The sequence below is a fragment of the Cytobacillus sp. ABV4_503 genome (genome assembly GCF_056158445.1).
On sequence record NZ_JBSWTH010000001.1, the window covers coordinates 2472863 to 2530533 of the forward strand.

A 57671-nucleotide genomic window follows, 5' to 3' on the forward strand; every position below is an offset into this window, starting at 1 on the left:
TCTATCTTTAACTTTTGCTGAAAAACATTGGCTCCTCTTTCTCTTAATTTGTCTGCAAGCGTATCCACTGCTGCACAAAATTTTGGATAAGCATGATCCCCAGAGCCAAAGCACGCAACATGTTTTCCTGTTAAATCGTGATCATTCAATTCTTCAAAAAAATCCTCAGCTTCATAAGGAAGATCCCCATCCCCCCATGTATAAGCACCAATGAAAATAAAATCATAGGCAAGGATACTATGGATTTCTGTCAAATCCAGGCTTTCCATATCCACTTCACAACCTTTAGATACAAGAACATCTTTCAGGATTGAAGCCATATCTTCCGTATTTCCTGACATACTTAAATATCCAATGAAAGCCTTCATTTCATGTCGCCTCCTAATTGATAACGTTTTTCATTTATTGTTAAACTGATAATAAATGATAATGATTATCAATGTCAATGGGCAACTTAATTTTGTGACCTTTTTCCTAATTGGTATGATAAAAAAATCAAAGGGTGGAAATATGCGTCGCATAAGGAGTCAACCTGGCAGCTGCAAATATGCTTCATCGATGAAGGTACAGAAAAGCTGTATAAAAAATATAGGAGATGCACATCTTATGCCTGATTCATTAAACAGACTTGGGGTGTGCGCGGATGGAGTGGTTTGGCAAAAGTCATAAGTCTTTCCATTTTGAAATGTTTTCAGCCAGTCATCTTGTTACATTGGCAATCTTCTTTTTTGTATCATCTGCCATTTTTCTATTCCGGAAAAAGCTGAATGGTGATGGATGGAGAAGGCTTGAAGTTGGATCGGCCATTTCCTTAATATTTGCCGAGATATTGAATCACGTATGGATGTTAGTGAATGGAGTATGGAAATTGGGGCGGTCCATGCCATTGGAATTGTGTAATATCGGACTTATATTATGTATCCTTTTACTATTGACTAGAAAAAAGTATATTTTTGAACTATTAATTTTTATTGCAATATTGGGTGCTACTCAGGCTATACTTACTCCAGCATTAACATATGACTTTCCTCACTTTCGCTTTTTTCACTTTTTTTATGCACACATGATGGTTGTATGGGTGGCCTTATATTTTTTGTGGGCCAGAAAATATTATCCATCATTCCGATCGGTCATAAAACTAATTGTTTTTATCAATCTGCTTTTGCCTGCAATCCTTCTGATTAACAATCAAACGAAGGGAAATTATTGGTTCTTGCGTCATAAACCTAAGACCCCAAGTTTCTTTGACATATTGGGTGACTATCCATGGTATATCTTCACATTGGAGAGCTTACTGATTATCCTGAGCTTAATTACATGGTTTATCTTGCGAAAATGGGAGAAAGGCCACAAAGAACGTTCTCATTTTTAATGAATGGGGATGATTTTAGACAAAAATAAAAGCTGCCAGGAGATAGCAGCTTTCCTTAGATGGCCTCTTAAAAAACGCCCGGTCAGGAACATACAATGATAGACTATCCAATTGAGAAAAACATAAAGCTAACGCTCTCATGATAGCTTCATTGTTTTTTTATTCACTTTAGATGGCCTTGGCCATGTAATATTCCAATTCCTCTTTCAGACTGCAGGTTTCGCGCAGCTTTCTGCTATTCTCTGCAAAAGAGTCCTTGTCCCCCGCTTCAAGATCCTGATCAATTTTATATTGCAGATAATTGATTTTCAGGTCTATATCTAGCTGTGAAGATATGCATTCACTCATGAAATATCTTTCAATATCCTCTTCAGCCAAGTAAAATGCCTGCTGTCCATTAATCACCACAAGCGCATACCATCCCAGCATTGTATATTTCCGCTCAGGAGTGACCTCAATTAAATCCCCCTTTTGAAAATGCAGTATATTCACATGATCAGCATCCGGGCAAAAGCAATCGATTTGATGATCAAAATGTTCTATTGCGATATAAAGTCCACTCATTTTTCAACTCTCCTATATGTCATATTCCGCTGCCTCGATAACATCCAAACCGCAGCAAGGGCATTGGGCATCGTTATTTTCATCTGAATCCGTATCCGCCATATAACCGCACCAGCAGCAAATGTAAAGTTCAATCGACTTATACCCCTCCCTCAGATTAGATTACTATCATGTAAATAGAATATAGTGATAATGATTATCATTGATAAAATCAATTTTAAATGAAAATGATTATCATTGTCAAGAAAATAGGAAAAGTGGTGATAATAAGTTTTAGGTATTGGCGACTGATTTTAATTGAGCTTCCGATTTTTCGTCGTCATTAACCGCTTATGGCGACCATTTTGACTGGGGACCTTCGAGTTTCGTCGTCATAGACCTCTCATGGCGACCATTTTGACTGGGGACCTTCAAGTTTCGTCCTCATAGACCTCTCATGGCGACCATTTTGACTGGGGACCTTCGAGTTTCGTCGTCACAGACCTCTTATGGCGACCGTTTCCATTGAAGCTTTGTAATTTCGCCGCCATGTTTCCATAGCTATTTCAAAAATCAGCCCTGTTCACGATTCCTTCACAATCCCCCAAATAACCCCTGTCTTTTCCCTCCCATCCTTTGTATTTAGAAGGTGAAAGGGTGGTGCATTAAAATGAATTTAAAATCAGGCAGTATTGAGCAATTTGAAGGATATTCCCAATTTAAGGATCTTACGGAGTTTAATGCGCATGTGGAGATGTGGCTTTCGGTGCATAAGGAAAAGTTCTCAAAAGGTGAACTGGTTGGTTTAAAGAGGCTGGTTCGTTTTGCTGCGAAAATCCCTGGAGTCTCCAATGCTAAAATCGCCACCGTTTTAAAAGCCATTCACGAAGAATATAACGGAAATGGAATTTCCCGATCCACTTTTAAAAGGATGATTGTCAAAGCATTAGAGTCAGGGATTATCACTGTTCTTGAAACCGAAAGAAAAAACGGGTCCCAGTCCAGTAATTTGTATGTTTTTAATCGTTTTCCCAAGAGTGAACCACCTAAGAAAGAAAAGTTGGACCACCCTAATAAAACCATTAATCTTTCTAAAGCTAATAAAAATCAAAAGATTAATAAACGTAACGAAAACGTCCTTGATCACACCTATACAAGTGATCGTGTACCAGAATCATTTACCAGCACTGTAAAATCCTTTTTTCCGGAAGCAAAGCAAATTGAGGAGTTTTGGAGAATGGCATCCATAGCAGCCTATAAAAACAATTGTGACCAAAGAGTAAACGCTGTTTTGGCTGCAGCCATCCATTCGTTTAAGCAGCTGATCAGGAAGATGAAAACCCGCGCCATTGCTAATCCTGTCGCTTATTTCTATGGAATCTTGACTAAGAAATTTGAAGAAATGTACTTTGAGGATTTGTTTGAATTGGGATTTTTGGCTGAAGAAAATGACTTCTTCATGAATTTTTTTTACAAAAAATAAAAAAACAGGCTAACTGCCCGTTTTTCGTGAGTTATACCCCCTAAGTCCGGACTTAGACCCCTTAACTCCGGACTTAGGGGGGGTAACTCACTGATCTGGGACTTTTACTTGATTCGCCAAAATTTGGTTAACAGACTATGTTTGAACTACCCGGGAAAACATAGAGAGCGCGCTTTCCTTGAAGGGACCGAATTCATGGAGAGTTTTGAACAGTTAGAAGCACAATATGAGAGGATAATTCATCAAATCATGCATAGTCTGAACATCTATAAAAACAAAGAGGAATTCTACCAGCTGGGATTAATTACACTATGGCAGGCGTGGAAAAATCATGACGCTGAAAAAGGGACCCTGCTTTCCTATGCTTACAGTATGATAAAAGGAAATATCATGAACGAATTAACAAGACAACATAAACAAAGCCAGCAATGTTTCTATCCGAAAGATGAATTCTGGGAACTTATTGAAGACCCCTCATCATTCCCCTCCACAGATCTTGCACACGAGCTGCTAAAAAGATGCGGGCTATTAACTCCCAATCAAATGAAATGGCTGCAGTATACTTTATGTGATCAGATGTCTGTAAAGGAAATAGCTGAAAAAGAACAAGTCACCCCGTCAGCAGTCAAAAACTGGCGGCAGGGTGCCCGTGCGAAGCTGAAAAATATAATGAAAAATAATCGCTTTTTAGAAGATTAATCAAATTTACCCTGTCCTTATCTCCCAGCAATATGTATATAGAGGGTGAAAGGAGGTGAACAACATGGCACAAGCAATTATCACTGATTCCAAACTTCGCCTGGTGTTTGAAACAGGCCTTAACGGGCAGGGCAAGCCAATCCACAAATCCAAAACCTACAGCGGCGTAAAACAATCGGCAACAGCAGACCAGCTTTTCACAGTGGGACAAGCGATCTCTGGACTAAGCATCTATCCGCTGGCTGGAATTAATAGAAATGACAGCTTCGAAATTCTGGGCTAATTCATTCTATTAAAATACTTTAAACATAAAGGAGGGAATAAAAATGGCGAAATCATTAGAAATGACTTTTCTGTCAGAACTGGGCAAGCCAACGAAACTATCCGTTGATAACCCAATCGAACCGATTGATCCTGCAGCTGTGAAAGCAGCCATGGAACAAATCATTGCTGCCAATGCATTTGTCGGCAATGGCGGTGATTTGGTTTCAGCGGAAAGCGCCAGATTGGTTGAGCGTAATGTAACTGATTATGAATTGATGTAAGGTGCAGTGGCCGGATTCTTTGGAACCCGGCCATTTTTTACAATGGGGTAAAATGAATTCACTAGAAAGGAGCAGCTGCCATGGAACAGATGGTTACATTGATCAGCGAACTCGGCTTCCCGATCGTTGTCACATTTTTTTTGCTGAACCGGATCGAAGCGAAGCTTGATGTTGTGGTGTCTTCCATTCAGGGTTTGCCGGATCGACTGAAGGAATAGGAAAAAAACAAATAAGCTGCCTTAAAAACAGTATGGCAGCTTATGCTTATTAAATTCACTTTATTTCTGCTTCCAAGCCTTTTCTTAATGGATCATAAGGTGACAGATCTATTTCCATCTCCCTTTTCAAAGTAAGATCTGCAGCCAGGGTGCCCACGTAAGGTCCCATAGTAAGCCCTGAAGCCCCTAATCCTGTTGCGATAACCAGCCCCTCTGCAGCTGGAACCGTACCCAGCAGCGGCAAAATATCTGGCCCGGCCGGGCGGAAGCCAATTCTTACCTCTTTTAGTGTGCTTTCAGCTAATCCTGGTGCCACTGTTAATGCTTCATCCAGCACTTCTTTCACACCTGCCGCCGTAAGTCTATAATCAAACCCGGATCCCGTTTCCCTGGTAGCTCCAGCCACCACTTTGGAATGGTCGAAAGCCACTAAGTAATGAGAGCTTTGCGGAAGGACAACCGGCCAGCTGGAGGTGTCCATACTGTCCATTTCCAGATGGGCAATTTGCCCGCGCTGAGGCTCGATTTTAAGATCAATGCCTAACGGAGCAAGTAAGTCTTTAGCCCATGCACCGGCAGTAACGATAACTGCATCGGCAGCAATGACATCCCCGTTCACTTTTACTCCTGTAACCTTATTATTATGAAATACAAGGTCACCTTCACCTTCAAGTAATACAGCACCATGTTTTTTTGCACCATTTAGCATGGCGTCCCTTAACAGCCTGCCATCCAGCCTCGCTGCACCCGTAACATGGACAGCCTGCAGATCCTCACGGAGCGGCGGATAAAGTTCCCGGGCTTCCTCTGCTGTTAATCTCGTAATCTCCCCAACCTCAGGCGTTTCAGCCTTTTTTTGCCGGACACTTTGTTCGATCGCATCCAGTTCATCCGAACTGCTGCTGACTGCCAGAGCTCCTACCATTCCAAATCCAAAATCCTCTTCTCCATCTTGTTTAAGGCTCGCTAATAATGATGGATAGTAAAGAGCGCCTCGTTTTGCAATAGTGTACCAGTCTTTGTGATCTGCTCTGGAAATCCACGGGCAAATGATGCCTGCGCCTGCTGCAGTTGCCTGTCCCTGATGCGCCTTATCTATAATGACAACCTCTGCACCTTCCCTTGAGAGATGATAGGCTGCACTTGCACCGACAATTCCTGAGCCTATGACTGCTATTTTCATGGATTAAACATTCCTCTCTAATAAAAATTTTTTACTGTAATGGAAAATGACAGGAAACAAAATGATCATGTCTTACTTGATTTAATTTTGGTCTTTCGACTTTACATACTTGCTGCTTAAATGGGCATCGTGAGTAAAATTTACATCCAGTTGCATCCTCAACCTGTTTTGGGAGATCATCGCCGTGAATATATACCTTGTCCTTTCTGTCCCTTAACGTTGGATCTGGTACCGGAACAGCAGAAATCAATCCTTTTGTATATGGATGCATGGTCTCATTAAATAAATCTTCTTTTAAAGCCATTTCCACAACTTCACCCATATACATGACCGCAATTCGGTCGCTAATATATTTAACAGCAGGAATTCCATGCGCAATAAATATGTACGTTAGATGGAATTTCCTCTGTAAATCTATTAGCAGATTCAATATTTGCGCCTGAATCGAAACGTCAAGTGCAGATACCGGCTCATCGCAAATAATTAATTTTGGTTTTAGAGCAAGTGCTCTAGCAATACCGATACGCTGCCGCTGTCCACCACTAAATTCATGTGGATACCTTTTGGAGAAGGAGCGATCCAGGCCTACAGTTTCCATAAGGTCATATATTATGTTTTCTAGCTCTTTCCCTTTAGCAGCTTTATGGGTTCTCAGGGGCTCAGCGATAATATCAAAGACTCTCATTCTTGGATTCAATGATGAAAATGGATCTTGAAAGACCATTTGTATGTCTTTTCTAATTTTTTGCATCTCATTGTGATTCAGCGATGTTAATTCTCTTCCTTCGAAATAAATTTTCCCTTCAGTGGGCTCCTGCATTCTTAAGATGGTAGTGCCAGTTGTAGATTTACCGCAGCCAGATTCCCCAACTATGCCTAATGTCTCGCCCTTATTGACATATAGGCTAATATCATCAACCGCTTTTACGTAATTCTTTTTTCTGCCAAAAAAATCAGAAGAAGTTTCATAATACTTTTTCAGCCCTTCAATTTTTAATAAGTACTCCTGATTAACCCTATTTTCATCAAGTATGCTATTCATAGCCCTATCACCTCTTTACCTTCATGAAGCCAGCATCTAACTGAAGATTCTGAATTCACTTGGAGTAAAGGAGGATCTTGCTGACTGCACTTTTCCATTGAAAACGGGCATCTTGGATGGAATTTACAGCCTTTCGGCAAGTTGGATGGAGCGGGAACGTTCCCTTCGATTGATTCTAATTGGTCCTTTAACTGATGAATTTTTGGGGTACTGTTTAAAAGACCCTGGGTATATGGGTGTTTTGGGTTTTTGAAAAGTTCAAATACATTATTTTGTTCTACAATTTGCCCAGCGTACATAACAATCACACGATCTGCCATTTCTGCCACTACTCCTAAATCATGAGTGATCATTATTATAGAGGTATTATATTCTTCCCTTAGTTTTTTCATGAGTTTAAGGATTTGTGCCTGAATCGTAACATCCAAAGCAGTAGTAGGTTCATCGGCAATCAATAATTGGGGTCTGCACGATAAAGCCATTGCAATCATTACCCTCTGTCTCATCCCCCCGCTTAATTGATGAGGAAAAGAGTTATATAGATTGTCTCCATTTGATATCCCCACCTTTGAAAGCATATCAATTGCCAGTTCTTTCGCTTTTCTTCTATCAATCTTTTGATGAAGTCTAATTGATTCTGATATTTGACTGCCAATCGTAAAGACAGGGTTTAGGGATGTCAGAGGTTCTTGAAAAATCATCGATATTTTATTTCCTCTGATTTTCCTCATTTGTTTATTTGAATTTTTCGTTAAATCAGTTCCATTTAATAATATTTGTCCTCCTACAATTCTTCCTGGCTGACTTACCAATTGAAGAATTGACAGTGAAGTAACACTTTTACCGCACCCAGATTCACCTACTATGCCGATCGTTTCCCCTTTTTTTACAGTAAAAGAAACTCCATTTACCGAGGGAATTACACCGTCCTCTGTAAAAAAGTGCGTTTTCAAATCCTTCACTTCTAATAACGTATCAGTTTCACCCAAGAGATCATCCCTCCTATTTTTTCACCTGTGTTCGTGGATCAAGCACATCCCGCAGCCAGTCCCCCAAAAAGATAATCCCAAGGACTGTAATTGTTATGGCAATGCCAGGAAAGGTAGCAAGCCACCAATTAGTTGCCAGATAGTTTCTTCCATCTGTTAACATTCCGCCCCAGGAAACATCCGGAGGCTGAATCCCCAATCCAAGAAAACTTAGCGATGCTTCTAAAACGATAGTCGTAGCAACGCTTAAGGTTGATATCACAATAAATGAAGAAAGGATGTTAGGAAGGATATGCTGCAGCATAATGGTTAAACTATTTGTACCTATTGATTTTGAAGCCTTGACAAACTCCCTTTCTTTAATGCTTAAGACCTCTCCCCTGACAACTCTGGCATATGTAACCCAATTAGTTAATCCAATTACAATAACCAGAACCAAAATACTAGGATCAAAGACGGCAAGAACGACAAGGATAAAAAGAATGCTTGGAATCGCCAGGAATGAATCTACAATTCTCATTAATAAGTTATCTATAACTCCACCATAATAGCCTGCTATTAGTCCGATTATTATGCCTATGAAACCGGCTAAGATAACAGAAAAAACCCCAACAAGCAAGGAAACACGGGAGCCATAAATAATACGGCTCAATATATCTCTCCCTAAATTATCTGTTCCTAGAATATAATTTTGTGAACCGCCATCCAGCCACACAGGGGGCTTTAGCATATCACCCAAATTATTCGATGCTGGATCATGTGGAGCCAAAATATCAGCGAATACAGCAACAAATATAACTAAAGAAACAATGAAGAACCCGACAGTTCCTGTTTTGCTTTGAAGCAGCAGCTTTATCCATCTCACCCATGGTTTTCTTCTCTGGACGGTGCTTATGGTCGTTTCGGAACTTATTTTTACTTCTGCTTCCACGAGATACACCTCCTATGAATAATTAATTCTTGGGTCCAAAACACGATATGCGATATCAGTAAGCAGGTTCACAATAATAACCAATATGGCAATCACAAAAACGGCAGCTTGGACGACAGCCATATCTCTTCCATTAACTGCTTGAACCAAAAGCAGACCTAACCCTGGCCATGAAAAGACAGTTTCAGTTATTAGTGCTCCACTGACAAGATGTGACACTTGCAGCCCCATTATGGTTACTACGGGGATTAATGAATTCCGGAAAGCATGCTTAAAAACTACGCTCATTTCACTTGCACCTTTACTTTTAGCTGTACGAATATAATCTTGATTTAAAATTTCTAACATACTTGATCTAATTAACCTTGTCATTTCAGCTGCGATGCCAGTTCCCAGGGTTATCGCAGGTAAAACCATATGCATAACCGATCCTCTGCCGGAAACGGGGAATAGCTGATAATTTACGGCCAATATTAATATAAGCATGATTCCAAGCCAGAAATTCGGCATCGCTTTTCCGAGCACAGATCCACCTGTAATAAATAAGTCAATGAAGCTATTTCTCTTTTTTGCTGAATATATACCTAAGGGTATTGCGATAATAATAGCTACCAGCATCGAAGCTGCAGCTAATTCAAATGTTGCTGGAAGCCTCTCTAAAACCAAGGGCAATGCCTCCTGATTATATCTGAAAGATGTTCCAAAATTTCCAGTGATCAAATCTCCAATAAAATGAAAATACTGATAAACAAAAGGCTCATTTAAACCTAAGGCTTCTCTCAAAGCCTCTCTATCTGCTTCAGAAGCATCTTCAGGCAGCATTAAAGAGACTGGGTCGCCTGCCAAATATACCAATACAAATACAACAAAGGTGATTATGAATAGGACTGGTATTATTTGCAGAAATCTTCTTAAAAGATACTTTTTCAAGGCGAGACCTCCTATATTATGAAACGGGACTGGACCTTTCAACTTTCCAGCCCCGCAAATAGTATTATTTTAAAGTAATATCTGAGAAGTTTATGACTTCATCCAACCTTGGTTCAAATTGTACATTATTACTAACCCCATAGTTGGCTCCCTGCTGGAAAAGAAAAATGTGAGGTCTTTCTTCAGCTACAATCTCTTGAATTTTTTGATATTGCTGTACCCTCTCATCTTCATTTAGATTACGGCCCGCATCGTGAAAAAGCTTCTCAACTTCTTCGTTAAAATAATCTGTTTGCCCGGCTGCACGTTCTTTTGTGTAATGAACTAATGAGTAAGATGCATCGAGAAGGCCATCCGCCAATCCTATCATGATTAATTCTTTATTAGATTTGGAGTTATATACATCCAGGAAGGCGCTGGACTCAAGTAATTGTAAATTCACTTTAATCCCTGCTTCTCCAAGCATGCTCGCAACCAATTGTGCTACTTCACCATCCAGCGGATACCTGCCCTTAGGTGCTGTAAATGTCAGTTCCAGCCCATCTTTATACCCTGCCTCTGCTAAGAGGCTCTTCGCTTTTTCTAAATCATACACATAAGAATCATACAAATCTGGATTTGATCCTAATACGCCTTCTGGTACTCGGGATTGAACTGGTACAGCAGTTCCCTTTAATACAGAATCAACAATAGCCTGCTCATTTATAGCAAGATCAATGGCTTCCCGAACTTTTGGATCCGCGGTAACAGTACCCTCTGTATGACGAAGCATTAAAAGCATCACACGTGTGGTATCCCCGTTTACAAGAGATATTCCGCTCTCTCCATTCACTCGATCCCACTCATTAGGAGGAATGTCGGTTGCAATATCTACGCCTCCAGTCAGCAATTCTCCTACACGGGTAGAGCTCTCAGGAATTGCCCTGACTATAACTTCTTTCCATTTTGGTTTATCACCAAAATAATCATCATAAGCTTCGAGGACGACTTTATCATCCCGTTTCCAATCAACATATTTGTATGGCCCTGAACCAATTGGGTTCTTTTGAAATTCCTCAAGTCCTACTTCCTCGAAGTATTTTTTGGGAATGACATCCGCACCGCTTTTTGCCAATAACCTCAATAACGTTGGCATAGGCCCATCTGTCACAATTTCAACAGTTAATTCATCAATGGAATTTACTTCCTTAATCTGAGTGAAATAAGGATACTCCTTTAAAGATTCATCATTCATTACTCTTTCAAGGCTAAACTTAACATCTTCGGCTGTTAATGGGTCCCCATTATGGAAAGTAACACCCTCCTTTAATTTGAATTGCCAGGTAACATCATCGATATTTTCATATTTTTCAACAAGTTCAGGCTGAATCTCCATTTTATTATCACGATTAAACAATCTGCTGAACATGTTCCTGAAAACACGATCTCCATTTGTACTTAATGAATTTTGAGGATCTAAAGTTGTTATATCAGCACTTTGGGCAATTACTAGAGTTGTTTTCTCACTTCCTTCTTTTCCATTATCATTACCGCCAGTAGATTCAGTGTTACTGCTGCAGCCAGAAATAACTATTACTGTAATAAGCAAAAAAACAATTAGATAATTTAATGTTTTTTTCATTTACATTTTCCCCCTGTTATTATTTTTTAGAAATTTCAGATAATTAACTATTGACTGAAATTCTTCATCACTGCTGCAGTCACTTTAATGCCTTGAATAAAGTCATCAATAAAAATATTTTCATTTGGAGCGTGGTAGTTTGACTGCAAATTGGCTACACCAATTTGCACCGCAGGAATGCCGGTATTTTTCAGCATTTTATACATAGGGCTGGAACCTGCTAAGTTTCGCAGAATAACTGGCGGTTCAACATAAATTTGATTTACACTTTCAAGCACAACTTCAACGAAACGGTTAGATGGATCAGTGTTAAACGGATGAATCCCGTGAGATTGCCTTATCTCTATATCATGAAACCCGTTCTGATCTAAATGCTTCCTTAATAAATCTGCTATTTTTTCAGGTGTCTGGTTCGGTACTAGGCGAAAATCAAGCTTAACCACTGCAGTCGATGGCAGGACTGTTTTGGAGCCTTCCCCTGTATAGCCCGAATTTATACCGCAAATAGTACAGGTTGGTTCAGCGGTTAGAGTTTCTTTCAATTCATTTCCAGTAACATTTTTTAGAAAGCTTTTTATGCCATATAGATTCTTTATTTCCTCCTCATTGAAATCCATCGATTGAATGAAGGTTCTATCTTTTTCACTAAGTGAAATCACATCGTCATAAAAGCCCTCAATTAAAATTTTTTCCTGTTCATCTTTTAGTGAGTTTAGCGCCCATATTAATCTCCATGCAGGGTTCTCTATTATTGCAGCCTCAGAGGAATGAAGATCAAATTTGGCTCCTTTGCAAATTAGCTCAACATAGCAAATTCCCTTAACTCCTAAACCAACATGTGGTCTCCGATCCTTTACCCCTCGAGTACCACCTTCCCAAATAATGCCATCAGTTTCCAACTTATCAGGGTATTGGTTTGCAAAGTATTCCAAATGAGGGCTTCCTACTTCTTCCTCTCCCTCAAATATAAATTTGATATTTATCGGCAGTTTTCCATACACCTGCTGGTATGCATGTACGGCGCAAATTCTGGCTATAAGATTACCCTTGTTATCCGCAACACCACGTGCAAAGATTTGGCCATTTCTTATGTCTGCCTTGAAGGGATCACTTAGCCATTGGTCAACAGGGTCCTCAGGCTGCACATCATAGTGATTGTAGAAAGTTAATGTCTTTTCCTTTTCACTATCAAGATGGGCAAAAATAATTGGAAAACCCTCCGTTTCAATCTCTTCTACACTTGCATCCACTCTTTGCAAAAAAGTTTTTACAAGTTCTTTCATCTTTAGCATCCCTCTATTTTGAGCTGAAACACTAGGCTGATTGCATGCTTCAATCAGCCATTCAATATATATATCTGAGTTTTCCTCAATAAATTGATAGACTTTATTCATGATCAAGTTTCCCCTTCCGGTAACACTTCAGGAATCCAAATTATAAAAATATAACATTATAATTTTTGCTTCATTGCTCACTCTTCCGCAAAACTCTTCCCATTCAAATAATAATCCGCCTCTAAAAAGGCTGAAAATGCGACTTCTACCTCCTGCACTCCAAGCGACTGAACATGATTCGAAACAATCCCGGCAAATTGATTTTGAACTGCCTTGCCCCTGTCAAACCATTTTACTTCTATAAATGGATATGCTGGAACTTCATTTTTATCAAACACAAAGGTTGAGTTCAAAACCTCCAATGTAAAGTTATCTTCTCCGCAGTCACAAAGCTCAGCCAAATCCTTCACCAGCTGTGTACTGATTTCCTTCGTCTGATCCACTGAAATTCCCCTTATAAACAAATGCGGCATCCTGTTTCCTCCAATTTAATTTACATAATATTTTTCCTGACAACTGGAATAAAAAAGTTATAATATTATAACTTAATAACATTCACTCTAACCAAATCTGCTTAAAGAATACCTGTCGATTGGTATGGCTGTTTCTCCATCCATGATTAATTCTGTTATTAACGTTCCTATTAAGGGAGAAAGTGTAACTCCGCTATGGGTCGCTGCTACATAAAGGTTTTCATGACCGGGTACTTTACCGAGAATCGGAAAGCCGTCCTCAGGCATTGCCCGGATTCCGGAAAAGGCGCGGACAATTTTGGCTTTTCTTAATCCAGGAACATAACGGACTGCCATATTGGCTGTTTCCTGAATCACATCAAGAGTTGTTGCCCGATTAAAGCCTGCTTCTTCCATTGAATACCCCATCAGAACTTCCCCATTGTTTGCCTGCCTTAATCCGCTGATTGTAAAATTTAAGAAAGGCTTCAATGGTTCAGACACCAGGATCTGCCCTCTTAATTGGTTGACTGGAATCTTAACTCCAAGCATCTCACCGATTTCTCTTGACCAGGTTCCGCCAGCAAGAATAAGGTTTTTACATTCAAACGCACCCTTATCTGATATAACTGAATATTTTCCATCCTGCTTTTTAATCTCTGTTACTTTATTATAAGTAGAATACTGGACGCCATTTCTTTTAGCTGCTCGCATGTACATATCAATCAAGCGAAATGGATTGACATTGCCATCAATGGAGCTGTAGGTAGCCCCTGCTACTTCCGGATTCATATAGGGCTCTTTTTCGAGAACTTCTTCTCTGGATAATACTTTAATTTTGATGCCGATTTTCCGGTAGGATTCCGCGAGCTTCTGTGCCTTTTCACGGTCACTTTCATTGAAAAAAGGCGATAGCCCTCCTGTCCGCTTGTATTCAACGTCCCCGATCTTTTTAGACAGATAAGGATAGAGTTCGGCACTGTACATATTAAATTCCGCATACCAGGAAGGTGTTTTATTATGTACCCATACCCAGGCCTGGGTGGATCCGGATGTTCCTGACATGGGGTATTTTTTATCAAGCACAAGCACGCCTTCTTTGTACCGCTCAGAAAGGTGGTAAGCAATTCCGCTGCCCACTACACCCCCTCCGATAACAATTGTTTCATAATTGGTTTCCAATTACCTCACCTTCCCTTCTTCCAATTCCACCTCATCAAGAACAGACTTGACGGTACTAAAGGATGTACTGTTCGTTGCCAGTGTTTCAAGCTTAATAGGGGATAACGGCATCCGCATTCTCGGCAGCGGAATCTCTGAAGGTGACAGCCCAGTCTGCTGGTGAATAATTTCTGCCACCATGCTGGTGCAGATTTTAGCCTGGCAAGGACCCATTCCGCAGCGGGTAATCCTCTTCACATCATCAAAGGTCCTTCCACCATTGCTGATAACCTCTTCCACTTCTTCACAGCTGATTTCTTCACATCTGCAGATGATCGTCGTTTTATCCAACTTATTCACCTTCTTCTCTCTTTTCCTATCTAGGAGATAAATTGATCTTTCAGTACCGGGCTTGCGAAGTTCTCGAGATGCTTGACTCTTCCGCTATACACTTCTCTGTACTCCAATAATCCGAGTTCTTTCCAAAGTGCCTCTCTCATCTCATTGGCCTCTGCATGGCTGATTGCCTGCAGTTCTTCACTTACACTGATGCCGGCAATCATTCCTGTTAAAAGCAACGGACCCTGGGTGCTGATGCCAGCCGCATTCCCGGCTATAAATACATCCCCTCTGCCGGTTTGTAAACTATTATTATATTGCGGAACCCAGCCGCCCAGCTCTTCTTGAAACCCAAAGGAACAGCCCAGCTGGTAAAATACATCCAGTATAGGTGCCCTGCCTCCGTCAATGCAAACGAGGTCTACATTCAGGGTTATGACTTCATCCGGCAGCTCAATATCAATCTGTTCCACCTGCCCATTTCCTCTTGCTTCTTTTATAAAACTATTAAAATAAAATGGAATTCCATTCCTTGACAGTTCACTCACTTTTTCCTGCTCTTTTGCTAAAGCTTCACTTTGTTTTTCTATGATCGCTTTCACCCGAGTGCCCACAGCCATCAGCTGCATTGCCGTTTCCATGGCAAAATCACTTGAGCCCACAATAACAGCTTCACTCCCAGGCAACACAAAATCACGATTGATCATTGTCTGTGCAGCACCGATTGTCATAATCCCCGGCATGGTCCATTTTGGAAATGCCACAGCCTTTTCAGCCGCTCCGGAAGCCACAATAATCTTTTTTGCTTTTACCGGGAATACATTATCTTCATCGGTAATTCCGGCACTTCCATCTGCGTAAAATCCAACCACACGGTGATTAAGGAGCGGTCTTACATTACAACCCTTAATTTGCTCAATTAGTTTATTGGCCAATTCAAAGCCACGCATAGGTTCATATACAGATGGAAGCTGACGCATCACTTGAGTCTGCTGGTTTAGCTGCCCGCCAAGCTGGGAAGCTTCGTCAACAATGGTTACATCCAGTCCCCTTGATGCTGTCTCAATTGCTGCTGATAGACCTGCAGGACCGCCTCCAATGATCAGTACATCAGTCTTCATCAATCTCTCTCCTTATCTCGGGATCATCCATATTCGGGTATATTCGCATGCCATCTTCAACTTCTGTCATACAGCTCCGTACATGGTCCTCCCCATCAATGGTCATATAGCAGCTGCAGCATCTCCCCCGCGAACAGAATAATCCTCTGGATTGGACCAGCTTTCGGCTGACACCCAATTTCTTAATTCCATTTGCCATTAACGCGGCAGCGACAGATTGCTGCGTATAGGCCTGATATGGCTGGTCATTGAAATAAATGGTTACAGGCTTTTGAAGCTGCCTGCCCAGAACGGGATGTTTCTCAATGTGCATAAAGACCTCTCCTATCTAATTTTTCGAGGAAAACACTTTCCCAACACCTAGCACTCTTTCAATTATGAGCATTAATACGACAGTGAAAAGAATCATGATGCTTGATACGGATGTAATAATCGGATCATATTGATATTGCATGTATGTGTAGATCCGCACTGGCAGTGTCACAACGTCAGTGCTGACAATGAATAAGGCAACTGTTAAATCATCAAATGAAGTAATAAAGGCAAAAATGGCTCCGGCTATCACGCCTGATTTAATGATCGGCAGAGTGATTTGAAAGAAAACCTTCATCGGGCCAGCACCAAGGTTCAGGGCCGCTTGTTCGATAGAACGGTCAAAACCTACTAAACTGGCAACAACCAGGCGCATCACAAAAGGAACTGTTAAGATGATGTGACCCAAAATTAATGCAAGCGGGCTCGCAGCCAAACCAATCCATGAGTAAAACTGCAAGAGAGCCACACCAAACACAACCGATGGAATCAAGAGAGGCGAACCCACTAATTGAACAATCGCTGACTTCCCTTTAAATTGGCGCCGGACGACCGCAAGAGATGCCAATGTGCCAATGGCGGTGGAAATAATGGCGGTTCCGAACGCCACAATAATGCTCAGCGTAAAGGACTGCATAAATTCCGGATGTTCAATTAATTCTGTGTACCATCTGAGGGTCAGGCCTTCTGGCGGGAATACAATGTATTCGGTAGTCGTTAAGGAAGAAAGCAATACAACCACGATGGGAGCCAGCAGGAAAATATAAACCAGTATACAAACAAAATTAAAGAAATACTTGGGCAGCTTCCTGCTCATTGTATGGCCACTCCTTTCTCAGACCTGGCAAGGATTTTGCTGTATGCGATGATGGTAATGGTGGCAATCAGGATTAACAGGAAGCCAATTGCGCCTCCATACGGCCAGTTCAGCATCACAGCTACTTGTTCATACGTTAAATAGGACATAACCTTCACCTGCGGGCCGCCTAAAATGGCAGGTGTAACAAATGAGCTAACGCTTAAGCTGAACACCATAACCGATCCGGCAAAAACACCAGGCAAGGTTAACGGAAGCAAAATGGAAAAGAAAGTTCTGAAGGAGCTGGCCCCAAGATTCTGCGAGGCTCTGATGACAGAAGGGTCTATTTTTTCGAGTGAACCCATGATGCTCAGCACCATGTACGGAAATAATACATGAACCATCCCAATGACCACACTCAATTCGGTGTATAAGAGGGTTAAAGGCTGATCTATCCAGCCCAGCTTTAATAGTGTATTGTTGACTACACCATTGTTGGATAAAAGAATCACCCAGCCGTAGCAGCGGATAACCATGCTGATCAGAAGCGGGGAAAGCACCAGAAGGGTTAAATAATTTCTGGCTCTTCCTTTTGACCTGGAAATCTGAAAAGCTACCGGGTAAGAGATAAGGATCGTAATCAATGTTGTTAAAAGAGCGATTTTCACCGTGCGCCAGACTACTCCAAGGTAAAAAGGATCTGACATGAACTTGATGTAGTTCTGGAGTGTCCACTCATTACCCACTCCGGTGCTCGCATCAAAATTTTTAAAGCTTGTAATAAATAAGAAAAACAATGGCAGCAAGAAGAAGAAAATGAAGATTCCCAGCGTCGGAAGCAAAAGCAGCCACGTATCAAGCCGTTTTTTATTCAAATTCTTTTTCTTTTGCTGAAGCAATAAGTCATGTTCCGTTCCGATTCCGGCTTGCATGTGATTCACCTCGCCATTCTGGAAGGCAACAGGTCTTCAGGGTTCCAATACGTGTAGACACTGTTTCCTTCTTTAATTTCGGTAGGATTTAATACGGTATTGGAAATATCTGCAATCAGATGCCGATCATGTACCTTCAAAATGTATCTTGTCTTGGCTCCGAGAAACATTTTACGTTCCACCCTAGTTTGAAAAGCCTCATTTCTTTCATTTGATCCGGCTAAAGCGATTTGGATTTTTTCCGGCCTGATGAAAAAGTGAACTTCGGAATTTTTTACAGATGGGACTGAAACAATCTGTTCATTCCCAAAAAAGTGCATTTTGCATTTCTTATTTTCATAGGTTTCCAGGACTTTCCCCTGGATGTGGTTGACTTCCCCTATGAACTGAGACACAAAGTCAGTCTTTGGATGGTTATAGATGGATGCCGGATCATCAACCTGTTCAATCCGGCCCTCATACATGACCGCAATACGGTCCGATATGGCCAATGCTTCCTCCTGGTCATGTGTGACAAATATCGTTGTGATCCCCACCTGCTTTTGGATATCAACAATTTCTTCACGCATTTCCTGGCGAAGCTTGGCATCAAGATTGCTCAATGGCTCATCCAGAAGAAGGACCTTCGGCTTAATGACCAGGGCCCTCGCCAATGAAACACGCTGCTGCTGCCCTCCGGAAAGTTCCATTGGATAACGTTTTTCATAGCCAGCCAGACGAACCATCTCCAATGCTTCAAACACCCTTTTGCTGATTTCACTTTTTGGCACTTTACGGAGCTTAAGCCCATAGGCGACATTATCAAAAACCGTCATGTGCGGAAACAAAGCATAGTTTTGGAACACCATGCCCATTTCTCTTTTATTGGGAGGAAGCAGGTGAACGGGTTTGCCGTCCACCTCAATCTTCCCGCCATCCACTTCCAAAAATCCGGCGATCATATTTAGTGTTGTCGTTTTTCCGCAGCCCGAAGGCCCCAAAAAGGAGACCAGTTCCCCTTTTTGGATGTCAAGGCTGAGCTTTTTAACGACTTCTGTTTTATTAAATGTCTTAACCACGTTTTCCAGGCTTAAGTAACTCATTCGTTTCCCCTCTCTTTTAATGGGCTACTTCGATTTCTTTATTGGCCCGTTCTGTCCACTCTGCCCGTTTTGCATTAACAGTTTCCCAGTCAACTTTGATCAATTTGGCAATCTCCTCTTCCCCATAAGCCACCTTATCGACGATGTCTCCTTCAAGCTTCACATTCTTATTAACCGGACCGTCAAACAAGGAGTTGGCAAATAGAAGCTGTGCTTCTTCATCCAGAACAAAATTGACAAATTCCTGAGCAAGATCCCCATTTGGAGCATCCTTCACCACACTGACCGTGGCCATCAAGGCTGGAGCCCCTTCTTCCGGAATGACATACTCAATCGGGAATCCGCTATCCTGAAGGGTAAACACCCGGCTGCTTCCCCATGCACTTGCAACTGTCTGCCCTTGCAGGAAGTAGTTGGATACGTCGGCCGTTTTATCAAAAGTGATCGCGTTTTTGGCAATTTCCTTCATTTTTTCAAAGCCTGGTTCAATGTTTTCTTCATCTCCGCCATTGGCAATCGCAGTCATGAGCAGAAAATGAACTCCATACGTATTGGCAATGGAAGGCAGTACGAGTTTTCCTTTATACTTCGGATCGGCCAAATCATTCCATGATGCAGGCGGTTCCCAGCCATTCTGTTCGAAGACATCCTTGTTATAAGCCAAGCCGGTTGAAATGATTCCAAATCCAACACCAACATTATCTTTGTCTTTTGCAATATCATAGACATCTGCCAGATTCGTAACAACACTTTCATCCAATGGTGCCAGCAATCCAAACGCCTTTGCCTGAGCTTGAGGTCCATCATCAAGGAAAGCTACATCAATTTGAGGATTATCCTTTTGTGCCTGAAGCTTGGATAAGGTATCAACAGAGCTTCCCGTAATATATTTCACCTTTACGCCATGCTCTTTCTCAAACTTAGGGATCAAGTCCTCCTTCATCTTTTGCTCATAGCTTCCTCCATATGCCGCTAAGACAAGTGTCTTTTCATCACTTTTTCCTGATCCTTCATCAGCAGAACTTCCTGTTTTGCCGCTGCATCCTGCAGCCGTGACAAGCAATAAACAAAGCAATACAATTAAATAAGCTTTCTTTTTCAACTCATTTTCCCCCTCGTTTATTTTTGCTTTCGTGAACTTAAGGAGCTGTTCTAAGATGAAGACTTGATAAAACCGATACCCCCTTTTTAATTTAGATCAATCTATAGAAAGAGATTGATTTCTATATAAAATATAAAGATATAATATTATAACTTTATATCTTTTATATTTATAAATTGTCCTATGGGCTTTCAGCAATTTTTTTTACAATTGAACCTCTGTATAATAAACCTCTTTATCACTGCGGATATAGAATTTGGAGAACTCAATGATGTCTTCCTGCTTTGTGTATGTAGTACGCTCCCACTCAAACACCGGAGTGCCCGGTTCCACATGAAGCAGCTTTGCCTGGTGACTGGGAAGAATATAAGGCCGGATAAATACCTTAGCCCGGTTTAGCGCTATATGGAATCTATTTTTTAAGATGTTAAAAATTAAGTCGTTATTGATCATCTCAGGTGTAAGCCCCTGACATTTATCCGCCGGAAGATAGGTATATTCCAGCGCGAGAGGATCATTGTTTTCCACTTTTAATCTCTCAATTTTGATCACCTCATCCTCAGGATCAATCCTTAACTTCTGCGCAATTTCAGAACCTGCTGTTTCATATTTAAAGCTCAGCATTTCATGCGGATGTTCCTGTTCCGAACCGGTGGAAAGCGAAATAATGGAATTGAGGTCCTGCTCTTTAGCAGCTCCGGATACAAAGGTTCCCTTGCCACGCTGTCTGAAGAGATAACCTTTATTCACAAGCTCAATCACAGCTCTTTTAACCGTAATGGTGCTGACATCGAATCGATCTGACAGCTCCTGCTCAGTCGGCAGCTGGCTCCCAACCTCCCATTTTCCGGATATGATTTTTTCTTCCAGAATCTGTTCTACTTGTCTATATAGGGGTATATGTAAACTCTTATCTATCTGCATCTATGTATCTCCCTTGAAAGAATATAATGTTATAACTTTATATTATTTTATAATTTATCTGTTTTTTGGATAGTTGTCAATATTTTTTGAAAATTTAATATTTAGAACGAGTATATAATTTACAGTATTGTTCAGTACACACAAGGATCTGATTTATCCCCAGTTTTAACTAATAGCCTAGTTTCAGCGCTGTTGCTTCTGGTTTAACGCCCCTTCTGCTGGCTGGCTTCGGGATTTGTCTTTATTCCCTTTGATTAACTCCCATTTTGCTGGCTTGATTCGGCATTTCGTCTTTATTCCCTTTGATTAACTCCCATTTTGCTGGCTTGATTCGGCATTTCGTCTTTATTCCCTTTGATTAACTCCCATTTTGCTGGCTTGATTCGGCATTTCGTCTTTATTCCCTTTGATTAACTCCCATTTTGCTGGCTTGATTCGGCATTTCGTCTTTATTACCAGAGATCAATTCTCCTTGCCCCTTATGAAGAGGGAATTTATGTACTTAATGAATTTTGGGTCTCATGAGCCCTCCATGGCGACACAACATTATGGCCAAATTGCTGAATAATATCTTTAAGAAAAATGGGTATCTATGTTAATATTTTGAAGAGCTTGTGAAGAAATATACTTAAAGTAACGGGGTGGTATAGTCTAAGTGAAACTCTTACCTTAGTAAGTGGCTGTTAGAACCTTCTATTAAATAAAACTACAAAAATACCTCATTATTTAAAGAGGAGTATAAGTATAGCATCTTAGTTATCACACCCAGATGCCTTATTATTACATTTCCTGATAGAAAGTATCAATTAGTTTGCCAACGAAAATATCGCTGAATAGGCTAAGCAGTTCTATTCACCTCCTCAATAGCTATAACTTCTCTTGCTGCTTCTATGAAAGATAATATGATTGGTGAAAGCCATTTGTCTATATGCCATGCCATATGTGTATATACGTGCAAGTCCGGAATTTGCCATGGTAGAGCAACAAGTTCACCCCGTTCAACTTCGGCTTCCACTGTTATTTCCGGAAGAAAGGCTATGCCGATTCTCGTAATTGCACATTGTTTAATGGCTTCGGCATTTTGAAACTCTAAATAAGTAATATCATCAATGCCCTTCTTCTCAAATGACCGGTCAAACATGGTTCGATAGGTACAACCTTTTTCATTGACCAGGAACACTTCTCCGTGAAAATCTTCCAGCTGTAGTACAGCTAGTTTCGCGAGAGGATAATCTGGTGACACGAAAAAGCGGAAAGTTTCTTCCAGTAACGGTTCCACTGTAAGCCCCGTTGAGAGAATGGTTTCGTCCAGCATAAGACGACATCCGCGGTTCCCTCAAAAAGCGTTTGCTTGAGTTCCTGATTTGGAATAGAGCGGAAGATGAGACGAACTCCCGATAGCGCGAACGAAATAGCATGAAGACAACTGGAAGCCGATAGGCGCAAAGAACCTCGTTGGCACTTATCGTCAAGGTACCGCTTAGATTTTCATTATCATGAACGGCACTGCGAGCTTCGTCCAATTTGTCTAGAACACTTTGGACATGAGTTAAAAAGCGCTTACCCGCCAAAATAACAGCCCTGATCTTCAACTCTGCACCCATTAGTTAGATAACATACTCAAATTCTACAAAAGAATTGAACTCACTTATTACACTTTCCTATTTAATGTGAGCATTTTTTTAGCTATAAATTGCGAATCATTTCCTTTATTTCATCACGTTTTTGAATGGTTGTATCGTTTTCGTTGGGGAAAACCGCTGTGGCACCACCGTCATTTTCAATATCAACTAGTAAATCGTCTAAAAAACTTGAAAGTGGAATGTTGAACGCTTCGTATGACTCATCTAAATTGGCAGCCTTCATTTCAGCAAAGCTCCTGCTTGGCCAAACAGGTAGTAAAAATGCATATTCCCCATCATCTTCTAAGCATAATAGATCGCCATTTTCATCACGTAGTAACCACACCTGTTCATCCGTTGTAACCATACCATAAAAATATGCAAGCCGCTTTTCAGCTGGCCGGTTTAAAATAAATCGTTTAATTAATTTCATATTAGCCATTCCTTTACGATAATTATTTAAAAATATATCAAATTATATAGAAAGTTACTACTTTTATTTCATTTCCGAGAATAGTTAGTTACATGATCATCCTTTCTTACAATTCAAAATCCAGTCATGATAAATTAACCAAATACCTTATTCAACTCCCTCAGTTTAATACGGTTTACTCACGAATGCCGCTTATTCGCAGGATTTCATCCCCCATGGATATATATTACTAAATTGAAAAGAGTAGATTCTGGACAAATGGCTACGTGAAGACATAGTTAAATAGAGGAGTAGGATTATACTCCAAATTCTACCATATGATGTACTTCTCCACGCCAGCCCTTGGAGGCTTTCCCTCCCATGTCTCAACGGGTCAATTGCCCTCTCATTCCTTCGTCATGCCTATCCAAGGGGTGGAGGCCAGTTATGCTAACCTGATGGGTCAGGGCCCTTTTGTGGAACAAACCTGGTACTCCGTACATATTTGAAATCCTGCGAAAAAGCCAACACTCGATCTTTAAAAATATAAGGGGTAATGATTCTCTTCGAGAAAAAGTGAATTGAACTACGCTGCCAACTCAGTTAACGGCTGGACCTTCTTGGCACAATAAGCTTCGTTTTTCCGCGCAATCCCTACAAAAATCCTAGCTAACTTCCCGATCAGCTTCATTATAGATTTCATTTTTTTCATTTTCTTGACCTTAACATTATTCGAGTGGAGTGCTTTAAATTCTGGGTTGTTCATTGCCAGACTCATAGTAGCTAAATAGAGGAAACGTCTTAACCTTGATCTTCCACGCTTTGAAATGATAATTTGCCCTTTCCACTTCCCTGAACTGGCTTCGGCTAGATGGAGTCCTGCATGGCGAAGTAAAGAGTTGCCGTGTGAAAAACCACTTAAATCTCCTGCTTCCCCTAAAATACCAGCTAACGAAATTTCACTAATTCCCTTAATCATAAGTAACTTATTCGCGAAAGGATTTTAGGGAGTTCATCCTTGATTGCCAGCTCAACTCTTTCAAGTTGTTGAACCGCAAGGTCATACTCTTCGAGTAATTGTTCAAGATGAAATTTATAAGCTTCTAATGCTTGCCTTGTACCAACTGATTTCCTGGCTACATTGAGGAGTAAATAGGCTTTCTTTAATCCAGGCTGTCGCTTCATCAGTAACTTCCACCCGGCCACGATCTCTTCAGGCTTCATGGAACCCAGTTCCATCGGAGATGGGAAAAGCCGAAGTGTTGCGATGGCCCCTTTAGCAGTGATGTCTTTAAATACTTGTCTAAGCTCGGGGAAGACAATATCCACCCAGCGATTCAATTGATTAATCGAGCTTACAAGCCTCTTAACAATGACATCCCGATTCGACATAAGTACCCTGAGCTTTTCAAACGACTCAGAAGTATCCCTTACAAAGGCATAGTAACCGTTCTTCACCATATCTGCTATTACAAGAGCGTCTTTTTTATCACTCTTTGATTGGGTATTATCACGGTTTTCTTTATTTCTTTTCACTAAATAAGGGTTAACTGTCACTACCTCAATATCTTGTTTCATCAGCCATTTAGAAAGGTTAATCCAATAATGACCGGTAGGTTCCATACCAACTATGGCAGCCTCAAGTTTATGTAATCCTTTAATGCTATTAATCCAGATTAACAGGGACGAAAATCCCTCTTCGTTGTTTGGAAAAGTGATTGGATCTCCTACTACAATCCCACGGAAATTCACTGCTCTGGCTACGTGAAATTGTTGTGCAATATCCACACCAACCACAAGATGTTTATCAGTAATTCTTTCTATTAGTTGATTTTGTTTGTCCTGCATTTTAAACTTCATAGTAAGGGTTCCTCCTAAGTTTGAGTTAGAGTCGTGTCTTACTCATATCTTACTGAGGAGCCCTATTTTTTTCAAAGCTCAGAAATAACGATCTACAGGAATGCTAACCTGCCCCGTTTGTTCAAAATGAAAAATCCACCTGGTTTAGCAGCTGGATTATATAACGCACCAGTTTTTTTATATAACATTTCACATATTAAATAGGCTTAAATAATGTGTTGATTTTGGATAAATATTTTCCTTTGAAAATCCAAGTGAAGTATAAAACTTGTCTCCTTGTTCTGTATCTGTATGAAGTACTAAAACCTTATAAAAAAGTTTTGCATCGTCAATTATTTGAGTTAACAAAATTCTTCCCAGACCATTCCTTCGATAAGCCTTAATAACATAGAACCTTCTCAACCGTCCAACTTTTTCATCATCCGAAAATGGATCTATATTAAGCCCTCCAATAGCAACTAATACACCTTCTTTGTTAAACAAACCATATAAAGATTCCCCAGGTTTATTAAAGTTATTAGTACCATTTTCATAATCATTAACTAATCTTTCAAGAAATCGAAAACCCTCTTCTTTGCTTTCCTTAACCAAATGGGTTAAATCAATATAAAACAAACTTTTTAATTGCTTCACTTTAAACTCTTCCATATCTTCCTCCGAAAAAAGCTTTATTTAAATTAAGACCTTTCTCGAGTAAATTAAGACCATTCTCGAGACTTTATTAAAAATCCTTCTTCAAACCTGCCCCGTTTGTTAAAAAAGAAAAAGCCACCTGATTTGGCAGTTGGTTTTGAATATATGCACCTGTTAACTGAATAAAATTTATTAACACTCACCTTGAAAAAAGTAAGGAGTAGAGGATTTTAATAAGTCCCCTACTCCACCTGGATGATAAGGCATTAAATTATTTGCAGTATTTATGTCTACCCATTTTATTTCTGCAATTTCGTTTTTATCTTTAATTGTAATTTCTCCGTCAATAACTTTTGCCCCAAATGTAATCATTAATCCGTGATGACCTTGTTTAGAAAAGAACGCTTCATTAACTGCAATAATATTTTTTATTTCAACTACTAAACCAGTTTCTTCTTTTGTTTCTCGGATAACTGCCTGTTCTAACGTCTCACCTTTTTCAACCGCCCCACCTGGTAGAGACCAAGTTGAATGTCGATTATTAACCATTAAAACCTTCTCTGATATTTCGTCATAAATAAACGAATATACAACATCTACTCTCTTCACAATTAACTCCTCTTTCTATTAGTCAAATATATTTAACTAACCTGCCCCTTTTGTTAAATAAGAAAAAGCTGACTGATTCAGCAGCTGATCTTGAATATAAGTACACGTTACTTTAAGTACTTTTTTCACAATCTACTCTACACTCTAAATGTTTATAAAGAAAAATTGAATGAGTTACTTTTTTATTTATATTAAGTAAATTTTGTACTAACATTTTATTAGAGTTAATGGTCACTAAATAACAAAGGTGTAATACATTAAATCACTACTTTTTGCAAATAATGCAATATAGAAGTATAAGGTGGTGTGAATATAATGTCCAATAAACTGATATTATGGTTACTATTAATTATTCCATGGTTAACATTATTTTTTTTAAAAAAAGAAGGAATCAAAAGGTACATGCCAGTAACAATATTTACTGCATTATTAGTAACCATCGTCTATGAAATAGGCTATACATATAAGTTGTGGCAAATCAAAGAAGCGATAGTGCCCTGGGGATACATAACAAATGTGAGCTTTGCGTACGGAGCATTCTTTATAACTACAATATGGATTTTTTATTTTACATTCAGAAACTTTTGGTTATACCTTGCAACAAATATTGTTATTGATACATTTGGTGCTTGGGTGATACTTAAATTTGTTGAAGCAAGGAAAATGGCTCACCTTACAATAAGTAATTTAAGTTTATTTTTAATTTTTGTTACAATAGCCTTAATTGCTTATATTTTTGAAATATGGTATGAAAAAGTTTAAAATATTGAAAAATTTTAGATTGCATTATATAAGCCAGTAGAGGTTATTTAAGATGTTCTTATTTAACGTTTCAATCTTAAAAAGCAAATAATTGTCCAGAATACCGTATTATTCCGAAATGAGCGACGGACATTCCATTAGTTTTTTTACATTTGGTTATTTTTTATCTTTCTATGTCTGAAAAAAAACAGACCTAGTGACGTAATGCCTAAAATACCAATAACGGAATACAGAACAAAATTATCACTGTTTCCGTTGTTCTCTTGCATCCCATAACCTCCACCCATTTCTGGGTTGTTATTTACATACTTGTATCTTTTGTGTATTATTTTTTGATATTCGCCAACAGATTTTTCTCTTTCATCAGTTCTTTAGCATTATCATTTAAAGGTTTTAATTTTTTCCCATTGAAGGTATACCAGGCATCTACTGGTCCTTCAAAGAGCATGATTTCCCCGCCTTTAAACTTACCCATCTTTTGTGCTAATTCATAACTGAAACCAAAAGTGGAGAGCTCGAATAGTCCTGCTTCATTTTTATTGGTGCCGATAACGTTTACAGGCTTACCGTCTTGGTAAACTACGGCCAAATACTCATTAGAAGGACCAATGCCTTTAGACAGGTCAGGATTCTTTTCTGTAATAAATTCCGAAGTAACATAGTATTGTTCATATAGAGGCCCAAAAGTAATATTTTCAGAGTCGGGATTCAAATTGAATGTGTTTGAATGCTCCGCATGAAGTTCCTCTGCGACGATCTCATAGAAAAATTTATCAGCAAATTCTTGTGCTCCTTGTGGAATATTCCCCTCCGCTCCCACTGATGTGTCGATGGCACAGACAAGAAAAGCCAGAATTATTGCATTAAGCATTTTCATTTTTTTCCCCCATTAATACAACTAAAATGCCCCTTTAGTCGAATAAAAAAGAGATGTCGATCCCACTGAATCTTTAGCTCTTGCAGCTACTTGGTTAAAAAAGTGGAGATATACGTTTTTGCATTCGAATTCTTGGAACAGTATCTTCCTCTTCTATCCTGAGAAAATTAAAGCCCTGTTTTTGATAAAACCGTATTGCCCTTTTGTTAGTAGTGGATACCCTTAATTGATACTCAATGATATTATTTTCTTGAAAAAAATGTTCCGCATACGCAATCAGGTTAGACCCATACCCTTTACCACGATATTCTGGGATAAGGTAAAATAAGTTAACATATCCAACCCTCATGCTATCAAATGCCTTAATTTGCAACTCAACTTGCCCCACTGGTTTACCATTGTTTTCTACAAGAACAATACCGCCTGGAAATTTCACAAGCCTATCTTCAATCTTTTTTAGGTAACTTTCGTTATCTCCAAATAAATTATAGTCACCAAAACTGATTACATATGAATCTCTTCTGAACTTAATTATCGTTTTTGAATCTTTTGATAGGTCAATGCTACGAAAGGAAATCAATGTGAATCCCAACCCTTTTAAGAATTCTATTATTTAATATTCGACATAAACAATCTATCAGTCCTTCTTCAATAAACCTTCCCCTTTTATCGAATAAGAAAAAGCAATGCTTATTTGGGCATTGCCTGCTTTCCTTCTGGGCTGTTAAATAATACTTAATTCTAAATATTCGTCAGCTTCCTTAAACCCAAACTTCTTATATACAGGTCTTCCCATATCTGATGCACCAAGCCAGATTCTTCGTATACCAGATAACTTGACCTCTTCAACTAATTTTGATAATAGATGTTTTGCAATGCCTTGACCTCGGTAATTTTCGTTAGTGTACATATTTGCAATATATGCCTTTTTTCCAGTTTTATTGGTATAGCTGGGTGGGAAATCATAAAAAATTACTGCACCACAAGCTATAATTTCATCATCATCTTCTACAAGCCATTGGATAAGCCTGCCCTCACTTAACTTATCTTTAAAGAAAACTGATAGTTCCTTATCAATATCAATACTTGGTTCTAACCCCTCATCAACTAATTGTTTTTTTCTTAGCTCAACCATTTTTTCAATATCGTTCAGGTTTGCTCTACGATATTTCAACATCTTATCACTCCTAACGATGAATTGTATTCTTCATTCTTAATTATAAATCCTTCTTCCATAAACCTGCCCCTTTTATTCAACAAAAAAAGCCGCCTGGTTTGGCTGCTGATGTTGAACAAAAGTACCTGTTAGTTCAACAAGGACCGTGAATAATTTCTTTATTTCTTCGACACCTTAACAATTTTAAATAATAAAAATCCCAAACCTAACATTATAGCTAATAATAATAACGGAAACAGGATATTTGAAATCACCAACTTCTCCTCCTGAGATTATTTATATCTAAGTTAAATTTTACTATAAAATCCCATTGTATTGTTAATGGTTCTTGTGCTAACCTGCCCCTCTTGTTGAATAAGGAATTCAGCAAAAAGGGGCAATATCCTCTGCTTCTAATAAATTCACAATAGGCATCCAATAAACACTCACGCTCTCTATGGCCACATGAGTACAGTTATGTAGTTTAATCAAATCCACTAACTGTGAATATTCATGTCAATTAAATGATGAATACCCCTCATTCTACCTATTTTTTCAACATGTATCATTAAGGACCTAAACTTAAGGCGGTTCCAGGCACCGGAATTTTTTCTGCCAGTTCAGGTGGAATAAAATGAATCCTTCTAATTCCCTATATAACCTAGTCTTTCATGACCTTCCTCTTATATACAGTATAATTATAGATTGGTATATTCAAATTATTCAAAAAATGAAAGGAGTTCCAAATGGAAAAGTGGTATAACAAATTTATAGTTTTCTTCACTGCTCTAGTAATGGCTTTGGGGCTGTACGCAGCTCCAGCAGGTGCTGTTTCTAATTTAGCGAGCCCCGTCGCTGAAAGAGTTTTATCTGCTGAGATTGAGGAAGCGACGATATTTGAATTGCAGCATGCGATGCAGAGGGGGGAGCTTACCTCTGAGGAATTGGTTCAATTCTATCTCAACCGAATTGAGGAGTACGATGACAGCATTAACTCCATCATTACAGTTGACGAAAATGTATTAGAAGAAGCGAAACAACTAGATAAGGAGCGTAAAGCGGGAAAAGTTCGCGGTCCCTTGCATGGAATTCCGGTTATATTAAAAGACAACTATGATACATATGATATGCAAACTACTGCAGGATCCCTTTCACTTGAAGGTTCCATCCCACTAAATGATGCCTATCAAACAAAAAGATTAAGAGATCAAGGTGCTATCATCTTAGGGAAAGCAAACCTGCATGAATTTGCTTTCGGATTCCAAACAATTAGTTCCCTTGGCGGACAAACCTATAATCCATATGATTTAACAAGATACCCAGGTGGTTCAAGCGGTGGTACGGCAGCAGCGGTAGCTTCCAACTTTGCCGCTGTCGGATTAGGGACAGACACTGGCGGGTCCATCCGAATACCTTCGTCCTTTAATAACCTGGTTGGACTTCGCCCTACTATGGGACTTGCCAGCCGCGATGGAATCATTCCACTTGCACTATCACAGGATGTTGGCGGACCGATGGGACGTACGGTTGAAGATGTGGCTGTCGTGCTCGATGCAATTGCTGGCTATGACCCAGCAGATCCAGCTACTGAAGCCAGTATCGGGAAAGTTCCAAAAACCTATACTCATTATCTTAAGAAAAATGGATTAAAGAAAGCTCGGATAGGCGTTATTCGCGACCTTTTTGGGATTGATCCTAAAGTCCATAAAGTGATGGATCAAGTGATTGCGGACATGGAAGCACTTGGAGCAGAAGTGTTCGAGGTAACCGTTCCCAGGCTTAGTCCAATTCTTTCTTATCCAAGCTTAAGCGGATACGAATTTAAATTTCAGTTAAATGATTATTTGGCTAGCCTTGGGCCGGATGCACCTGTAAGAACATTATCAGATATTATAGATAGCGGGAAATTCCATCCAAGCTTGGAAAGTGGATTAAAATCCCGAAATGAAAGAGAATCCTTGGAAAATGATGAGGAATACCAAGACATTGTTACCAATCGTCCTAAAATGGCAAGGGAAAGCTTAATGGCAACGTTTAATGAACATGACCTTGATGCACTACTCTATCCAACTTCGAGTGCTTTACCGGCACAGGTGGGCAAAAGCCAAGGTGCAGGGAATGCTAATCGCTTAAGTCCTTATTCAGGATTCCCTGCAATCACGGTTCCTGCTGGCTTCAGTGACAACGGCCTTCCAGTCGGGCTCGAGCTGCTAGGAAAAGAATTCGATGAGCCAACATTGATTAAACTTGCCTACGCTTATCAAGAAGGAACTAACCATCGAAAAGAGCCTGAACTAAAATAAGAACTTCTTAGAAAGAGGTCAGTCCACTAGCGCTGCAAGTCTTGAGATAATAAAACAAGTTTTACATCATTTTTTGTAAAAAGGAACTCAGCAGAGTACTGAAGTTTTCTTACATCAATTCTTTATTCCTTATTCCAAATTGGGGCCCATCTCTTTATTTCCATAATCTAAGAATAGGGATCGCTGAAGCGATCCCCTTCTTTTAACATTAGAAACCCGTTGAATAAGGAAAAGGCATCATTCTTATTGAATAATCGAAGTTTAAGCTGCCTGATTATCAGTTGATCTTGAACATACGCAACAAAGTATACTGCCCGTTAATCGAAAAGACATCCCTCTTAGCTCTAAGTTTGACAAAAGATAAAATGATCATTAGGATTCCAAACGTGCAGATAATCTGCAATGTATACCCGCAGCCATAACACGCCGTTTATTCGTCTAAGATAGAAGCCTTTTGGAAAATCATCATCTTCGCACAGTATCTCCGAGCTATTGTAATAGACCCAGATGGAGCTTGAATTCCGGTAAAGTATTCCCCGAATAATCCTCTGGCTGACCAGATATTCCATTCACAAATAAGGCCCCAGTTCAAGCGGACACAATCCCAAACCTAGATCTTCCGCTTTTTTAAAGATTTGAGCCGTAGTAGCTCCATCAGGGAAGCCTAGATCGCCTACCAGTTTTTCTCCATACTCATTCCCACCGAAAATCCCACAAAAAATAAGGCTGCCGAACCATTTCAGCAGCCTTAAATCCAATTTATTTTTTCAATGCTTCATACTGTTTCAGTACTTCTGTAGCAAGCTCGTCTGATTTTTCCAGTCCGCATACTTCTTTCAGCACAAACTGCACTCCGTTGTCTTGAATCATCTCCTGGAGCTTTACCGCTTCTTCGTCTTCCCTGTTATCAAACAATAGTGCCGCAGCAATAGCTTTAGCGAGGTTTGTGTAAGATAAGCCTGCTTTTTGTGCCTGCAGTGCCGGGCGAACGAGTCTGTCTTCAGGGCCAAGCTTTCTTATCGGCGAACGTCCTACTCTTGTGACACCGTCATTCAAGCGGGCATTTTGGAATCGGCCGATAATTTTATCAATATATTTTTGATGCTCGTCAGGATTCAGACCATATCGATGAATCAAATAGGCCCCTGTTTCACCGAGTGTTGCCTGAACCTGCTTATAAATTTCTTCATCTGCAAGTGTCTGGTCGATGGTTTTTTTTCCGCCCAGGTATCCGAAATAAGCAATGACGGCGTGTCCAGTGTTAACCGTGAACAGTTTTCTTTCGATAAAAGGCGCGAGCTCCGGAACAATTTTCATTCCTTCGATATGCGGAATGTCTTCTGTCGTTTCCACAACCCATTCATGGTACGGTTCAACAAGAACATCCAATGATCCGTGGTTGTTTTGGATTGGGACAATTCGGTCTACAGCGGAGTTTAGGAAAGAAACACCGGTTAGATTTACATCGCTGTCAAGATGCTCCATTATATAGGCTTTTAAAAGGTCAGTCGCAGAAATCTGATTTTCACATGCAATGACATAAAGCTGCTCGTTAATGCCTGCCTCTGCTCTGGCAGCCAGGCCTTTTGCAATTAATGGGGCAATCCGCGGAAGGATGTTAGGGCCGATTGCTGTTGTTAAGAAATCAGCCTGCTTAATGGCCTCTATTACTTCATTCTCCTGTTTCAGGTTATTCAATCCTGAAACATTTTCAATGGTCATGGATTCCTGTTCGTCTGCAGCCAGCAGCACTTGATATTGTTTTTCTTCGTTCAGCTGATTAATGATTTCGTCGGCAATATCCACAAAAGTTACATGGTAGCCTGACTGTGAAAATAGGGCCCCGATAAATCCTCTTCCAATGTTCCCTGCTCCAAAATGCACTGCTTGTTTCATCGAATCATTCCTTTACTGATTTATTTTAAAATGAGACTGCAGATATTCCGTAAAAATCGATTCCAGCTTCTTGTAAATCATGTCTTCATTAGCTGAAGAAAAAATTAGAATTGCTTCCTCTGTCTCAATAATATTTGTGCTGATTAAGCTTAAAATCTCCTGCTCTCTTCTGCTCAGCTCGAGTGGTGCCAGCATGAGCAGCAGGTTTTTCAGAAGAACATCTCTCCCGTCCATCCCCTTCACCATGCATGGCTCGGGAAGATGGGCAATCTGAAAAATAAGTTCATGGACGTTTTTACTGCGGGCATGAAAGAGAGCCATATTGGTTTCAGGTATGCCAAGCCCGCCTTTTTGTTCCCGCTCCCTTAAGGATTGCAGGACATCTTCAGCATTCGCCAGCAAATGATCCCGTTCGGCAATCCCAAGCATTCTCTCAAGAATCTGCTCCTGGCTTTCTCCTCCATCCATCCGGTAAAAACGAAAGTTATGAATAAGAGACTCGATGCTCTCCTGGATATCTCTTACTTCCTCAAGCATTGCGGATAAAGTAAGGTTTCTCTGTTCAGCCTGTTTGATCCCATCCTCCGGCTGATATTCTTTTCCTTTGGTCAGGCTTCCAATATTGTTCTTCAAATAGTTTTTTATGGTGAGTATATTTTCATCGCTTAAGAGCGGATTCACCAATATGTACTCAGCATTTATAAAAGGAAGTCTGACTGTAGAAAGAATTAAATCATATTCCTTCAAATCAGCACCCTCTGATATTTCCTTCATCGACTTGATTTCGATTACATCAATCTCAGCTGCTTCTTTTTTCAGCCTGCTTTTTAGCATCTTGGATGTGCCGATGCCCGTCGGACAAATGACAAGCGCCTTAATGGAAAGATTCTCTTCCTGCATGACCAGGGCTGAGCCAAAATGAAGGACGATGAACGCGATCTCGTCATCGGAAAATTGATCAATGTCTGTAAATTCCTCTTCAAGGCTTTTTTTTACAGCCATGAACAGAACCGGATATTTTCGCATAATTTCTTCTTTTAGCGGGTTATAAGATTCCATATTCTGTTTCATTCGGAATATGGATGGCTCCATATGGGCCAGCAGTCCCTGGAATAAGGAAAAATCCTTGGTCAAATCCACATGCAGCTGTTCCGAAACAGATTTAATCACGTTTTTGATCATTTGGGCGAGCACAAGGCTGTCATATGGAAAAGCCTCGGCTCCGCTCAATTTGGTCCCTTTAAGTATTCGTGCGAGGTAAAGGACATCCCCTTCTGAAAAAATGCAGCCAAATTTTCGTTCCAGCTTGCTTGTTACCTGCTGAATCAAACCGTATTCCGCTATAACTTCCTTTTCAGGTAGGGTATCACACTGATCCACAAAACGCTTTTTTAGAGTCCGCTGCAGAGAAATGCATACATGCAGCACAACCTCCAGATATCCGCTGTCAGCAAACCGGGCAGGTGCACCAGAAAAAACAGTCTGAACAATACTGTTCACGTGGAAAAGATAGTCCGGTTCAAAGTAATGAAGGACCCTTTCTTCACCCAGCTTCCTTTTTTCAAGCAAGAATAGTTTCTCAATTAATTCTTCATGAAAATATTGGAGGAAAAAATGGGCGAGCGCTCTTCGTTTGTTTGCTTCTGCTCCGTGAAGCTCTACCCCGACTCCCCGTTTTCTGGTAAGCTGCACCTGGAAAACGGATAGCCATTGGGCAAGTTCATCCAGATAAGCTGACAGGGTTGCCGTGCTGATGCCGAGGTAGCTTGCCAGAACCTGAGTTTTGTATAAATCTTCTTCTAGAATGGCTATAAGAAGGCGGAGTTTCTTTTCCTGAGGAGTCTGGTCGACCGGTTCACTGCTGGTCAAATGCTGTATCAGCCGGAAAATCTGCTCATTTTTCCCTTCAATAGCAAGGCCCTGATTTACATTGCGTGTTAACTTCAAATCGAACTCACTGACGATTTTCTCTACTGCCTTTAAATCCCTCTGTATTGTCCTCGCACTGACATTCAACGAAGATGCAATCGACAATGCCGTGTGTTTACCAGATGTTTTTATAATAGATTCAATAATGGCTTTTTCCCTCGATGTAATATACATGAGATCAGCTCATTTCTAAAATTAGTGACAAAAACACTGAATAGAAAAGCGCATAATAACGCTTTTCTATTCGGAAATATCTTTATTTTTATTTCTTGCCGATAATATCCATAATGGTCTGTGCCGATTCAGCCTCAGCCAATTTTTCGATATTATCCATGTCAGAACATGTTACCGCGATTCCTGACAGGATTTCAAGGTGTGTGCCGTCTTTGCCTGCTATTCCGAAGATCAGACGGACCTTTTGGCCATCGAAATCTACTCCATTTGGCACCTGGATAACAGTAAAGCCGGATTTGATCACAGCTTTTTTGGCTTCTTCAGTTCCATGCGGGATCGCTACATCATTTCCCATATAAGTGGACGTGATATTATCACGTTCAATCATCGCTTCAATATAGCTTTCTTCCACATAGCCTGCATCGACAAGCACTCTTCCTGCGAAGCGGATTGCTTCATCCTTATCAGCAAATTCTTTGTTCAGGAAAATATTTTCCGGACGCAATAAATCGTCATCGTGAGCCATTTCTTCGTCCACGGTGTCAGGAACATTTTCTTCAGCATCTTCAACGATTTCATGCAGTTCCGAGTTAGCCGGGAACTGGAGGGCGCTGATCAGCTTGTCATACTCCGGACTTGATAGGAAGTTATCAACCGATACATGGAATGCATTCGGCACTTTTTGGCGTGCCCTTGGTGTCAGTTCTTCCTGTGTAATGACGATTTCTGCATCTGATGGAAGATTGGAAATCGATGTATTCGTAACAGCAATGTCCATGCCCGCTTCCTTCACCTTTTTTCGGAGAAGTGATGCACCCATGGCACTTGAGCCCATACCTGCATCACAGGCAAAATAGATTTTGGTAACATTATCGGGCATTGCAGCCTGACCGCCTTCAAACACATTGGAAACAGAACTTTTCTTGCCTTTCATTTCCTGCATCTTTTTCGCAGCTTCTTCAATATCCTCTTCACCCTGCTTGCCCGTCTTCATAATAAAGGCAGACACGATGAATGACACAGCAGCAGCCACAAGCACACCTGCGAAGTTCGCAATATACGCACTTGCATGATGAGGCGTTACAGCCGTGATGGCGATGATGCTGCCCGGTGATGAAGGAGCGAATAATCCACCGCCTAAAAGAACCAGTGTGAACACACCGCTCATTCCGCCAAGGATGACAGCAATAATGAGCATAGGACGCATTAAGATGTAAGGGAAATAAATTTCATGAATCCCGCCGAAGAAGTGAATGATTCCGGCACCTGGAGCAGATTTCTTGGCATTGCCTTTTCCAAAGAACATGTAAGCAAGCAAGACACCGATACCAGGTCCTGGGTTTGCTTCAAGCAGGAACAGGATGGATTGTCCTGTTTCTTTTACCTGTTCAACGCCAATTGGCGAAAGAACACCATGGTTGATGGCATTGTTCAAGAATAAAACTTTTGCCGGTTCAATTAAGATGCTTGTCAGCGGCAGAAGTCCTGTGCCAATCAGCCAGTCAACTCCAGCTACAAGCCAGCCCGTGAATACATCAACCGCAGGGCCCACTCCCAGGAATGCAAGGATGGCAATAATTGCACCAAGAATTCCAGCTGAGAAGTTGTTCACAAGCATTTCAAAGCCAGCACGGACCTTTCCTTCGATCATCTGGTCAAATTTCTTAATCACATAACCGCCTAAAGGACCTATAACCATGGCGCCAAGGAACATCGGCACCTCAGCACCAGCGATGACCCCCATTGTTGCAATGGCACCCACAACAGCACCGCGCTGATCATGTACAAGCTTACCTCCGGTATAACCAATTAATAATGGAAGCAAGTATGTCACCATTGGACCTACCATTTTGGCAAGGCTTTCATTTGGGAAGAAGCCAGTAGGTATAAATAAAGCTGTAATAAGACCCCATGCTATAAAAGCAGAGATATTCGGCATAACCATTGAGCTCAGAAAATTACCGAACTTCTGTACAGCTACTTTTAGATTAGATTGAGCCATGTACACTCATCCTTTCGAAATATAGTACTTTATTATTAATGGTAATGGACAAATGGGCTATACTCAACAAAGGAGAAACCTAACTTTGTCGCGCAACGGATGACAAAACTAGTGTTTCTCCTTTCCCAGCCTCATTGATTATATTTATAGCTGTTGAAATTAAAAACCTGAACCTTTACCTTGATATCAGTAAGAGAGTCTTTCTCCAAATAGAAATTGCCTGTTTTTTCTAATTCTGCAAATTTCTCAGGATGCATCCGAAACCATTTCTCGCCGGCATTCAGATAATCAATCTTATTTTCCACTCCATCCAAATATAGTGTTCTTAGTTTTGCTTTTATTTCCTCTTCAACCAGACTGGTTAATCGGTTCATGGAAATGTCCTGTACTTTTTCCAGGACATCAGCGCGAATGGATAAATCAATAGAAAATTTGGGGCTGGAGGAATCTTCATCATATTTGATTTTCAGCCTCGGGCTTTCGAGCTTTACTGCTGCAGCCAATTTCCCCTCTACATCGACTCTTTCATCTACAGCAATATATTTTTCCATCAGCCAATTAAGAAATAAGGAGTCCTCAAAAGCTAGTTCCTTCATATATTTTCTGTTTTGAAAAACGGAATAGCCATCAAAATATAATACAGGATAATCCTTGTCTGCCTTCCAGCTTGTTTTATCAATTTTAACGGAGGGCAGTTTCGCTGCATTCATTGGCTCATAATATTCCCGCAGAAAATTCATTAATGCTACCGGCCTAATTTCATTTTGCGCAACCTCATAAGCATCTTTTTTAAATAGAACGGTGTATACGGCTGGATAATTAAACAAGGCATTAGTATTTAAAACCTCCTCAATCCCTTCTTCTGTTGTTACGACATGAAGCGTAGGGCGAATAGAACGGTTCTTTCCAATCTCCTCCACCACTTCCTGAAATTTGTGCTGAACAATCCGGTTTGTGATAACAAGAGTCTTTACATGGCCAAAATATAAGGGAGGTTCAGATACTTTATACAGCTTTCGTACAGCTAAATTTAATGTTTCTCCTTTTGCAGAAGCCACAAAAATTGGGACAGGCTCTGCAGATTTTCCGCCTTCCTGCTTGGCGACATTTAAAAAATTTAAACCCTGGAGATATACTGTATATTCCTCTTTTTCTTCATCATAATCCATACCGATTGAAACAATATAGGTTAAATCCTGTATATTTTTGATGCCGGAACAGCCTGAGAGCAAAAAACAGCATGACGCAACCATCAAAATCACGCTTCTGGCCATTACTTCTCCCTCCTCGTGGGATCGTCAGGGCTGGTGGAAGTGGAGCGGGATTTATAAAATTGTACAGGCAGCATCAGAAATGCCTTTATGCTTTCTCTCCAACTGATTGGAGCTACAGCTGAGAGGTAAGGAACTCCAAAGGATGAGAGCGTCGAAAAGTATAAAACGGTTATTATATAGCATAAGATGACCCCAAACAAGCCTAAAAAAGTACTCATGATGATGACGAAGAATCTAATAATGGTTATGGCAGAACTAAGGGACTGACTCACAAGGGTAAAAGATGAAATATAAGTAATCGCTGCAACAACCAGCATCGTTGGAGAGGTTAAGCCTGCTCTTATAGCTGCATCCCCGACAATCAAACCTCCCAGTACGGCCACTGTTTGCCCAATGGCTCTCGGCAGCCTGATTCCTGCTTCATTAAAAAGCTCAAACAATAGGAGAATGATGAACATCTCAATTGGGGCACTCAAAGGCAGCCCAAATCGGGATACCGAAATAGTTGCAACGAGCAAGTAAGGTATTTGTTCAATATTAAATGCGGAAAAAGCGATCCATACCCCTGGCAGGAAACCTGATACCGTTATCCCAATCATTCTGATAAATCTTTCCATACTCACAAACGCATAATTCATGTAAAAATCTTCAGGCGATTTAGTCTGCAATAATAAACTGACTGGGGCATATGTGACGGTTGGATTCCCATCCACCAATATGGCGAACCTCCCCTGATTCAGTGCCTGAACGATAAAATCCGGACGGCCGGTATAATCAAGACTGGGGAAAATCGAATAGGGGCGATCCCTGATTAGGGAGTCAAGTTCATGGATGCTCGTCAAGACATCAAGCTCAACATTCCCCAGCCTTTTGTGAATCTCTTCGAGAACACGCTTATCAATAATGTCTTCAATATACATTAGGGCCACTTTCGTTTTGCTTCGTTTTCCAAATGTATATTTTTCAACACATAAAGTGCTGGTATTAAGCCTTCTGCGTATTAAAGATATATTGGTCTGCAGATCTTCTACAAATCCATCCTTTGGACCTCTAATGGATGTCTCCAGCGCAGATTCTTCAGGCTGTCTTTTTGGAAGGTTTGCTGCCCTAATACTTAATATGTCTTTATCAGCCAGGAACAGAAAATTCCCCTCAAAAAGCATTTGAGACAAGTCATCAATTGACTTATCAGTTACCAGGTCAGCTTGAAATAAAGTCCTGAGCTTATCTTTTGCCAGGCCCTCCTTCTCGGCTGCAATCATCGGCAGGATATATTGATCCAAATATTGAGTATCCACCAACGTATCAAAATATAATATGTCAAACTGATCTTTCTCTGTAACATGAGCTTTGCTCACAAAATCGCCGCTTTTGCTTAATTGCTGTTTTAACTCTTCAGCCTTTGTGCAGCCATTCTCTTTAGGTTGAGGATTGGACTTTAGAATTCTTGTTCTTGCCATGTTTCTCATCCCTTTTCTTCAAAACTAATACAATCAGGGCAGATAAAAGGATATAGGACAGAAAAAACAACATACTGACTGGAAGATAATACTTATAGATAAATTGATAAAAAGTGTGGGTTTCGATCTTAATGCACATCAATCCAAACAAAATCATATATAAAGTAAGGACCAATTTGGGATTCAGTCGATAATGTTTCTTTTTGACTTGAAAAAATGCACCTACTAAATACATAAATAAGCCAATTCTGATTAATGCTCCGCTCAGCCACTGATATAAGGCGAGAAAGTCCAGATGAGAGATGTACTCTCCAATGCTTAAAACCCTCCATTGCTCATGGGCAGGGTAAAGAAATTTCGTCGCTTCTACAGGACCAAATTCCATGATCGAGGCTGTAAGCGGCCCCAAAGTTAATCCTGTCAGAAGCGTCAAAAGGAAAACTAAATGCTTGAATTTAAAGGGTTTTTGTGAGTATGGCTGCAATAAGAGGATGATATAAATCTCAAGCAGCCCCGAAAGAGTATAAACAATTCCGCTCATGAAAGGTTCTAAACCCCCTGCAAATAGGGGAAACAACAGGCCGGGGTCCTTCAATCTGGTGTTTGTAATGGAAATAAATACTCCGAAAAGCATCACTAACGGCAGCAGTACACCGCTTGATATAGCCATATATTTCACACCGGCCATAGTCATGATGGAACAAACAATAATTAAAATGATGTTAATCATTATTACAGAGGCATCTGCCAGGAAAAACGCATTTAACCAAATCATTAAGTCTCTGAACGTTATATAGGAGCTAGTAATTAAAAAAACAATAACGGGAACCGATAAAAGTACGGAAAACGTCCTGCCAAGACGCTGTCTCAGCATGAAAAAGAAACCTTCATCTGATGAGTTTTTAAGTATGTAGTAAATAAGCCACATGAAAAAGAGCGAGATTGGATAAGCGGCAACCACACTCAGCCAGCTGTCTCTTCCGGCAGCGGTCAATAAATTCGGAATCAAAATAACATGGTTCAGCAAGCCTGTAGACAGGATGAGCAATAAAAACAGTTGTCTGGGTATTAGGACTTTAACTAAATTTTGCATAACGTTCTCCAGCTATTAGTTTTATTAAGTATGCTTACCAGACAAGAGCAATTTATGTAATGAGATTCTAATCCAAAATCAAAGAGGGATGAAATGAAAGCGAATGTCGCATGAGCGCTTTTGATTCATCCCTTTTCATTTAATTTCCTTACTGATGCTCTTCCTCAGCAGCCATGGCATCTGCCTTCGTTTGATGCACCGTTCCAAATGGATGCTGTGGCGGTGCGTAAATGGAGTATAGCTTGAGGGGTTTGCTGCCTGTATTGATGACATTATGATATTTTCCTGCAGGGATGATAATGGCAAAATCGTCCGCAACTTTCCGCTGAAAATCTAACCGATCCTTGCTGTTCCCCATCTGCACTATCCCTTCTCCCTCTTCAATTCTTAAGAATTGATCAAGTTCAGGATGAATTTCCAGACCAATATCCTCACCTGCTTTTATGCTCATCAATGTCAGCTGCAAATGCTGTCCTGTCCATATCGATGTCCGAAATGTGTTATTTTGCTTTGTCGCTTCCTCTATATCAACGACAAATGGCTGAGGCCCATAATCGGTAATCCGGTCATTTAGTGAAACAAGGCGCGCTGCATTTTCCTGTTCCCCTGTCATAGCCCAAATGAACACATTTTGAACCTGCGGAAGCTGTGAAAGTGCGGACCCCCGCTGATACTCCTGGAAACCCTCCATTTCCAATTGATAAGCCCTATGCAAGCCATCACGGTAATGCTCAATGGATACATCGCCAATCTGATACTCCGGCTGTTTTCCTGTTAAATTGTAATAAAGATTGCAGAAATGGGTTAAATGGACTTTTTTCCCTTCGATAGCCTGAATAATATTTTGCTTATGCTCTTCATTAGGGGCTTGTTCTGCAAGCTGTGTGTATAGCTCAAGTACCGAAGCTTCCCTTTTGACTCCTTCAAGGACCGTTTCACAAAGCTGCTGAAAATGATCCTGATTGCTTCTTAACATGTCGTCAGTATGAAATACAGGTGCATTTACTAAAGGGTAATATGGATAGGAATACGCATTAGGATGATACAATACATGTCATTCCCTTCACAGATTTATCAACACATCATATGCCTATAAAAAAAGAAGGTACGTTGGATTTTTCATGTTGGGCTTATGGACGAATTAAAAAGAACCAGTCTTGTCCTATTTATAGGACTGTAAGACTGGCTCTTTTTTAATCGTATTATTTCTTAGGAATTTCACAGCCATCATCATCACAGATCATACCGTCATGATCATTTAAAACAGTAATCTCATCCTCTGCAATAATCTTCTGCAAAGCTTGAACAAACATCTCAGTTGGCTGTGCTCCGCTAAGGGCATACTTTTTATTGATAAGGAAAAATGGAACCCCTGTGATGCGGTATTGCTGGGCCAATTGCTCATCTGCACGGACTGCATCTGCAAACTCATTGCCGGCAAGCATTTTTTCAGCCTCTTCACGGTTCAGGCCAACTTCTTCGGCTAATTCTGCTAAAGCGGCATGATCCCCTATATGCCTTGAATCTGTAAAATAAGCACGCAGCAGCCGTTCAGTCATTTCTTTCATTAGCCCTTTCGTTTTGGCAAACATCGTCAGACGGTGAGCATCAAACGTGTTTGTGAGAACGACGGTATCAATGTTGAATTCCAGCCCGGCGTTTCTTGCCATCTGCACCATGTTTTTCGTGTTGGCTTTCGCCTGTTCAATCGTCATCCCATATTTTTTGGATAACTTTTCATACATGTTATCCTTTATATCCCGTTCAGCTGTCGGGTCCAGCTCAAAGCAGCGATAAGTCACTTCAATCGGATGATTAATCTGTTTAATGGCATCCTCCAGATGCCTTTTGCCAATATAGCAAAACGGTCAAGCGAAGTCAGTCCACATTTCAATATGCATTTTCCATTCCTCCAATACTGTATATTCTTCTTTAGTATAGTAGGCGGCATTTTATTTTACACGGAAAGTGCTTAAGAGTGCCGATTTGGGATTTACACCCGTATAAGGATGGGCATTGTCATTTTGGTCGCTATTGATTGTGATTAACTGCCATTTCTTATGGGATCCTTTTATTTTGGTCGTTAATCAGCTTGATTAACGACCATTTCTTACGGCACTCAGCCTTTTTCGTCGTTATTGATCAAGATTAACTACCATTTCTTACGGCGCTCAGCCTTTTTCGTCGTTATTGATCAAGATTAACTACCTTATATAGTCGAAAAAAAGCTGGAAAAAGGTATACGTCCCTCCCCCAGCCATCAGCAATTATATATTTGCCAGTTCATCATGGTCTGCCGGATGCGGCGGCTCCTCGAACCAGCCATTTTTTATGAGAATGTTTGCACCATCTTCAGCAAAATTAGCAATTTCAGCAGATAAACGAATGAAGTTAATCGCAATATCTTTTCGCGCACTTGAAGCAGCACTTGTTGCATAAATCCCTGCACTTAAGGCAATAAGGGATGTGGTCATAAACATCATTAATTTATCTGAAAAAGGTGGATCAGTGGAATCTGTTACTTCCATATCCCAACTCATGCTAACTGGCAAATAACTTTCTTCGAGCATTCCAGCAAAGACTTTTGTATGTTTGGCCGCTATGTCCCTGCCCCTTACCATGAATTGGCCAACTTCCTTCGATTGGGCAACCTGGCTAAATCCCACCATAATCGTTTTTCCCATGGCATTCTTTTTCAAATTCATATATATATTACTAATTTCAATAACATTCGGCGGTCTTTTATCACCAAACAATCCACCCATAAATTTTTTGCTTTCTACAAAGCTGGTTTCTTTTACTGGGATGACATGGGGAGATTTCATATACAAGCCTTTTTGGAGCAGCATATTTTTAAGCTTTGTTTCGTATTCATTAACTTCCATTAAACAATTATTAAAGTAATTAACGATATCAGACCGGACAGAAAGTGTTTTGGCCAGCGCATAAAAGCTGACTGCAAACATGGCAATATTATAGAGGAAATGAAGGGAAAAATTTTCTGAAAACAGCTTTGAATCTTTTGCCTTTACATCCTCTTCGGCTTTAAATCCATATGGCACGGATAACCCTTCGTTTTCAAAAAAACCAGTAAGCTTCTGTAAATGTGTTTCTGTTAATTGAATGCTATCCCAGAGCATGGACTGCAGTTCCTTATCTTCAACAGTATTTAAAAAGTAAGTGAAAATACAATTACACATGCTGCTGTTCAAATAAGCAGACCATAATTGCGCTATTTCAGCTGCAGTTAATTCCGAGTTCTGATTATTACTCATTGGCTGCACGTCCCCCTTTTTTATTTTATTATTTCCAAAGTCCTGAAATAAAAAAGAAACTTTTTATTAAAAACAGGGGTTCATGCTGGATCATTTCACCATTAATAACAGACCAAATATGGGGCATCCTATCAATGGGAGGTGTCTCTTTTGATCGTATATCACGGTTCCACAAGAAAATTTGACCACTTTCACAAAGAGCAGGCCATTCAAAAAACAATGAAAGAGTTCGATACGCTTGGCATATGGTTTTCATCTGACATAGAGTCTGCTAAGCCATTTGCTGTCGGGACAGAAACAGTCATCGAAACATCAGAAACTGAGCTTTGGGAAGATGGAGTACCCAAAGTAATTCAGTATGACAAGCCAGTCCGCGGATTTGTTTATAAAGTGTATATAGATGAACCCATTTTAAAGGACTACGATTCCTTTGAACATTTCATGAATGAACGGGATCCCTATTGCGACTATGCAAGCGTAAAAAAAAGACACCTTACCTGGAAAGATAAGGCGATCTTACTGAATAAAGATGAAGCCAATGCAGCGTTTCGCAAAAGTCTTGCGAAGCAAGGCTACGATGGTATTGCCGTACAGAAAATGGGCATTGAAACCGGTGATCAGGATATGTATTGCATTTTTTCGGATGAAATTCTGCAGATTGCCGATGTCTATCCAGTGGAATAAACGGCTGCCCAGATCTCTTATAATATTTCTTTCAGCCAGGAAACTGCCTGATCGAGGTCCTCTTTTGCCGTATATCTTCCAAGACTGAATCTGACAGCACCCATTCCCACATGTTCAGGAACCTTCATTTCCCTCAAAACAGGGGACAATTCAACTTTGCCTGAATGGCAGGCAGATCCTGTAGAGGCAGCAAGCTGTGGGATGGCGGCTAAAATGTCCTGGCCAGCCCGATTGACAAAACTGACATTCAGGGTATTCGGCAGCCGTTTTTCTTCATGGCCGTTAAGGACTACCTCATCACCAAATGCCTCCTTCAATTGAACCCAGAAATAATTCGTTAAGTCAGCAAGCTTCCGGTCCCTTGCATGCTCCTGAGCTAACTCACAGGCTTTGCCAAGCCCGGCTGCAAGCAGTGTGTTCTCTGTTCCTGCACGCACTCCAAACTCGTGTCCGGCCCCATGAATGAGCGGCTCAAGCTCTATGCCCTTTCTGATATATAAGGCGCCAATTCCTTTAGGAGCATACAGTTTATGGCCCGCTATCGTGAGCATATCCACATTCAGGAGGTTAACATCAACAGGTACCTTGCCCACAGATTGAGACGCATCGGTATGAAAAGCGATCCTGTGTCTTCTGGCGATTTCCCCTATTTCTTCAATCGGCTGAAGGGTCCCCACTTCATTGTTTGAATGCATGATGGTGATCAGGATTGTTTCTTCCCGAATCGCATCTTCAATTGCCTCGGGAGAAACCATCCCATATGCATCTACATCCACCATGGTAATTTCTGCACCCAGGCGCTCCAGAAATTTCAGGGGCTCCACGATGGCAGGATGCTCTATTTTTGACGTAATGATGTGTTTGCCTTTTTCCAGATGTTTGTAATAATAGCCCTTTAATGCCAAATTATTCGCTTCACTTCCGCCGCTTGTAAAAATAACCTCTTCCGGCGAACATGACAACAAGCCAGCTGCCTGTTTCCTTGCAATCTTCAGCTTCTCTTTTACTGGCTGCCCAGCCCAATGCAATGCGGAAGGATTTCCGTAAAAGTCCGTCAGCAATGGACTCATGGCATCTATAACCTCTGGTGCCAAAGGTGTGCTTGCATTGTAATCGAGATAGACTTTGTTCATTCCCTTCTCCCCCTTTTCTTTAAGAATATCAAATTCAATAAAATAGAGGAATAGAGCTGCTTCAGCTCATAGAAAAAGGGATATCAGTTCCCCCTCAAACTTCATTTAACAAAAAATTTACAGGCCTATTATATTCTATTAATAAAGAACACTTAGAATAAAACTATGCACAATCGAAAGGAGCTGGCGGAATGCTTGAGAAACTGTTCAGATTAGTGGTCCTGACGATTTTTTGTACACTTTTTCCGTAAGTTGTAATCTAAAAATACTGCTACAGGCACCTCTTCTTTTACCTCTCCATCGAAATATACTTGATACAAACTTGCATCCTCCCTTGAACTGACATTCCTCAGGATATCCTGTTTAATCATGCTCTTACACTCATTATTACACATCAAAATTAAATCAATTAAAAAAAGAGCCCTGCCCAAGGACAAAGCTCTACCCCTTTAATAATAGTAAGGATATGGCGGATACGGGTATGGCGGGTAAGGGTAGTATGGATATCCAAATCCCGGGCCGGGTGTAAGCAATGCTCCGGTCGCTAGCCCCCCTAAAAATCCAAGTCCAAGTCCAAAACCAGGTCCTCCGAACCCGAATCCCGGACACCCAAAACCAAATCCGGGCCTTCCGATTCCAAATCCAGGCCGGACTCGATGGTCAGTGAAATACACGCCATTGTGCGGGACATACTCCTGTGCCACTGGCATGTGCTGATATTGATAATCCAAACGGAACTCCTCCTCTATATTTGTCTACAGTAAAGGATATGCGTCAGTTGCCTATGGGGTATGGGCCCCTGCCCCTTTATCCGAAAACAATCTTCATTTAGTAGATATGTAACCACACCTCTACTAGGGTTGTGCCATATCTATAATTAAATTGATATTAAAAGAGGGATACTATTGACAAGAAGAAAACAGATTCCTTGCCTTTTCCCCGGCTACAGATGGTGCGGTCCCGGATGCAGCGGACCAGATGCCCCTATCAATGGCGTGGATGACTGCTGCAAGGCACATGACAAATGCTGGGGAAGCGGGAGATCAAAATGCAGCTGTGACCAGGAATTCCTCAGATGCCTTAAGCCTAAGACAAACAGGCACGGCGAAGAAGGAACAATTGCGACGATCATTTATATTTATATGAAACTCCAAACCGATTTTACCTGCAGCCGGTTTCGGAAAAGAAGACTGTATTAAAAAGCGGCGCCAGCCGCTTTTTTTAGGACAACTCTATTGCTTTATAAAATGGCTTCGATTAAACTCAAAGTGTGTTGTCTGAATTATATAAAAACTAATACCTTGGAGGAACTATGAAACTGGGAGCATTTTCAGTAAGTCTAAGCGTTAAAGATATTAAGAAGTCAAAGGAATTTTACGAAAAACTAGGGTTTGAAGCACTCGGCGGGAATATTGAGCAAAATTGGCTGATCCTAAAGAATGATAACTGTGTGATAGGCCTATTCCAGGGCATGTTCGAGAAAAACATCCTTACTTTTAACCCTGGATGGAACCAAAACGCAGAAAATTTAGAGGGATTTACTGACATTCGGGAGCTTCAAAAGCAGCTGAAGGAACAAGGGATTCATATCATAAACGAAGCGAATGAGTCAGGTTCCGGCCCTGCAAGTTTCACCCTCGAAGATCCGGATGGCAACGCTATTCTTTTCGACCAGCACAGATAGAATTCCACTTACATAATAAAGCTGAAGCAGCAGTACCAATTGGCACTGCTGCTTCAGCTCAAAGCCATTACAACCGTTCATTTCCCCGTTTAAAATTCCCCGTTATCTTCGCCATGATTAATTGCCTGCTCTTTTCATCTTCCGCATCATTCATTTTTTTTAGAAACTTCTCTGCCTCTTTTCCTTTGAGAATTTTCACTTGTTTTCCATTATAATCAAGAAATACTGTGCTATTCTTATTTACCCGAAAACTAAATGGTTCATCATCCAAGCGATTTCTTTTATCAATAGGATCCATTTCCTGCCTCCTTGCTTAACCAAACTATAATATAGAATACTCAACAAGAAAACAGAATTTTATAAATAATACTAATTAAATCAGAGAATATTCTATATGCACTTCAGCAAAATAAAATGTATATAATCATCCCATTGAAGAAATGGAGATCATGTCTATGAGCATTATTTTAGCTCTGCTGGCCGCCGTTTTTGCATCCTTCACAGCCATTCTCGCAAAAATTGGCATTGAAAAAGTTGATTCCAACCTGGCTACTGCAGTCCGGACGATTGTGGTGGTCATCATGGCCTATCTTATGGTTGTCATTACGGGGGAAACGGAAAGCATCTTGACTATTTCTGTAAAATCGTACATATTTCTCGTTCTTTCTGGCCTGACAACAGGCTTATCCTGGATTTGCTTCTTTAAAGCCATTCAGATCGGCGATGTATCAAAAGTAGTTCCCATTGATAAGTCGAGCGTCGTCTTAACCATCCTGCTATCATTTATTATTCTCAGGGAGCCTGCCACAGCTTTGGTCGTTTCAGGGGGAGTCATTATCTCCATTGGAACCTTTGTTTTAATCGGCAAAGACCGGAAAAAGGGCCGCAAGAAGAAAGTATTCAATACAAAATCGTATATTTTTCTCGCAGTCCTTTCAGCTGTATTTGCGGCAGCCACCAATATTTTAGCGAAAATAGGAATTGAAGACGTCGACTCCAATGTGGCCACTTTCATCAGGACTGTGGTTATCATTCTTTTCGCCTGGGGAATTGTGTTTTTTCAGGGGACCTTTAAGGAGCTTAAGAGCATTTCGAAAAAGTCTTATTTATTTCTTTTCCTCTCGGGAGCTGCAACCGGATTGTCCTGGCTGTGCTATTTCGGCGCTCTTTCCATCGGAAAGGTTAGTGTCGTCAACCCCATCGATAAATTCAGTGTGGTGCTGACAATGATATTAAGTTTTATCATTTTAAAAGAGAAGCCCTCAATGAATACAATTGCCGGTGCCATTTTGATTACGATCGGAACGGCTCTGCTGATAATCTAGGCGAAAATTAGAGTTAAACACATAAAAAAACGGCTTTAATCCTGAGATTAAGCCGTTTTTTTATGATTTTGCATGGAGATTGGACTTCCCGCAGCCGTTTTTCAGAGCTATATAAGCATTATTGACCCGCTAGTGAAATTTACGTGCGGATAGACCAAATTTACTTTCGGATAAAATATTTTATTTGCACATAGCCCTATTTTACTTGCGGATAAAACTATTTATTTGCACAAAGCATATTTCAACATTCCCCTATCCAAAAGCCTGCGAAGCAATTGCATATAAGGAATGGTTCCTCTGCGGCATAGCTGCTGAATTTTTCATCATGACTGGTGGAGTATTTGCTTTAACAAAACCGCTTCGCTCCAAAAAAGACATAAAATCCGTTCTTCCCTCTGGAACATCAATTCGCAGCTTCCCTTTATGATGTAAAGCCAATTTTGCCACGATTAAAGCAGCGGTTTCTGAATCAGCTGCTGCAATAGGTCCGAGTATTAAATTGACTGGCCCCTGTATGGATAATCCATACCCAATGATTTCTCCATTATTATTTTTAGCAACAAGACATTGTTTGGACTGGCTGATTCGATTGCGGAGAAAAACGCTTCGCTTATCGCCAAAGGCAGCAGCATCTATTTGGAGGATTTTTGGAAAATCTGCCTGGATAAAGGCTTCAATAGAAATTCCATCTGCAGACTTATCGGAAGCAAACTCATCACAAATAAATTTGTGAATAAAATCCACAGTGATAAAGCCCATTTTTTCATACAAAGGCTTTCCTTCCTTTGTCGCAATTAACATGACAGCAATATCGGCGGGTACACTGGATGCACACGTTTGAGCAGCTTCCTTTCCCAGCCCAAGTCCTCGATAATCCTCATGAACAATAACCATGCCGATAGAGGCCAAATTAGTATCATAACGAATGATAGCTGCACTGGAAACAATCCTGCCCTCAGCATTTTTATGTCCGAAAACTCTGCCGGACCTCAACAGGGTTTCAACCTCATGTTCGTCATAATCCCAGCCAACTGAAGCCGACAGATCAATCAGTCCGGGGATATCTTTCTCATTTAGTTCTCTTAACTCTAATATCATTGGTTTCTCACTCTATATCCCTTCTGATAAAATATACTCCCTCATTATAATTAAGGATTGCTAATGCATTATCCTTCCTGCTTTCCGCATCCCTTTAATGTATTTTGTAAAACTGCCGGTCCCAGATTACCGGAACGGGAATTGGAAAGGCGCAATTGCACGATTGCATCAGCAGAAAGTTCTGCGGATATTTCGTCAAACTTTCCGGCCAATGGGAAGCCGCCAAACCAGCTTGGCTGATCTTCTTTAACAGGATACATTTTAAATCTCCAGCTGATCACACCAGGTATTTGTGCAAACCCTTCATATTGATCATAATCGCCAAATGCTGAAGGCAAGGGCATCCAGTCAGCGTAGACTCCAATAGCTGTCCGTTCTCTGACAGGACTCCCCGGCATATCTGAATATGGTTTCTTCACTTTAGTTATAAGAGCTGTGCCCTGGATATTCGGGATATCTTTTACAGGCTCTAGCACAATGCTGCAGGGATAGGAAAGAGACGCTGCATGCGCTGCATTTATTTGAAGTGCAAAAAATGCAAAAAATACCGTTAAAATCAAGAATTTATTCATCAGATTTCCTCCATTTCAAAGAGTAATTTTCCCCTTCCTTCTTTTTAAAATTCGGAGGAACCTTTGACTTTTTTAATAGATGAATTTATAATGACCAATGTATCTAATTATTTTAGGAGGATTATTAAAAAATGACACACGCGATGAGACTTCGATTCCCAACTTTGAACCAGTAATTTAATACGTTCAAAGGCTCTGTTTGTGTTAACAGAGTAAACGGGATTAGTCTGTCCTTTTTTAATAATCTTCAGTTCATATTGAAATAGCCCATTTTGGTGTTATTTCTTAAATTGCCAGTTATCTGTGGCAATTTTTGATATGAATGGAAAGGCGGATTTTTCTGCCTTTCTTTTTTTTATGTCTATACGTCTTCCCATAGACAAGCAAAAGGAAGGTTTATTTGCTGACGGCTCCTGATCAGCCCCTAACCGAATAAGGATGGGCCCTCTTCCCTTTACTCTGAATCACAGGCAGATGCCTGTGATTTTTTTATTGAAAGGAAGAAGAAAAATGGAGAATCATGCAAAATATAAAAATTTCGGAAATGCACTTAGATGCCCGCTCTGTGAGAAATCACTGCAGGTTGTTCAATCGAAAAGCCTGATTTGCCCAAACAGGCATACCTTTGATATTTCACACCATGGCTATGTGAACATGCTCAGCCATTCACCGAAGAGCCGTTACAATAAAGCCTTATTTGAAGCCAGGAAGAAAATCATTATGGAGAGTGACCTTTTTAAACGGCTTCATGAGAAGATATCAGCCGTAATTGACACCTATTCCGCCAATTCTGACACCCCTGCCTTTATCCTTGATGCAGGATGCGGTGAAGGATCCCATTTGGATAAGATTTTGGGCAATTCCAGAAACGGAACAGTGACAGGCATTGGCCTGGATTTATCCAAAGCCGGTATTGCTCAGGCTGCAAAAAGTTATAAACATTCAATTTGGCTTGTCGGGGATCTGGCAAAATCTCCTCTGGCAGATCACTCTATGAACATGATTTTAAATATCTTTTCTCCTTCTAATTACGAGGAGTTTAAAAGGATCTTGGCTCCAGATGGGCTCATCATTAAGGTGGTTCCGCGAGCTGCCCATTTAAAAGAGCTGCGGGATGCCATTCATGGAAGCAAAGAGAAAAGTCTTTACAAGAATGATGAAACCCTTTCTCTTTTTAAAAAGCATTTTACTCTTACTGACAAAATCACTGTGACGGATACAAGAGAGTTGGATAAAAGGAAACGGACACATTTAGTGCAGATGTCTCCGCTTGCCTGGGATTCAAATGAGACAGCTTTGGATGCATTTATCACCAGGAGCAGCCAAATCACCATCGACGCCGAAATTTTAATCGGATTAAACCAAAAAGAAAAGAGGTTATAAGAATGGAAAATGTACTTTTTGAATTAGAAAATATAGAAGTGTCCTATTTAGATAGATTAGTATTAAATATTCCCCGGCTGGCCGTGCACCAGTTTGACCGGATTGGCATTGTCGGTAAGAACGGTGCTGGTAAAAGCACCCTGCTGAAGCTGATGGGTGGACAGTTAAAGCCTGAAAAAGGAATGGTTAAAAGATTTGCTGATTTTGCCTATTTCGATCAGCTGTCAGCGCCAGAAGCGGGCGAAATAGATTATAAACTGGCTGGTCAGCTATCGATTCCTCAAACCGAAATAGAAAATTTAAGCGGCGGGGAAAGAACCAGGAGGAAATTGGCGCAAATTTTTTCCAGCTATTATGAAGGCTTATTAATTGATGAACCAACCACCCACCTCGATAAGGAAGGCACACAATTCTTTATTGAAGAGCTGACCTATTATTATGGAGCCCTTGTGCTTGTCAGCCATGACCGGTATGTGCTTGACAAGCTCGTCACGAAAATTTGGGAAATTGAAAATGGTTCTGTGACAGAATATACCGGGAATTATTCTGATTACACGGAACAAAAAGACCTGCAGCGAAAACAGCAGCTCGAGCAGCATGAAAAATTTGTGAAAGAGAAGTCCCGCCTATTAAAAGCGGCTGAGGAAAAAATGAAAAAGGCTGATAAGATTACACAGGCGAATGGGCATATCTCCAAAAAGGAAACAAAGGCCAAAGCCAATAAAATGTTTATGACAAAATCCAAGGATACCAGCCAAAAAGCTGTCCAGCGCGCAGCCAAAGCAATTGAACAGCGGGTACAGATGCTGGAGAATGTGGATGCGCCTAAGGAAGAAATGACGATTCGTTTTCATCAGCAGCCGGCACTGGAAATGCACAATAAATTTCCCATCATGGGCGATCGGGTAACGTTAAAAGGCGGAGAAAGAACACTCCTGAAAGAAGCAAGCTTCCAATTTCCCCTTGGCCATACCATTGCCATTACAGGAAAAAACGGATCAGGAAAAACAACTCTGCTCAACCATATCCTGAATCGCGGCGAGGGCATAACCCTCTCTCCAAAAGCAGTTGCAGGCGCCTATGAACAGATGGATTATCAATTCGATAAAAGCAAAACGGTGCTGGAATATATGAAAGTAAAAAGCGATTATGAAGATAGTAAAATCCGTTCTGTTCTTCACTCCATGAGTTTTACAGGAAATGACCTGAAAAAGGATGTGCGCAATTTGAGCGGCGGAGAAGCTATCCGTCTCGTGCTGTGCCAGCTTTTCCTTGGCAGATATAATGTGCTGATATTAGATGAACCCACAAATTTTCTGGATATTTATTGCATCGAAGCGCTGGAACGGTTTTTAGAAGCCTATAAAGGAACCGTCCTGCTGGTTTCACATGATAAAGTGTTTGTTGAACGGGTGGCTGATTGTGTGTATGAAATTGAACAGCAGCGGCTGGTTCAAAGAAAAAGCTGATACGATAGTCTGACAAATAGAACCGAAAAGAGCGGCTTGATTATATGGCTGCTCTTTCCGGTTCTTTTTTGATAAATAATTTTTTCCACTCCGAAATCTCCTTATAAAAGTCAGTATGATTCACTAAGATGGCAAGCTAAAAGTATTTTAAGCCAAACATTAGAGTCATTTAAATCGACTGCAAGTGATTCCTCGATTTTTCTTATTCGATGATAGAGTGTATTTTGGTGAATATGCAGACGTTCTGCTGTCTCGGATATCGAACGGTTTGCAGCAATGTATGTTCTTAGTGTTAACTCCAGTTCACTGGCCTTTGCTTTGGGGGTTTGGAGGGGTGCAAAGACCTCTTGGATAAATTGTTGAATATCCTCGATCTGCTGATTTAGAAATAAACGGTTAATACCGATGCTATCAAAACTGATTAAGCCAGGAGTTCCTCGATTTAAAAGATAGGCTAATGACTTATTCGCTTCTTCAGCACTCCTTGCAGCATGCTCAAGGCCCAGATAAAGCCTTCCAATACCACCAAAGAGAATGGGAGCATCCTTGTTCACCCAATGCTTTACCACATTGTTCAATTTCTTAATAAGAAGCTCTTGTTCAAACTCGGTGGCCGTATTCATGATAATCGTCACCTTATCATGAAATCCGAACAGAAGGCACTCGATAGCCCCCAGCTCTTTATGTAATGCAGCTATAAGCATTCTCTGGTATGTTTCTCTTTTCTTGCCGGCTGGCATGTTACCGCTTAACTGCATGACCGTGACGAAGAGCGGCTTGTCCGGATAAAGACCAAAATCCCTTGATTTAGAGGAAAGTAAATTCGGCTCCTTATATTGGAGAAGTTCATTAAAGAATTCATAGCATTGCTTATAAAACAAATCTGTCATGGAATAGGTATTCACCATTTTGAGAGCTACCAATGCACTGCCCTGCTCTAACACAACAGTATCAAGGGGCAGAAGCGGCCGGTGAAGCTCTACGACAAAGTAACCGATAGGAACTCCATAATTCACTATGGGGTACAAATGAACGGCATTTTCGCTCATATTAATGGTAAATGCATCCACCCGGCTTTCCCATTCATTTAAATAATCTGTATCCATTAATCTTCTAGATAGAGGACTGTAGTGTGGGTACCATTCATTTTTCGTCATATCAAAAAGGGAAACTGGGAGGCTGATCATTTGTTCAACGGTTTTAGCCACCATGATCAGGTCTGAATCCTTTAAAGAAAGTTTAGTAAAAACTTCATGAATCTGGTTTCGCTTAATTAAATATTCGTTTGTTTCCTTTAAATCTGAAAAAAGTCTGGCATTGGTTATGGCAATGGCTGTCTGATCTGCAAACCCCTGCAGCCGGCGCAAATCATCATTTGTCAGCTTTCGCTTTTTCTTAATCTGGTGGACAATCATTACTCCGAGCTTATCCTGGTTCATCCTGACAGGGACAGCCATCGCAGTAAGATTGGAATTTCCCGCTGAATCTTCCATCGCCTCCATCAAATTTTTCATGTTGTTAGGCCGAATATTCGATATAGCTTCCAAACCTTGTTCAATATTGTAGATTCGTCCGACACCATCCTGAAAAACCTTCCCACCAATTCCTTCCCCTAAATCGGTCTTGAAATCATAGATTGAAGGTCCCATCCCAATGCTTGCTTTAGGAACAAGCTTTTGTGTATCAGTGTCATACAGCATTAAAAACCCGCGGTCAACTGCCGGAATTGCAACCAATGTGTTATGCATAATGTTGTGCAGCAATTCATCCAGCTTGAGCATAGAAGTGAGTGAATGCAATCCCTCGAGCCATGTTTCATGCTCTTGCCAGTGCCGCTCCAATGTTTGCTGAAGCAGCAGGTAACGGACTTGCAGCACAAAATAATCGCATTCCAATTCGGATAATAAGCTGTCAGTGTATATACACGCACGAATTGAAGCTGATGCAGGAACTGACGTTTCAAACACAAACAGCTGGCGGCAGGTATTAGGATCATAGCAAGTTGCATAATTACTTTCAGAGTATGTAGATTTTGGCCAAGCATCATCATTCGAAGCCATTATTATCTCATGAATGGCGAGAGGGTCACGACATATATGAACCCAATCATCTGTAGCATCCAAGATCCAAACATGGCAGGTACTGGCATCAGTTAATTTGCTAACATTTATTCCTTTTCGTTCCATTTCTCTCTCCTCTTGACAAGCTCTTCATTCATTATTGTGAAATTCTCCATTCATTATCTTATACACTGTTCATATTTACAATGATTTTCTGAATACATTGTATATTTTGACAATGACAAGGAATAGCTTGTTTCTTTAATATTTAGGATGTAATCATTCGAACAAAAAGAGGAGGTTTGTGATGGGGAACAGTGTCAATGCTTCAAAAAGAACTATGATTTTATCCATTCTCTATTTTGGCTGGATTGTATCGTACATTGACAGGACTGCTGTAAGTCTTTCCATTGTACAAATCGGAGAAGATTTGTCACTGGATGCGTCAAAATTAGGGATTGTTCTGAGTGCCTTCTTCATGGGATATGCGCTGATGCAGATTCCAGGCGGCTGGCTTGCAGACCGTTTTGGATCACGAAAGGTCATCGTGACAGCCGTTTTGTTCTGGTCGATATTCACAGCTCTGACCGGGCTTGCATGGTCCCTCACTTCGTTAATTCTTATTCGTTTTCTTTTCGGAATCGGGGAAGGTGGATACCCGGCAGCAAGTACGAAAGCCATTTCTGATTATTTTCCGGCAGATAAAAGGACAAAAGCTCAATCAACGATGATGTCTTCCAATGCGCTTGGCGCGGCTCTTGCACCGATTATTTGCGCCCCTCTTCTCGCCTGGTTAGGATGGCGGCATGTGTTTTGGGTGATCTCCCTCTTAGGTATTATCGTTGTTATTTGGTTCCTCTTATCTACCAGACATTCAGGTAAATACTCTTTATCAGACAAAGCTCATAAACCGAATAAAGAGGAGTATTTACAGCTGCTTCGCAACTCCTATCTATGGAAAGTTCTATTAGTCTTCTTTTTTATTAATATTCCAAACTGGGGGATCATGTCCTGGATGCCTTCGTATTTGATGCAGGTTCATGGAATAGATCTTAAATCTGTTGGGCTGATCAGTGCCGTGCCGGTCTTGTTCTTAACAATAGGCATGATTATAAGCGGAAGAATTATTAATAAGGTGGGGGCAAATGCAAAGTATGGTGTGATTGCAGGAATCTTAATTTTAGGAGTCTCTCTTTATCTGATCACTCTTTCTGCCAGTATTGTCCAGGTTATTATCTATCAGTGCATTGCTTTTACTTTTATGTCATTTGTCATGAGCTTTATCTTCACCCTTCCCCACCGGATTATGGAACAGAAGGTAGTGGGTACCGCATTTGGCATATTAAATTTCGGAGGCCAGGCAGCAGGTATTTTTTCCCCTATGATCATGGGAGCTCTTATTGCTTCCACAGGGGGATCTTACAAAAGTGCATTCTTGTTCTTAACGGTATGCTGCTTAATCGCTGCATTCATTGCCTGCTTATTGCCATCAGCTAAAAGCAAAGAAGCAGCAAATCATCCAACAACAAAAATAGTAGGCTAAGAGACTCTTGCAGTGCAAAAAATATAACGAAAAGGTGATGAAGAATGGGAAAATCGAACATTACGAAATGGATTGAAGAAAACCAGGCCAAATTCACAAATGTAGCGAAACAAATTTGGGATCATCCTGAAATCGGCTATAATGAAATCTTTGCTTCTTCCTTGCAAATTAAGACATTAGAAGAAGCAGGTTTTACGGTTTCCGCTGGTATAGGTCATGTCCAAACTGCATTTGTGGCTGAATACGGGAAAGGAAAACCAGTCATTGGG

The 57671-nt window shown here is 40.6% G+C and carries 56 protein-coding genes and 2 pseudogenes (2 of these 58 running past the window's edge); 16 read left to right on the plus strand and 42 right to left on the minus strand.

Translation table 11 applies throughout. The annotated features are described in order from the left end of the window. Positions 1-368: the 5' portion of a flavodoxin gene (locus ACXAD1_RS12395; RefSeq protein WP_206839356.1), read on the minus strand. 100 nt of this gene lie to the left of the window's left edge; only the first 368 of its 468 coding nucleotides appear in the window; the start codon lies at positions 366-368; the stop codon falls past the left edge of the window. Between the two features lie 275 nt (positions 369-643). On the opposite strand from ACXAD1_RS12395, the gene ACXAD1_RS12400 reads away from it, so the two are divergent. Beyond that, the gene (locus ACXAD1_RS12400; protein WP_474910169.1) at positions 644-1372 is read left to right on the plus strand and encodes a YwaF family protein; all 729 of its coding nucleotides are present in this window, start codon (positions 644-646) and stop codon (positions 1370-1372) included. Positions 1373-1540: 168 nt separating this feature from the next. On the opposite strand, the gene ACXAD1_RS12405 is transcribed toward ACXAD1_RS12400, so the two are convergent. Then, positions 1541-1936 (minus strand): hypothetical protein, encoded by a 396-nt coding sequence (locus tag ACXAD1_RS12405; RefSeq protein ID WP_474910170.1) that lies wholly within the window; start codon positions 1934-1936, stop codon positions 1541-1543. Between the two features lie 649 nt (positions 1937-2585). On the opposite strand from ACXAD1_RS12405, the gene ACXAD1_RS12410 reads away from it, so the two are divergent. The 5 genes from ACXAD1_RS12410 to ACXAD1_RS12430 all read left to right on the plus strand — a co-directional run bounded on the left by ACXAD1_RS12410 (position 2586) and on the right by ACXAD1_RS12430 (position 4860). Beyond that, the gene (locus tag ACXAD1_RS12410; protein ID WP_474910171.1) at positions 2586-3398 is read left to right on the plus strand and encodes a hypothetical protein; all 813 of its coding nucleotides are present in this window, start codon (positions 2586-2588) and stop codon (positions 3396-3398) included. Between the two features lie 195 nt (positions 3399-3593). Beyond that, positions 3594-4097, plus strand: a complete 504-nt coding sequence (locus ACXAD1_RS12415; protein ID WP_206839351.1) for a sigma-70 family RNA polymerase sigma factor — start codon at positions 3594-3596, stop codon at positions 4095-4097. Positions 4098-4161: 64 nt separating this feature from the next. Continuing rightward, positions 4162-4380 carry a DUF1659 domain-containing protein gene (locus tag ACXAD1_RS12420; protein ID WP_206839350.1) on the plus strand — a complete coding sequence of 73 codons (219 nt, stop codon included), beginning with the start codon at positions 4162-4164 and terminating at the stop codon, positions 4378-4380. Positions 4381-4423: 43 nt separating this feature from the next. Beyond that, on the plus strand, positions 4424-4642 hold the full coding sequence (locus tag ACXAD1_RS12425) for a DUF2922 domain-containing protein (protein WP_474910172.1): 219 nt from the start codon (positions 4424-4426) through the stop codon (positions 4640-4642). A gap of 80 nt (positions 4643-4722) precedes the next feature. Then, positions 4723-4860: a YvrJ family protein gene (locus ACXAD1_RS12430; protein ID WP_113884848.1), complete on the plus strand. Its 138-nt coding sequence runs from the start codon at positions 4723-4725 to the stop codon at positions 4858-4860. A gap of 55 nt (positions 4861-4915) precedes the next feature. Here ACXAD1_RS12430 and ACXAD1_RS12435 read toward each other — a convergent pair whose 3' ends face one another. The 22 genes and pseudogenes from ACXAD1_RS12435 to ACXAD1_RS12540 form a co-directional block, all read right to left on the minus strand. Next, positions 4916-6043 (minus strand): NAD(P)/FAD-dependent oxidoreductase, encoded by a 1128-nt coding sequence (locus tag ACXAD1_RS12435; RefSeq protein WP_474910173.1) that lies wholly within the window; start codon positions 6041-6043, stop codon positions 4916-4918. A 31-nt stretch (positions 6044-6074) separates the two neighbouring features. Beyond that, positions 6075-7085 carry an ABC transporter ATP-binding protein gene (locus ACXAD1_RS12440; protein WP_474910174.1) on the minus strand — a complete coding sequence of 337 codons (1011 nt, stop codon included), beginning with the start codon at positions 7083-7085 and terminating at the stop codon, positions 6075-6077. Beyond that, positions 7082-8074, minus strand: coding sequence for an ABC transporter ATP-binding protein (locus ACXAD1_RS12445; RefSeq protein WP_474910175.1), 993 nt, complete (start codon positions 8072-8074; stop codon positions 7082-7084). The genes ACXAD1_RS12440 and ACXAD1_RS12445 overlap by 4 nt, the downstream gene beginning before the upstream one ends. Positions 8075-8087: 13 nt before the next feature. Next, a complete protein-coding gene (locus tag ACXAD1_RS12450; protein ID WP_474910176.1) occupies positions 8088-9005 on the minus strand; it encodes an ABC transporter permease in 918 nt (305 codons plus the stop codon). Between the two features lie 12 nt (positions 9006-9017). Further along, a complete protein-coding gene (locus ACXAD1_RS12455; protein ID WP_227887513.1) occupies positions 9018-9935 on the minus strand; it encodes an ABC transporter permease in 918 nt (305 codons plus the stop codon). 64 nt (positions 9936-9999) lie between these two features. Further along, positions 10000-11556, minus strand: a complete 1557-nt coding sequence (locus ACXAD1_RS12460; protein ID WP_474910177.1) for an ABC transporter substrate-binding protein — start codon at positions 11554-11556, stop codon at positions 10000-10002. A 47-nt stretch (positions 11557-11603) separates the two neighbouring features. Beyond that, complete coding sequence (locus ACXAD1_RS12465; RefSeq protein ID WP_474910178.1) at positions 11604-12950, minus strand: M20 family metallopeptidase; 1347 nt, start codon at positions 12948-12950, stop codon at positions 11604-11606. A gap of 77 nt (positions 12951-13027) precedes the next feature. Then, the gene (locus ACXAD1_RS12470; protein ID WP_474910179.1) at positions 13028-13363 is read right to left on the minus strand and encodes a DUF1904 family protein; all 336 of its coding nucleotides are present in this window, start codon (positions 13361-13363) and stop codon (positions 13028-13030) included. Positions 13364-13450: 87 nt separating this feature from the next. Continuing rightward, a complete protein-coding gene (locus tag ACXAD1_RS12475) occupies positions 13451-14524 on the minus strand; it encodes an NAD(P)/FAD-dependent oxidoreductase (RefSeq protein ID WP_474910180.1) in 1074 nt (357 codons plus the stop codon). Next, positions 14525-14863, minus strand: coding sequence for a (2Fe-2S)-binding protein (locus tag ACXAD1_RS12480; RefSeq protein ID WP_235192236.1), 339 nt, complete (start codon positions 14861-14863; stop codon positions 14525-14527). A gap of 20 nt (positions 14864-14883) precedes the next feature. Further along, positions 14884-15963, minus strand: a complete 1080-nt coding sequence (locus tag ACXAD1_RS12485) for an NAD(P)/FAD-dependent oxidoreductase (RefSeq protein WP_474910181.1) — start codon at positions 15961-15963, stop codon at positions 14884-14886. After that, positions 15953-16276 carry a (2Fe-2S)-binding protein gene (locus tag ACXAD1_RS12490; protein ID WP_206839341.1) on the minus strand — a complete coding sequence of 108 codons (324 nt, stop codon included), beginning with the start codon at positions 16274-16276 and terminating at the stop codon, positions 15953-15955. The genes ACXAD1_RS12485 and ACXAD1_RS12490 overlap by 11 nt, the downstream gene beginning before the upstream one ends. A gap of 15 nt (positions 16277-16291) precedes the next feature. Next, positions 16292-17092, minus strand: a complete 801-nt coding sequence (locus ACXAD1_RS12495; RefSeq protein WP_206839340.1) for an ABC transporter permease — start codon at positions 17090-17092, stop codon at positions 16292-16294. Continuing rightward, positions 17089-18006 (minus strand): ABC transporter permease, encoded by a 918-nt coding sequence (locus ACXAD1_RS12500; protein WP_474910182.1) that lies wholly within the window; start codon positions 18004-18006, stop codon positions 17089-17091. The genes ACXAD1_RS12495 and ACXAD1_RS12500 overlap by 4 nt, the downstream gene beginning before the upstream one ends. A 5-nt stretch (positions 18007-18011) precedes the next feature. Beyond that, complete coding sequence (locus tag ACXAD1_RS12505) at positions 18012-19088, minus strand: ABC transporter ATP-binding protein (RefSeq protein ID WP_474910183.1); 1077 nt, start codon at positions 19086-19088, stop codon at positions 18012-18014. A gap of 16 nt (positions 19089-19104) precedes the next feature. Beyond that, positions 19105-20190, minus strand: a complete 1086-nt coding sequence (locus tag ACXAD1_RS12510) for an ABC transporter substrate-binding protein (RefSeq protein WP_474910184.1) — start codon at positions 20188-20190, stop codon at positions 19105-19107. A gap of 204 nt (positions 20191-20394) precedes the next feature. Beyond that, positions 20395-21114, minus strand: coding sequence for a GntR family transcriptional regulator (locus ACXAD1_RS12515; protein ID WP_474910185.1), 720 nt, complete (start codon positions 21112-21114; stop codon positions 20395-20397). An 838-nt stretch (positions 21115-21952) separates the two neighbouring features. After that, positions 21953-22718: pseudogene (locus tag ACXAD1_RS12520) on the minus strand (substrate-binding domain-containing protein). 82 nt (positions 22719-22800) lie between these two features. Beyond that, positions 22801-23169 carry a DUF2750 domain-containing protein gene (locus ACXAD1_RS12525; RefSeq protein WP_474910186.1) on the minus strand — a complete coding sequence of 123 codons (369 nt, stop codon included), beginning with the start codon at positions 23167-23169 and terminating at the stop codon, positions 22801-22803. A gap of 565 nt (positions 23170-23734) precedes the next feature. Continuing rightward, positions 23735-25008: pseudogene (locus tag ACXAD1_RS12530) on the minus strand (IS110 family RNA-guided transposase). 189 nt (positions 25009-25197) lie between these two features. After that, the gene (locus ACXAD1_RS12535; RefSeq protein ID WP_474910187.1) at positions 25198-25656 is read right to left on the minus strand and encodes a GNAT family N-acetyltransferase; all 459 of its coding nucleotides are present in this window, start codon (positions 25654-25656) and stop codon (positions 25198-25200) included. A 177-nt stretch (positions 25657-25833) separates the two neighbouring features. After that, positions 25834-26250: an NUDIX hydrolase gene (locus tag ACXAD1_RS12540; RefSeq protein ID WP_474910188.1), complete on the minus strand. Its 417-nt coding sequence runs from the start codon at positions 26248-26250 to the stop codon at positions 25834-25836. Positions 26251-26565: 315 nt separating this feature from the next. On the opposite strand from ACXAD1_RS12540, the gene ACXAD1_RS12545 reads away from it, so the two are divergent. Then, positions 26566-27012 carry a hypothetical protein gene (locus ACXAD1_RS12545; RefSeq protein ID WP_206844501.1) on the plus strand — a complete coding sequence of 149 codons (447 nt, stop codon included), beginning with the start codon at positions 26566-26568 and terminating at the stop codon, positions 27010-27012. Between the two features lie 325 nt (positions 27013-27337). Here ACXAD1_RS12545 and ACXAD1_RS12550 read toward each other — a convergent pair whose 3' ends face one another. The 3 genes from ACXAD1_RS12550 to ACXAD1_RS12560 all read right to left on the minus strand — a co-directional run bounded on the left by ACXAD1_RS12550 (position 27338) and on the right by ACXAD1_RS12560 (position 29063). Beyond that, positions 27338-27889, minus strand: coding sequence for a hypothetical protein (locus ACXAD1_RS12550; protein ID WP_474910189.1), 552 nt, complete (start codon positions 27887-27889; stop codon positions 27338-27340). Between the two features lie 94 nt (positions 27890-27983). Next, positions 27984-28469, minus strand: a complete 486-nt coding sequence (locus ACXAD1_RS12555) for a GNAT family N-acetyltransferase (RefSeq protein WP_474910190.1) — start codon at positions 28467-28469, stop codon at positions 27984-27986. 144 nt (positions 28470-28613) lie between these two features. Further along, on the minus strand, positions 28614-29063 hold the full coding sequence (locus ACXAD1_RS12560) for a GNAT family N-acetyltransferase (RefSeq protein ID WP_370221934.1): 450 nt from the start codon (positions 29061-29063) through the stop codon (positions 28614-28616). A gap of 728 nt (positions 29064-29791) precedes the next feature. Here ACXAD1_RS12560 and ACXAD1_RS12565 point away from each other — a divergent pair. Next, positions 29792-31348 carry an amidase family protein gene (locus tag ACXAD1_RS12565; protein ID WP_474910191.1) on the plus strand — a complete coding sequence of 519 codons (1557 nt, stop codon included), beginning with the start codon at positions 29792-29794 and terminating at the stop codon, positions 31346-31348. Between the two features lie 759 nt (positions 31349-32107). Here the strand turns inward: ACXAD1_RS12565 and ACXAD1_RS12570 are convergent. From ACXAD1_RS12570 to ACXAD1_RS12610, 9 genes are all read right to left on the minus strand, one after another. Continuing rightward, entirely contained in the window at positions 32108-33244 is a 1137-nt protein-coding gene (locus ACXAD1_RS12570; protein WP_474910192.1) for a mannitol-1-phosphate 5-dehydrogenase, read from the minus strand. Between the two features lie 12 nt (positions 33245-33256). Next, positions 33257-35347 (minus strand): BglG family transcription antiterminator, encoded by a 2091-nt coding sequence (locus tag ACXAD1_RS12575; RefSeq protein ID WP_474910193.1) that lies wholly within the window; start codon positions 35345-35347, stop codon positions 33257-33259. Between the two features lie 88 nt (positions 35348-35435). Continuing rightward, positions 35436-37349 carry a PTS mannitol transporter subunit IICBA gene (locus tag ACXAD1_RS12580; protein WP_474910194.1) on the minus strand — a complete coding sequence of 638 codons (1914 nt, stop codon included), beginning with the start codon at positions 37347-37349 and terminating at the stop codon, positions 35436-35438. Positions 37350-37480: 131 nt separating this feature from the next. Then, positions 37481-38623 carry a Ger(x)C family spore germination protein gene (locus ACXAD1_RS12585; RefSeq protein ID WP_206844479.1) on the minus strand — a complete coding sequence of 381 codons (1143 nt, stop codon included), beginning with the start codon at positions 38621-38623 and terminating at the stop codon, positions 37481-37483. Then, complete coding sequence (locus ACXAD1_RS12590) at positions 38623-40083, minus strand: spore germination protein (RefSeq protein WP_474910195.1); 1461 nt, start codon at positions 40081-40083, stop codon at positions 38623-38625. Before ACXAD1_RS12590 ends, ACXAD1_RS12585 begins: the two co-directional genes overlap by 1 nt. Then, entirely contained in the window at positions 40043-41176 is a 1134-nt protein-coding gene (locus ACXAD1_RS12595; protein WP_206844475.1) for an endospore germination permease, read from the minus strand. The genes ACXAD1_RS12590 and ACXAD1_RS12595 overlap by 41 nt, the downstream gene beginning before the upstream one ends. Positions 41177-41324: 148 nt before the next feature. Further along, entirely contained in the window at positions 41325-42224 is a 900-nt protein-coding gene (locus ACXAD1_RS12600) for a cupin domain-containing protein (RefSeq protein WP_370223256.1), read from the minus strand. 154 nt (positions 42225-42378) lie between these two features. Beyond that, a complete protein-coding gene (locus ACXAD1_RS12605) occupies positions 42379-43032 on the minus strand; it encodes a DsbA family oxidoreductase (protein ID WP_370223266.1) in 654 nt (217 codons plus the stop codon). Positions 43033-43443: 411 nt separating this feature from the next. Further along, entirely contained in the window at positions 43444-44451 is a 1008-nt protein-coding gene (locus tag ACXAD1_RS12610) for a DUF3231 family protein (protein WP_206844471.1), read from the minus strand. A 141-nt stretch (positions 44452-44592) separates the two neighbouring features. On the opposite strand from ACXAD1_RS12610, the gene ACXAD1_RS12615 reads away from it, so the two are divergent. Next, positions 44593-45135, plus strand: coding sequence for an ADP-ribosyltransferase-containing protein (locus tag ACXAD1_RS12615; RefSeq protein ID WP_370223253.1), 543 nt, complete (start codon positions 44593-44595; stop codon positions 45133-45135). A gap of 17 nt (positions 45136-45152) precedes the next feature. On the opposite strand, the gene ACXAD1_RS12620 is transcribed toward ACXAD1_RS12615, so the two are convergent. Both ACXAD1_RS12620 and ACXAD1_RS12625 read right to left on the minus strand, forming a co-directional pair. Next, positions 45153-46268: a cysteine desulfurase family protein gene (locus ACXAD1_RS12620; protein WP_474910196.1), complete on the minus strand. Its 1116-nt coding sequence runs from the start codon at positions 46266-46268 to the stop codon at positions 45153-45155. A gap of 449 nt (positions 46269-46717) precedes the next feature. Then, the gene (locus tag ACXAD1_RS12625) at positions 46718-46978 is read right to left on the minus strand and encodes a hypothetical protein (protein WP_474911303.1); all 261 of its coding nucleotides are present in this window, start codon (positions 46976-46978) and stop codon (positions 46718-46720) included. Between the two features lie 602 nt (positions 46979-47580). Between ACXAD1_RS12625 and ACXAD1_RS12630 the strand changes: the two genes are divergently transcribed. After that, positions 47581-47952, plus strand: a complete 372-nt coding sequence (locus ACXAD1_RS12630) for a VOC family protein (RefSeq protein WP_370223250.1) — start codon at positions 47581-47583, stop codon at positions 47950-47952. 67 nt (positions 47953-48019) lie between these two features. On the opposite strand, the gene ACXAD1_RS12635 is transcribed toward ACXAD1_RS12630, so the two are convergent. After that, entirely contained in the window at positions 48020-48250 is a 231-nt protein-coding gene (locus ACXAD1_RS12635) for a hypothetical protein (protein ID WP_370223249.1), read from the minus strand. Between the two features lie 157 nt (positions 48251-48407). On the opposite strand from ACXAD1_RS12635, the gene ACXAD1_RS12640 reads away from it, so the two are divergent. Continuing rightward, complete coding sequence (locus tag ACXAD1_RS12640) at positions 48408-49277, plus strand: EamA family transporter (RefSeq protein ID WP_370223247.1); 870 nt, start codon at positions 48408-48410, stop codon at positions 49275-49277. A 252-nt stretch (positions 49278-49529) separates the two neighbouring features. Here the strand turns inward: ACXAD1_RS12640 and ACXAD1_RS12645 are convergent, their stop codons facing one another. Together ACXAD1_RS12645 and ACXAD1_RS12650 are read right to left on the minus strand one after the other, a co-directional pair. Beyond that, positions 49530-50375, minus strand: a complete 846-nt coding sequence (locus tag ACXAD1_RS12645) for a GNAT family N-acetyltransferase (RefSeq protein ID WP_474910197.1) — start codon at positions 50373-50375, stop codon at positions 49530-49532. Positions 50376-50443: 68 nt separating this feature from the next. Then, on the minus strand, positions 50444-50947 hold the full coding sequence (locus tag ACXAD1_RS12650; protein ID WP_206844456.1) for a YoqH family protein: 504 nt from the start codon (positions 50945-50947) through the stop codon (positions 50444-50446). Between the two features lie 131 nt (positions 50948-51078). Between ACXAD1_RS12650 and ACXAD1_RS12655 the strand changes: the two genes are divergently transcribed. The 3 genes from ACXAD1_RS12655 (at position 51079) to ACXAD1_RS12665 (ending at position 53799) form a co-directional block, all read left to right on the plus strand. Beyond that, positions 51079-51123, plus strand: a complete 45-nt coding sequence (locus tag ACXAD1_RS12655; protein WP_142301762.1) for an erythromycin resistance leader peptide — start codon at positions 51079-51081, stop codon at positions 51121-51123. A gap of 334 nt (positions 51124-51457) precedes the next feature. Further along, complete coding sequence (locus tag ACXAD1_RS12660) at positions 51458-52330, plus strand: putative RNA methyltransferase (RefSeq protein WP_474910198.1); 873 nt, start codon at positions 51458-51460, stop codon at positions 52328-52330. Between the two features lie 2 nt (positions 52331-52332). After that, positions 52333-53799 carry an Msr family ABC-F type ribosomal protection protein gene (locus tag ACXAD1_RS12665; protein ID WP_474910199.1) on the plus strand — a complete coding sequence of 489 codons (1467 nt, stop codon included), beginning with the start codon at positions 52333-52335 and terminating at the stop codon, positions 53797-53799. A gap of 110 nt (positions 53800-53909) precedes the next feature. Here ACXAD1_RS12665 and ACXAD1_RS12670 read toward each other — a convergent pair whose 3' ends face one another. Continuing rightward, positions 53910-55985: a helix-turn-helix domain-containing protein gene (locus ACXAD1_RS12670; RefSeq protein ID WP_474910200.1), complete on the minus strand. Its 2076-nt coding sequence runs from the start codon at positions 55983-55985 to the stop codon at positions 53910-53912. Positions 55986-56166: 181 nt separating this feature from the next. On the opposite strand from ACXAD1_RS12670, the gene ACXAD1_RS12675 reads away from it, so the two are divergent. Both ACXAD1_RS12675 and ACXAD1_RS12680 read left to right on the plus strand, forming a co-directional pair. Then, positions 56167-57402, plus strand: coding sequence for an MFS transporter (locus ACXAD1_RS12675; RefSeq protein ID WP_474910201.1), 1236 nt, complete (start codon positions 56167-56169; stop codon positions 57400-57402). A gap of 44 nt (positions 57403-57446) precedes the next feature. Beyond that, a protein-coding gene (locus tag ACXAD1_RS12680) for an amidohydrolase (protein ID WP_474910202.1) crosses the window boundary here: on the plus strand, positions 57447-57671 show its 5' portion. The gene runs 1209 nt beyond the window's last position; 225 of the gene's 1434 nt are visible here — the first part of the coding sequence; the start codon lies at positions 57447-57449; the stop codon falls past the right edge of the window.

Excerpts from the sequence above, each read along its gene's own strand:
- ACXAD1_RS12400 (WP_474910169.1), top strand. The coding sequence starts at position 644 with ATGGAGTGGTTTGGCAAAAGTCATAAGTCTTTCCATTTTGAAATGTTT.
- ACXAD1_RS12405 (WP_474910170.1), bottom strand. The coding sequence starts at position 1,936 with ATGAGTGGACTTTATATCGCAATAGAACATTTTGATCATCAAATCGAT.
- ACXAD1_RS12410 (WP_474910171.1), top strand. The coding sequence starts at position 2,586 with ATGAATTTAAAATCAGGCAGTATTGAGCAATTTGAAGGATATTCCCAA.
- ACXAD1_RS12415 (WP_206839351.1), top strand. The coding sequence starts at position 3,594 with ATGGAGAGTTTTGAACAGTTAGAAGCACAATATGAGAGGATAATTCAT.
- ACXAD1_RS12420 (WP_206839350.1), top strand. The coding sequence starts at position 4,162 with ATGGCACAAGCAATTATCACTGATTCCAAACTTCGCCTGGTGTTTGAA.
- ACXAD1_RS12425 (WP_474910172.1), top strand. The coding sequence starts at position 4,424 with ATGGCGAAATCATTAGAAATGACTTTTCTGTCAGAACTGGGCAAGCCA.
- ACXAD1_RS12430 (WP_113884848.1), top strand. The coding sequence starts at position 4,723 with ATGGAACAGATGGTTACATTGATCAGCGAACTCGGCTTCCCGATCGTT.
- ACXAD1_RS12435 (WP_474910173.1), bottom strand. The coding sequence starts at position 6,043 with ATGAAAATAGCAGTCATAGGCTCAGGAATTGTCGGTGCAAGTGCAGCC.
- ACXAD1_RS12440 (WP_474910174.1), bottom strand. The coding sequence starts at position 7,085 with ATGAATAGCATACTTGATGAAAATAGGGTTAATCAGGAGTACTTATTA.
- ACXAD1_RS12460 (WP_474910177.1), bottom strand. The coding sequence starts at position 11,556 with ATGAAAAAAACATTAAATTATCTAATTGTTTTTTTGCTTATTACAGTA.
- ACXAD1_RS12465 (WP_474910178.1), bottom strand. The coding sequence starts at position 12,950 with ATGAATAAAGTCTATCAATTTATTGAGGAAAACTCAGATATATATATT.
- ACXAD1_RS12470 (WP_474910179.1), bottom strand. The coding sequence starts at position 13,363 with ATGCCGCATTTGTTTATAAGGGGAATTTCAGTGGATCAGACGAAGGAA.
- ACXAD1_RS12485 (WP_474910181.1), bottom strand. The coding sequence starts at position 15,963 with ATGAAGACTGATGTACTGATCATTGGAGGCGGTCCTGCAGGTCTATCA.
- ACXAD1_RS12490 (WP_206839341.1), bottom strand. The coding sequence starts at position 16,276 with ATGCACATTGAGAAACATCCCGTTCTGGGCAGGCAGCTTCAAAAGCCT.
- ACXAD1_RS12495 (WP_206839340.1), bottom strand. The coding sequence starts at position 17,092 with ATGAGCAGGAAGCTGCCCAAGTATTTCTTTAATTTTGTTTGTATACTG.
- ACXAD1_RS12500 (WP_474910182.1), bottom strand. The coding sequence starts at position 18,006 with ATGCAAGCCGGAATCGGAACGGAACATGACTTATTGCTTCAGCAAAAG.
- ACXAD1_RS12505 (WP_474910183.1), bottom strand. The coding sequence starts at position 19,088 with ATGAGTTACTTAAGCCTGGAAAACGTGGTTAAGACATTTAATAAAACA.
- ACXAD1_RS12515 (WP_474910185.1), bottom strand. The coding sequence starts at position 21,114 with ATGCAGATAGATAAGAGTTTACATATACCCCTATATAGACAAGTAGAA.
- ACXAD1_RS12525 (WP_474910186.1), bottom strand. The coding sequence starts at position 23,169 with ATGAAATTAATTAAACGATTTATTTTAAACCGGCCAGCTGAAAAGCGG.
- ACXAD1_RS12535 (WP_474910187.1), bottom strand. The coding sequence starts at position 25,656 with ATGGAAGAGTTTAAAGTGAAGCAATTAAAAAGTTTGTTTTATATTGAT.
- ACXAD1_RS12545 (WP_206844501.1), top strand. The coding sequence starts at position 26,566 with ATGTCCAATAAACTGATATTATGGTTACTATTAATTATTCCATGGTTA.
- ACXAD1_RS12550 (WP_474910189.1), bottom strand. The coding sequence starts at position 27,889 with ATGAAAATGCTTAATGCAATAATTCTGGCTTTTCTTGTCTGTGCCATC.
- ACXAD1_RS12565 (WP_474910191.1), top strand. The coding sequence starts at position 29,792 with ATGGAAAAGTGGTATAACAAATTTATAGTTTTCTTCACTGCTCTAGTA.
- ACXAD1_RS12570 (WP_474910192.1), bottom strand. The coding sequence starts at position 33,244 with ATGAAACAAGCAGTGCATTTTGGAGCAGGGAACATTGGAAGAGGATTT.
- ACXAD1_RS12575 (WP_474910193.1), bottom strand. The coding sequence starts at position 35,347 with ATGTATATTACATCGAGGGAAAAAGCCATTATTGAATCTATTATAAAA.
- ACXAD1_RS12580 (WP_474910194.1), bottom strand. The coding sequence starts at position 37,349 with ATGGCTCAATCTAATCTAAAAGTAGCTGTACAGAAGTTCGGTAATTTT.
- ACXAD1_RS12585 (WP_206844479.1), bottom strand. The coding sequence starts at position 38,623 with ATGGCCAGAAGCGTGATTTTGATGGTTGCGTCATGCTGTTTTTTGCTC.
- ACXAD1_RS12590 (WP_474910195.1), bottom strand. The coding sequence starts at position 40,083 with ATGGCAAGAACAAGAATTCTAAAGTCCAATCCTCAACCTAAAGAGAAT.
- ACXAD1_RS12595 (WP_206844475.1), bottom strand. The coding sequence starts at position 41,176 with ATGCAAAATTTAGTTAAAGTCCTAATACCCAGACAACTGTTTTTATTG.
- ACXAD1_RS12610 (WP_206844471.1), bottom strand. The coding sequence starts at position 44,451 with ATGAGTAATAATCAGAACTCGGAATTAACTGCAGCTGAAATAGCGCAA.
- ACXAD1_RS12620 (WP_474910196.1), bottom strand. The coding sequence starts at position 46,268 with ATGAACAAAGTCTATCTCGATTACAATGCAAGCACACCTTTGGCACCA.
- ACXAD1_RS12625 (WP_474911303.1), bottom strand. The coding sequence starts at position 46,978 with ATGCCAGTGGCACAGGAGTATGTCCCGCACAATGGCGTGTATTTCACT.
- ACXAD1_RS12630 (WP_370223250.1), top strand. The coding sequence starts at position 47,581 with ATGAAACTGGGAGCATTTTCAGTAAGTCTAAGCGTTAAAGATATTAAG.
- ACXAD1_RS12635 (WP_370223249.1), bottom strand. The coding sequence starts at position 48,250 with ATGGATCCTATTGATAAAAGAAATCGCTTGGATGATGAACCATTTAGT.
- ACXAD1_RS12640 (WP_370223247.1), top strand. The coding sequence starts at position 48,408 with ATGAGCATTATTTTAGCTCTGCTGGCCGCCGTTTTTGCATCCTTCACA.
- ACXAD1_RS12645 (WP_474910197.1), bottom strand. The coding sequence starts at position 50,375 with ATGATATTAGAGTTAAGAGAACTAAATGAGAAAGATATCCCCGGACTG.
- ACXAD1_RS12650 (WP_206844456.1), bottom strand. The coding sequence starts at position 50,947 with ATGAATAAATTCTTGATTTTAACGGTATTTTTTGCATTTTTTGCACTT.
- ACXAD1_RS12660 (WP_474910198.1), top strand. The coding sequence starts at position 51,458 with ATGGAGAATCATGCAAAATATAAAAATTTCGGAAATGCACTTAGATGC.
- ACXAD1_RS12665 (WP_474910199.1), top strand. The coding sequence starts at position 52,333 with ATGGAAAATGTACTTTTTGAATTAGAAAATATAGAAGTGTCCTATTTA.
- ACXAD1_RS12670 (WP_474910200.1), bottom strand. The coding sequence starts at position 55,985 with ATGGAACGAAAAGGAATAAATGTTAGCAAATTAACTGATGCCAGTACC.
- ACXAD1_RS12675 (WP_474910201.1), top strand. The coding sequence starts at position 56,167 with ATGGGGAACAGTGTCAATGCTTCAAAAAGAACTATGATTTTATCCATT.